Annotated in this window: 58 protein-coding genes (2 of these 58 only partly in view); 26 read left to right on the top strand and 32 right to left on the bottom strand. The window is 74.4% G+C overall.

Features of this window, described 5'->3' with window-relative positions; genetic code table 11:
- Positions 1-816: the 5' portion of a phosphatidylinositol mannoside acyltransferase gene (locus tag KSK32_RS22805; protein ID WP_216933040.1), read on the bottom strand. The gene continues 117 nt to the left of window position 1, outside the view; the window shows 816 of its 933 coding nt (coding positions 1-816); its start codon is at positions 814-816; its stop codon lies beyond the left edge, outside the window.
- Positions 813-1433: a phosphatidylinositol phosphate synthase gene (gene pgsA, locus KSK32_RS22800; protein ID WP_216933039.1), complete on the bottom strand. Its 621-nt coding sequence runs from the start codon at positions 1431-1433 to the stop codon at positions 813-815. The genes KSK32_RS22805 and pgsA overlap by 4 nt, the downstream gene beginning before the upstream one ends.
- Positions 1434-1685: 252 nt before the next feature.
- On the opposite strand from pgsA, the gene KSK32_RS22795 reads away from it, so the two are divergent.
- The gene (locus KSK32_RS22795; protein WP_216933038.1) at positions 1686-3842 is read left to right on the top strand and encodes an elongation factor G-like protein EF-G2; all 2157 of its coding nucleotides are present in this window, start codon (positions 1686-1688) and stop codon (positions 3840-3842) included.
- Between the two features lie 258 nt (positions 3843-4100).
- Here the strand turns inward: KSK32_RS22795 and KSK32_RS22790 are convergent, their stop codons facing one another.
- The 4 genes from KSK32_RS22790 to thrS all read right to left on the bottom strand — a co-directional run bounded on the left by KSK32_RS22790 (position 4101) and on the right by thrS (position 8707).
- Positions 4101-5102 carry an aldo/keto reductase gene (locus KSK32_RS22790; protein ID WP_216936298.1) on the bottom strand — a complete coding sequence of 334 codons (1002 nt, stop codon included), beginning with the start codon at positions 5100-5102 and terminating at the stop codon, positions 4101-4103.
- Positions 5103-5366: 264 nt separating this feature from the next.
- Positions 5367-6020: a hypothetical protein gene (locus KSK32_RS22785; protein ID WP_216933037.1), complete on the bottom strand. Its 654-nt coding sequence runs from the start codon at positions 6018-6020 to the stop codon at positions 5367-5369.
- 32 nt (positions 6021-6052) lie between these two features.
- Positions 6053-6613 (bottom strand): HIT domain-containing protein, encoded by a 561-nt coding sequence (locus KSK32_RS22780; protein WP_374226723.1) that lies wholly within the window; start codon positions 6611-6613, stop codon positions 6053-6055.
- Positions 6614-6688: 75 nt separating this feature from the next.
- Positions 6689-8707: a threonine--tRNA ligase gene (gene thrS, locus KSK32_RS22775; RefSeq protein ID WP_216933036.1), complete on the bottom strand. Its 2019-nt coding sequence runs from the start codon at positions 8705-8707 to the stop codon at positions 6689-6691.
- Between the two features lie 203 nt (positions 8708-8910).
- Between thrS and KSK32_RS22770 the strand changes: the two genes are divergently transcribed.
- The gene (locus KSK32_RS22770) at positions 8911-9756 is read left to right on the top strand and encodes a YcnI family protein (protein ID WP_254187153.1); all 846 of its coding nucleotides are present in this window, start codon (positions 8911-8913) and stop codon (positions 9754-9756) included.
- 107 nt (positions 9757-9863) lie between these two features.
- On the opposite strand, the gene KSK32_RS22765 is transcribed toward KSK32_RS22770, so the two are convergent.
- On the bottom strand, positions 9864-10790 hold the full coding sequence (locus KSK32_RS22765; RefSeq protein WP_216933035.1) for an ADP-ribosylglycohydrolase family protein: 927 nt from the start codon (positions 10788-10790) through the stop codon (positions 9864-9866).
- A 73-nt stretch (positions 10791-10863) separates the two neighbouring features.
- On the opposite strand from KSK32_RS22765, the gene KSK32_RS22760 reads away from it, so the two are divergent.
- Positions 10864-11553: a response regulator transcription factor gene (locus KSK32_RS22760; RefSeq protein WP_013285422.1), complete on the top strand. Its 690-nt coding sequence runs from the start codon at positions 10864-10866 to the stop codon at positions 11551-11553.
- A gap of 29 nt (positions 11554-11582) precedes the next feature.
- Complete coding sequence (locus KSK32_RS22755) at positions 11583-12974, top strand: HAMP domain-containing sensor histidine kinase (RefSeq protein ID WP_216936296.1); 1392 nt, start codon at positions 11583-11585, stop codon at positions 12972-12974.
- A gap of 312 nt (positions 12975-13286) precedes the next feature.
- Here the strand turns inward: KSK32_RS22755 and KSK32_RS22750 are convergent, their stop codons facing one another.
- Together KSK32_RS22750 and KSK32_RS22745 are read right to left on the bottom strand one after the other, a co-directional pair.
- Positions 13287-14312 carry an adenosine deaminase gene (locus KSK32_RS22750; RefSeq protein WP_216933034.1) on the bottom strand — a complete coding sequence of 342 codons (1026 nt, stop codon included), beginning with the start codon at positions 14310-14312 and terminating at the stop codon, positions 13287-13289.
- Positions 14309-15100 carry a trans-aconitate 2-methyltransferase gene (locus KSK32_RS22745; RefSeq protein ID WP_216933033.1) on the bottom strand — a complete coding sequence of 264 codons (792 nt, stop codon included), beginning with the start codon at positions 15098-15100 and terminating at the stop codon, positions 14309-14311. The genes KSK32_RS22750 and KSK32_RS22745 overlap by 4 nt, the downstream gene beginning before the upstream one ends.
- A gap of 84 nt (positions 15101-15184) precedes the next feature.
- Between KSK32_RS22745 and KSK32_RS22740 the strand changes: the two genes are divergently transcribed.
- Positions 15185-16168 (top strand): aldo/keto reductase, encoded by a 984-nt coding sequence (locus KSK32_RS22740; protein WP_216933032.1) that lies wholly within the window; start codon positions 15185-15187, stop codon positions 16166-16168.
- A 79-nt stretch (positions 16169-16247) separates the two neighbouring features.
- Positions 16248-16439 carry a hypothetical protein gene (locus tag KSK32_RS22735; protein WP_216933031.1) on the top strand — a complete coding sequence of 64 codons (192 nt, stop codon included), beginning with the start codon at positions 16248-16250 and terminating at the stop codon, positions 16437-16439.
- An 81-nt stretch (positions 16440-16520) separates the two neighbouring features.
- Here KSK32_RS22735 and KSK32_RS22730 read toward each other — a convergent pair whose 3' ends face one another.
- From KSK32_RS22730 to KSK32_RS22700, 7 genes are all read right to left on the bottom strand, one after another.
- Positions 16521-16724, bottom strand: a complete 204-nt coding sequence (locus KSK32_RS22730; RefSeq protein ID WP_007075740.1) for a cold-shock protein — start codon at positions 16722-16724, stop codon at positions 16521-16523.
- Between the two features lie 288 nt (positions 16725-17012).
- On the bottom strand, positions 17013-17285 hold the full coding sequence (locus tag KSK32_RS22725) for a DUF4235 domain-containing protein (protein WP_216933030.1): 273 nt from the start codon (positions 17283-17285) through the stop codon (positions 17013-17015).
- On the bottom strand, positions 17282-17623 hold the full coding sequence (locus KSK32_RS22720; RefSeq protein WP_018784992.1) for a DUF3618 domain-containing protein: 342 nt from the start codon (positions 17621-17623) through the stop codon (positions 17282-17284). The genes KSK32_RS22725 and KSK32_RS22720 overlap by 4 nt, the downstream gene beginning before the upstream one ends.
- Positions 17620-18054 carry a phage holin family protein gene (locus KSK32_RS22715; RefSeq protein ID WP_013474843.1) on the bottom strand — a complete coding sequence of 145 codons (435 nt, stop codon included), beginning with the start codon at positions 18052-18054 and terminating at the stop codon, positions 17620-17622. The genes KSK32_RS22720 and KSK32_RS22715 overlap by 4 nt, the downstream gene beginning before the upstream one ends.
- Positions 18055-18293: 239 nt before the next feature.
- On the bottom strand, positions 18294-19490 hold the full coding sequence (locus KSK32_RS22710) for a mechanosensitive ion channel family protein (RefSeq protein ID WP_216933029.1): 1197 nt from the start codon (positions 19488-19490) through the stop codon (positions 18294-18296).
- A 77-nt stretch (positions 19491-19567) separates the two neighbouring features.
- Positions 19568-20389, bottom strand: coding sequence for a DUF1206 domain-containing protein (locus KSK32_RS22705; protein ID WP_216933028.1), 822 nt, complete (start codon positions 20387-20389; stop codon positions 19568-19570).
- Between the two features lie 65 nt (positions 20390-20454).
- A complete protein-coding gene (locus KSK32_RS22700; RefSeq protein WP_216933027.1) occupies positions 20455-20814 on the bottom strand; it encodes a hypothetical protein in 360 nt (119 codons plus the stop codon).
- A gap of 99 nt (positions 20815-20913) precedes the next feature.
- Here KSK32_RS22700 and KSK32_RS22695 point away from each other — a divergent pair, with 99 nt between their 5' ends.
- Together KSK32_RS22695 and KSK32_RS22690 are read left to right on the top strand one after the other, a co-directional pair.
- Positions 20914-22140: a cysteine desulfurase-like protein gene (locus tag KSK32_RS22695; protein ID WP_216933026.1), complete on the top strand. Its 1227-nt coding sequence runs from the start codon at positions 20914-20916 to the stop codon at positions 22138-22140.
- Positions 22137-22424 carry a GNAT family N-acetyltransferase gene (locus KSK32_RS22690; protein WP_216933025.1) on the top strand — a complete coding sequence of 96 codons (288 nt, stop codon included), beginning with the start codon at positions 22137-22139 and terminating at the stop codon, positions 22422-22424. Before KSK32_RS22695 ends, KSK32_RS22690 begins: the two co-directional genes overlap by 4 nt.
- A gap of 46 nt (positions 22425-22470) precedes the next feature.
- On the opposite strand, the gene KSK32_RS22685 is transcribed toward KSK32_RS22690, so the two are convergent.
- Entirely contained in the window at positions 22471-23970 is a 1500-nt protein-coding gene (locus KSK32_RS22685; RefSeq protein WP_216933024.1) for a glycoside hydrolase family 3 protein, read from the bottom strand.
- A 139-nt stretch (positions 23971-24109) separates the two neighbouring features.
- Here KSK32_RS22685 and KSK32_RS34230 point away from each other — a divergent pair, with 139 nt between their 5' ends.
- The 5 genes from KSK32_RS34230 (at position 24110) to KSK32_RS22665 (ending at position 28716) form a co-directional block, all read left to right on the top strand.
- The gene (locus KSK32_RS34230; RefSeq protein WP_256451504.1) at positions 24110-24232 is read left to right on the top strand and encodes a hypothetical protein; all 123 of its coding nucleotides are present in this window, start codon (positions 24110-24112) and stop codon (positions 24230-24232) included.
- Positions 24233-24349: 117 nt separating this feature from the next.
- The gene (locus tag KSK32_RS22680) at positions 24350-25300 is read left to right on the top strand and encodes a TIGR03557 family F420-dependent LLM class oxidoreductase (protein WP_216933023.1); all 951 of its coding nucleotides are present in this window, start codon (positions 24350-24352) and stop codon (positions 25298-25300) included.
- A 50-nt stretch (positions 25301-25350) separates the two neighbouring features.
- Positions 25351-26982 carry an ATP-dependent DNA helicase RecQ gene (locus KSK32_RS22675; protein ID WP_216933022.1) on the top strand — a complete coding sequence of 544 codons (1632 nt, stop codon included), beginning with the start codon at positions 25351-25353 and terminating at the stop codon, positions 26980-26982.
- A gap of 63 nt (positions 26983-27045) precedes the next feature.
- Positions 27046-27549 carry a hypothetical protein gene (locus KSK32_RS22670; protein WP_216933021.1) on the top strand — a complete coding sequence of 168 codons (504 nt, stop codon included), beginning with the start codon at positions 27046-27048 and terminating at the stop codon, positions 27547-27549.
- A 123-nt stretch (positions 27550-27672) separates the two neighbouring features.
- The gene (locus tag KSK32_RS22665; protein WP_216933020.1) at positions 27673-28716 is read left to right on the top strand and encodes a helix-turn-helix domain-containing protein; all 1044 of its coding nucleotides are present in this window, start codon (positions 27673-27675) and stop codon (positions 28714-28716) included.
- Positions 28717-28889: 173 nt separating this feature from the next.
- On the opposite strand, the gene KSK32_RS22660 is transcribed toward KSK32_RS22665, so the two are convergent.
- From KSK32_RS22660 to KSK32_RS22625, 8 genes are read right to left on the bottom strand one after another with little or no spacing between them, the layout of a single operon-like run.
- The gene (locus KSK32_RS22660) at positions 28890-29879 is read right to left on the bottom strand and encodes a DNA topoisomerase IB (protein WP_216933019.1); all 990 of its coding nucleotides are present in this window, start codon (positions 29877-29879) and stop codon (positions 28890-28892) included.
- On the bottom strand, positions 29863-30822 hold the full coding sequence (locus tag KSK32_RS22655) for a glycosyltransferase family 9 protein (RefSeq protein ID WP_216933018.1): 960 nt from the start codon (positions 30820-30822) through the stop codon (positions 29863-29865). The genes KSK32_RS22660 and KSK32_RS22655 overlap by 17 nt, the downstream gene beginning before the upstream one ends.
- Positions 30819-31520: an SDR family oxidoreductase gene (locus KSK32_RS22650; RefSeq protein ID WP_216933017.1), complete on the bottom strand. Its 702-nt coding sequence runs from the start codon at positions 31518-31520 to the stop codon at positions 30819-30821. Before KSK32_RS22650 ends, KSK32_RS22655 begins: the two co-directional genes overlap by 4 nt.
- A 55-nt stretch (positions 31521-31575) precedes the next feature.
- The gene (locus tag KSK32_RS22645; protein ID WP_216933016.1) at positions 31576-33066 is read right to left on the bottom strand and encodes a PfkB family carbohydrate kinase; all 1491 of its coding nucleotides are present in this window, start codon (positions 33064-33066) and stop codon (positions 31576-31578) included.
- Complete coding sequence (locus KSK32_RS22640; RefSeq protein WP_216933015.1) at positions 33063-33770, bottom strand: SIS domain-containing protein; 708 nt, start codon at positions 33768-33770, stop codon at positions 33063-33065. Before KSK32_RS22640 ends, KSK32_RS22645 begins: the two co-directional genes overlap by 4 nt.
- Positions 33770-34987, bottom strand: a complete 1218-nt coding sequence (locus tag KSK32_RS22635) for a glycosyltransferase (protein WP_216933014.1) — start codon at positions 34985-34987, stop codon at positions 33770-33772. Before KSK32_RS22635 ends, KSK32_RS22640 begins: the two co-directional genes overlap by 1 nt.
- Entirely contained in the window at positions 34972-35946 is a 975-nt protein-coding gene (locus KSK32_RS22630; protein ID WP_216933013.1) for a glycosyltransferase, read from the bottom strand. The genes KSK32_RS22635 and KSK32_RS22630 overlap by 16 nt, the downstream gene beginning before the upstream one ends.
- Positions 35943-37607 (bottom strand): HAD-IIIA family hydrolase, encoded by a 1665-nt coding sequence (locus tag KSK32_RS22625; protein ID WP_216933012.1) that lies wholly within the window; start codon positions 37605-37607, stop codon positions 35943-35945. The genes KSK32_RS22630 and KSK32_RS22625 overlap by 4 nt, the downstream gene beginning before the upstream one ends.
- A gap of 179 nt (positions 37608-37786) precedes the next feature.
- Between KSK32_RS22625 and KSK32_RS22620 the strand changes: the two genes are divergently transcribed.
- Positions 37787-38233: an SRPBCC family protein gene (locus KSK32_RS22620; RefSeq protein WP_216933011.1), complete on the top strand. Its 447-nt coding sequence runs from the start codon at positions 37787-37789 to the stop codon at positions 38231-38233.
- A 90-nt stretch (positions 38234-38323) separates the two neighbouring features.
- Positions 38324-39091 (top strand): polyprenol monophosphomannose synthase, encoded by a 768-nt coding sequence (locus KSK32_RS22615; RefSeq protein ID WP_216933010.1) that lies wholly within the window; start codon positions 38324-38326, stop codon positions 39089-39091.
- Between the two features lie 532 nt (positions 39092-39623).
- Here KSK32_RS22615 and KSK32_RS22610 read toward each other — a convergent pair.
- A complete protein-coding gene (locus tag KSK32_RS22610; protein ID WP_216933009.1) occupies positions 39624-41216 on the bottom strand; it encodes an NAD(P)/FAD-dependent oxidoreductase in 1593 nt (530 codons plus the stop codon).
- Between the two features lie 72 nt (positions 41217-41288).
- Here KSK32_RS22610 and KSK32_RS22605 point away from each other — a divergent pair, with 72 nt between their 5' ends.
- Positions 41289-42722 (top strand): aldehyde dehydrogenase, encoded by a 1434-nt coding sequence (locus KSK32_RS22605; RefSeq protein WP_216933008.1) that lies wholly within the window; start codon positions 41289-41291, stop codon positions 42720-42722.
- Between the two features lie 60 nt (positions 42723-42782).
- On the opposite strand, the gene KSK32_RS22600 is transcribed toward KSK32_RS22605, so the two are convergent.
- Positions 42783-43187 (bottom strand): ChaB family protein, encoded by a 405-nt coding sequence (locus tag KSK32_RS22600; RefSeq protein ID WP_216933007.1) that lies wholly within the window; start codon positions 43185-43187, stop codon positions 42783-42785.
- A gap of 137 nt (positions 43188-43324) precedes the next feature.
- Between KSK32_RS22600 and KSK32_RS22595 the strand changes: the two genes are divergently transcribed.
- From KSK32_RS22595 to KSK32_RS22575, 5 genes are all read left to right on the top strand, one after another.
- Positions 43325-44362 (top strand): YihY/virulence factor BrkB family protein, encoded by a 1038-nt coding sequence (locus KSK32_RS22595; RefSeq protein WP_216933006.1) that lies wholly within the window; start codon positions 43325-43327, stop codon positions 44360-44362.
- 57 nt (positions 44363-44419) lie between these two features.
- A complete protein-coding gene (locus KSK32_RS22590) occupies positions 44420-44836 on the top strand; it encodes a DUF2795 domain-containing protein (RefSeq protein WP_216933005.1) in 417 nt (138 codons plus the stop codon).
- Between the two features lie 56 nt (positions 44837-44892).
- A complete protein-coding gene (locus tag KSK32_RS22585) occupies positions 44893-45354 on the top strand; it encodes an SRPBCC family protein (protein ID WP_216933004.1) in 462 nt (153 codons plus the stop codon).
- Between the two features lie 99 nt (positions 45355-45453).
- Positions 45454-45717 carry a hypothetical protein gene (locus KSK32_RS22580; protein WP_091048613.1) on the top strand — a complete coding sequence of 88 codons (264 nt, stop codon included), beginning with the start codon at positions 45454-45456 and terminating at the stop codon, positions 45715-45717.
- Between the two features lie 163 nt (positions 45718-45880).
- On the top strand, positions 45881-46081 hold the full coding sequence (locus KSK32_RS22575) for a hypothetical protein (protein ID WP_216933003.1): 201 nt from the start codon (positions 45881-45883) through the stop codon (positions 46079-46081).
- 1 nt (position 46082) lies between these two features.
- Here the strand turns inward: KSK32_RS22575 and KSK32_RS22570 are convergent, their stop codons facing one another.
- Complete coding sequence (locus tag KSK32_RS22570) at positions 46083-46529, bottom strand: hypothetical protein (RefSeq protein ID WP_216933002.1); 447 nt, start codon at positions 46527-46529, stop codon at positions 46083-46085.
- Positions 46530-46692: 163 nt separating this feature from the next.
- On the opposite strand from KSK32_RS22570, the gene KSK32_RS22565 reads away from it, so the two are divergent.
- Positions 46693-47058 carry a DUF6401 family natural product biosynthesis protein gene (locus KSK32_RS22565; RefSeq protein WP_216933001.1) on the top strand — a complete coding sequence of 122 codons (366 nt, stop codon included), beginning with the start codon at positions 46693-46695 and terminating at the stop codon, positions 47056-47058.
- A gap of 61 nt (positions 47059-47119) precedes the next feature.
- Here the strand turns inward: KSK32_RS22565 and KSK32_RS22560 are convergent, their stop codons facing one another.
- The gene (locus tag KSK32_RS22560) at positions 47120-47983 is read right to left on the bottom strand and encodes a hypothetical protein (protein WP_216933000.1); all 864 of its coding nucleotides are present in this window, start codon (positions 47981-47983) and stop codon (positions 47120-47122) included.
- Positions 47984-48182: 199 nt separating this feature from the next.
- Here KSK32_RS22560 and KSK32_RS22555 point away from each other — a divergent pair, with 199 nt between their 5' ends.
- From KSK32_RS22555 to KSK32_RS22545, 3 genes are all read left to right on the top strand, one after another.
- On the top strand, positions 48183-50336 hold the full coding sequence (locus tag KSK32_RS22555) for a SpoIIE family protein phosphatase (RefSeq protein ID WP_216932999.1): 2154 nt from the start codon (positions 48183-48185) through the stop codon (positions 50334-50336).
- Positions 50337-50345: 9 nt separating this feature from the next.
- Positions 50346-51023: an HAD family hydrolase gene (locus tag KSK32_RS22550; protein WP_216932998.1), complete on the top strand. Its 678-nt coding sequence runs from the start codon at positions 50346-50348 to the stop codon at positions 51021-51023.
- Positions 51024-51124: 101 nt separating this feature from the next.
- The gene (locus tag KSK32_RS22545; RefSeq protein ID WP_216932997.1) at positions 51125-52414 is read left to right on the top strand and encodes a sodium:proton antiporter; all 1290 of its coding nucleotides are present in this window, start codon (positions 51125-51127) and stop codon (positions 52412-52414) included.
- 19 nt (positions 52415-52433) lie between these two features.
- Here KSK32_RS22545 and KSK32_RS22540 read toward each other — a convergent pair whose 3' ends face one another.
- On the bottom strand, positions 52434-53420 hold the full coding sequence (locus tag KSK32_RS22540) for an NAD(P)/FAD-dependent oxidoreductase (protein WP_216936294.1): 987 nt from the start codon (positions 53418-53420) through the stop codon (positions 52434-52436).
- 53 nt (positions 53421-53473) lie between these two features.
- Between KSK32_RS22540 and KSK32_RS22535 the strand changes: the two genes are divergently transcribed.
- A complete protein-coding gene (locus KSK32_RS22535; RefSeq protein ID WP_026267773.1) occupies positions 53474-53698 on the top strand; it encodes a DUF3072 domain-containing protein in 225 nt (74 codons plus the stop codon).
- A gap of 2 nt (positions 53699-53700) precedes the next feature.
- Here the strand turns inward: KSK32_RS22535 and KSK32_RS22530 are convergent, their stop codons facing one another.
- Together KSK32_RS22530 and KSK32_RS22525 are read right to left on the bottom strand one after the other, a co-directional pair.
- The gene (locus KSK32_RS22530) at positions 53701-54201 is read right to left on the bottom strand and encodes a metallophosphoesterase (RefSeq protein ID WP_216932996.1); all 501 of its coding nucleotides are present in this window, start codon (positions 54199-54201) and stop codon (positions 53701-53703) included.
- Positions 54202-54285: 84 nt separating this feature from the next.
- Positions 54286-54762: the 3' end of a glycoside hydrolase family 15 protein gene (locus tag KSK32_RS22525; protein ID WP_216932995.1), read on the bottom strand. Its footprint extends 1347 nt past the window's final position; the window shows 477 of its 1824 coding nt (coding positions 1348-1824); its start codon lies beyond the right edge, outside the window; the stop codon is at positions 54286-54288.

Genomic DNA, 54762 nt, shown 5'->3' with positions numbered 1-54762 from the left:
CGCCAGACCGTCGGCAATCCGCTGCGTCACCGCGCGGACCCGCTCGTCGAGGGGCGCGCTGTCCGGATCCGGCAGCGGCAGCGGGCCCTCGATCGATGCGCACGCCGCGTCCGGTTCGTACCACATCGAGGCCACGTAGAGCGGAGCGCCGGTCCGGATCGCCAGCAGCGCCGGACCGGCCGGCATCCGGGTCCGGCCGCCGAAGAAGTCCACCTCCACGCCCCGGGCGGACAGGTCCCGGTCGGCGAGCAGGGGCACCACGTAACCGGTGCGCAGCCGGTCCACCAGCACGTCGAACGCGGGACGCGGCCCGCCGTGGTTGGGCAGGATCTCCATCCCCAGCCCTTCCCGGAACCCGACGAACCGCTCGTAGACGCCGTCCGGAAGCCGCTCGGCCACCGTGGTCATCGGCCAGCCGGTAGCCGCCACCCAGGCGCCCGCGGCGTCCCAGTTGCCGGCGTGCGGCAGCGCCACGACCGCGCCCCGCCCGGCGGCCACGTCGGCGGCGAGCAGTTCCTGTCCGTCGAGGCGGAACCCGGCGAGGATCTCCGTACGGCTCAGGCCGGGCAGCCGGAACGCCTCCATCCAGTACCGGGCGTACGAACGCAGCCCGGCGCGCACCAGCACGTCCAGTTCCGCGTCGGGCATCTCCGGGCCGACCACCCGGCGCAGGTTGGCGCGCAGCCGGCGCGTACCCCCGCCGTCCTTGCGGTGGGCGCGGTCGGCGCCCACCCGGAAGGCCGCCGCCGCGACGGACCGGGGCAGCGCCCGGACCAGGCGCCAGCCCGCGACGAAGCCCGCCTCGGTGAGGTTCACTCGACGCCGACCCGCTGGGCCTGCCGGTAGACGTGGGCCATCCGCTGGCCCACCGTGAAGATCGAGACCGCGGCGAGCAGCCAGAGCGCGATCTCCAGAGCGTGACGGACACCGACGCCGGTGAGCAGACCGCCGACGCCGACGATGAGCAGCCGCTCGGTGCGCTCGGCGATGCCCACGTTGCAGGTCATCCCGAGGCCCTCGGCGCGGGCCTTGACGTAGGAGACCAGACCGCCCGCGGCCAGGCAGATCAGCGCCGCCGCCACGCCCGAGTAGTCGTGCTCGGTGGCCAGCCAGAACGCGACCGCGCCGAACACCGCGCTGTCGGCGACCCGGTCCATGCTCGAGTCGAGGAACGCCCCGAACCGGGTGGACCCGCCGCTCATCCGCGCCATCGTGCCGTCGAGCAGGTCGGTGAGGGCGAAGACCGTGACGATCAGCGCGCCGGCGACCAGGTGGCCGCGCGCGCCGAAGCCGAGCGCGCCGACGAGCACGCCGACGGTGCCGGTCACGGTGACCGCGTTGGGGGACACGCCCGCACGCAGCAGCGTGCGGGCGATCGGCTCCACGACGCGGGTCATGCCCGCGCGGGCCGTCACTTGGAAGATCTTCGCCATGGCGGTCCCACGATAACGGCCCGCAATCGCCGGGGACACAGCCGGGCGTACGACCCGCCCGGCGGCCCTTGTGCGGGCACCTCCGCGGGTGTGAGATCGAGCCAGGAGGTGAGCCAGTTCACCGGATCACCGGTCCGCGTTCCCGTCCAGCAGCAGATCACCGGAAGATATCGCCGCGGCGCCCGTCCCGGGTCCGCTCCCCCGTCGCCCGCGGCGGTCGCCACCACCACCGGTTGAGGGAGGTGCGCCGCGATGGCGCAGAAGAACGAGAAGGGTGTCACCGGCGGCGCGCCGGTGGTGACCGAGCCCGGCAGGGTCCGCAACGTGGTGCTCGTCGGGCACTCCGGCGCCGGCAAGACGACGCTCGTCGAGGCGCTGCTGGCCGCCGGTGGCACGATCAGCCGGGCCGGCGCCGTCACCGACGGCACCACCGTGTGCGACCACGACCCCGCCGCCGTACGCCAGCAGCGCTCGGTCAGCCTGGCCTGCGCGCCGTTGATGCACCGCGACGTCAAGGTCAACCTGCTGGACACGCCGGGCTACGGCGACTTCGTCGGCGAGCTGCGCGCCGGGCTGCGCGCCGCCGACGCGGCCCTGTTCGTGGTCTCCGCCGTGGACGGCATGGACGCCGCCACCGCCGCCCTCTGGGAGGAGTGCGCCGCCGTCGACATGCCCCGGGCGGTGGCCGTCTCCCGGCTGGACCACCCACGCGCCGACTTCGACGAGGCGGTGGCGCTGTGCCAGCGCGTCTTCGGCGACAACGTGCTCCCGCTCTACCTGCCCATGCTCGGCGACGACGGCGAGTCGGTGGCGGGACTGATGGGGCTGATCACCCGCCGGGTGTACGACTACTCCGGCGGGCTGCCGGCGGCGGTGCGCGAACCGGACCCGGAGCACCTGCCGGCCATCCAGGAGTCCCGCGACGAGCTGATCGAGGGGATCATCGCGGAGAGCGAGGACGAGACCCTGATGGACCGCTACCTCGGCGGTGAGGAGATCGACCCCGAGGTGCTGATCACCGACCTGGAGACGGCCGTCGCCCGCGGCCACTTCTACCCCGTGGTGCCGGTCTGCGCGGAGACCGGCGTCGGCCTGGACGCGCTGCTCGACGGCCTGGTCGCGGCGTTCCCGTCGCCGCTGGAGCACGACCTGCCCGCCGTGACCGGCGTGGACGGCTCGCCCCGCCCGCCGCTGACCTGCGACCCGGACGGCCCACTCGTCGCCGAGGTGGTCAAGACGACTGTCGACCGGCACGTCGGGCGGGTCTCGCTGGTCCGCGTCTTCTCCGGCACGCTGCGCCCCGACCAGGTGATCCACGTGTCCGGACACGGCATGGCCGAGCGCGGCCACCCGGACCACGACGCCGACGAGCGGGTCGGTCACGTCTACAGCCCGCTGGGCGCGACGCTGCGCGAGGTGGCCGCCTGCGTCGCCGGTGACCTGTGCGCGATCACCAAGTCGGGCAGCGCGGAGACCGGCGACACCATCTCGGCCAAGGACGACCCGCTGCTCGTCGCGCCCTGGGAGATGCCCGAGCCGCTGCTGCCGGTGGCGATCGTGGCGCGCAGCCGGGCCGACGAGGACGCGCTGGCCCGCAACCTGTCCCGGCTGGTCGCCGGTGACCCGACGCTGCGGCTCGAACGCAACCCGGAGACCCACCAGCTGGTGCTCTGGTGCATGGGCGAGGCGCACGCCGACGTGGTGCTCGACCGGCTGCGCGGTGGCGGGGTCGAGCTGGACACCGAGCCGGTCCGGGTGCCGCTGCGCGAGACGTTCACCGCCGCCGCGCGCGGGCACGGCCGGCACGTCAAGCAGTCCGGCGGCCACGGCCAGTACGCGGTCTGCGACATCGAGGTGGAGCCGCTGCCCCGGGGCGCCGGTTTCGAGTTCGTCGACCGGGTGGTCGGCGGCGCGGTCCCGCACAACTACATCCCGTCGGTGGAGAAGGGGGTACGGGCGCAGATGGAACGCGGCCTGGTCGCCGGCTACCCCGTGGTGGACCTGCGGGTGACGCTGGTCGACGGCAAGGCGCACAGCGTCGACTCCTCCGACGCCGCGTTCCAGACCGCGGGCGCGCTGGCGCTGCGCGACGCCGCCGAGAAGGGCCAGCCGGCGTTGCTGGAGCCGGTCGACGAGATCACCGTCCGGGTGCCCGACTCGTCGGTCGGCGCGGTGATGGGCGACCTGTCCGGACGGCGCGGCCGGGTGCTCGGCACCGAGCCGGACCCCGACGCCGAGGGCCGTACGCTCGTCCGCGCCGAGGTGCCCGCGACGGAACTGCTTCGGTACGCGGTAGAACTGCGCTCGATGACGGCCGGCACCGGCACGTTCCGGCGCGAGTTCGCCCGCCACGAGCCCATGCCCGCCCACCTGGCCGACCAGGCCCGCAAGGAGTCCACCACCCGCTGACCCTCACCCCGCCCGGACCTAGCCTCCCCCGCCCTCCGCTCCTCCGCTCCTCCGCTCCTCCGCTCCTCCGCTCCTCCGCGATCTTGCACTTGCGGCCCCCACAAGGTGTGCATTCCGGGCATCTCAAGGGCCACAACCGCAAGATCGGCGCCGAGAGGGCCAAGATCTCTTGGCGTCTCAGTAGGCGGAAGGTACGTCTCGCTGAGCGGGAGCAATGCCCGGGACGGAGGGCCGCGCCAGGGGCGGGCGTCCTTCGGGTCAGGGGCGGACGGCGGGGACGGGGGGCATCGGCCAGTGGGGGCGGTCGGCGTCGCGGAGGGCGGCCGAGCGAACTGCGGCCAACTGCCGCTCCACCTCGGCGAAGTGGTCCGGCGCGAGCGGGCCCCAGGCCAGCGCGGCCGTGTTCTCCTCGACCTGGGCCACCGTCCGGGCACCGGGGATCGGCACCGCCCGGTCGCTGCGCGCCCAGATCCACCCGATCGCCCCCTGCGCGAGGGTGCGGCCGTCGGCGGTCAGCGCGTCGCGGACGGCGGCGACCCGGCGCAGCCACTCCGGGGCGGGCCGGCCGCTGCGGAACCATTCCAGCCAGGTCGGCCCGAGTCCGCGTACGTCGTCGCGGGGCAGCGTGGACTCCGGTGTGTACTTACCGGTGAGCAGACCCATCCCGAGCGGCCCTCGGGCGAGACCGGCCAGGTCGTGCTTGTCGCAGGTGTCCAGCATGGCCGGGGCGTCCCGGAGCACCGACAGCGCATGCTGCACGGCGGCGGCGCCGCGGGCGACCTGGGCGAAGGCGGCGGCCCGGTCGGCCCGGTCGGTGCTCCACCCGTACGCCCGGATCAGGCCGGCGTCGACCAGGTCGTCGAGCGTGCCGATCAGTGCCTCGGCCCGGGGCAGCGGCAGGTCGCCGAGGTGCAGCTGGTAGAGGTCGATGCGGTCGGTGCCCAGCCGGCGCAGCGAGCCGGTGACCGCCTGGCGCAGGTAGTGCGGGGAGGCGTTCTCGCCGGTGGCCTGCCGGGTGCGCTCGTCGAAGGTGTAGCCGAACTTCGTGGCGATCACCGCCTCGTCGCGCCGGCCGGCGAGCGCCCGCCCGAGCACCCGCTCGCCGTGCCCGGCGCCGTACGTGTCGGCGGTGTCGAACAGCGTGACGCCGAGGTCCAGCGCGCGGCGGACGGCGCGTACCGACTCGTCGTCGTCGACCCGGCCCCAGCCCAGCGGCCGGGCGCCCTCGGCCCACGGGCCGCCGATCGCCCAGCACCCCATGCCGAGGGCGCTCACCTCGATGCCACTGCGCCCCAACCGTCGCTTCTCGAGTGCCACCGCCGCATCCTGTCACCTCACCGGCGACCGCGGGCCGGTTCGTCGCTGAGGAGCCCGATCGCGATCACGCCGCGTGACGCGAGGCGGCGCACAGTCGCGGTGAAGGCGATATGCCTGAGAGTCATGAATATACCTCTGAGGTATATCAGTCCGAGGTCGCCCCTTCGATCCGGCCTCCGAGGAGGAACGCCGCTACCGGGCGAGCCGTCAACGGGCGTACGCCAGCAGCACCGGCTCGTCCTGGCCCGGCCAGGAGCCGGTGAGCCCGCCGGAGCCCGGCACCTCGGCCGGTGCGGGCCGCCGGACCACCGCAAGCTCGACGGCCCCCACCCGGACCACCGTCACGCCGCCGTCACCCGAGCCGGTCCAAACCGAACCAGCCGACACCGGACCAGCCGAAGCCGGACCGGTCGGCACCGGGCGGCCGGTCCGGCTACCCGTCAGCGTCATGCTCGCCGGACGTACCTCGCGCTTCCCGTCGACCTCGAAGTACTCCTCGGCCTGCCCGGCGTCGGCGAGCACGGCGGCGGCCAGCAGCGGCGGGTACACCGGGTCGCCGCAGGCGTCGTACACCCAGCGGCGGCCGAGCACCGAGTGCTCGACGAGGCCCACGAAGAAGTCGTCCGCCCCGGTCAGCGGCGCGCCGCGGTAGGTCATCGGCACCTGGAGCACCGGCCCGTCACCGGCGCGCACGAGCAGCGTCTCGACGCCGACCTCGCCGGCCGGGTCGTCGAACCGGTACGCCGCGACGCGGGTGACCTCCGCGCCCGCGTCACCGGCGAACCAGGACCGCCCGGGCAGCCAGGGTACGAGCAGCTCCAGTTTCGAGGGGCGCAGTTCCGCGCGGTGCAGGAGAGCCATGCGCGAGATCGTACTGTCGGGGCGGGCCGCCGTCAGGCCGCCGCCCACGCCTTGGCGAGCAGTTCCCGGGTGTCGGCGAGCAGTTGCGGCAGCACCTTCGTCCGGCCGATCACCGGCATGAAGTTGGCGTCGCCGCCCCAGCGCGGCACCACGTGCTGGTGCAGGTGCGCGGCGATGCCCGCGCCGGCCACGCCGCCCTGGTTCATGCCCAGGTTGAAGCCGTGCGCGCTGGAGACGTGCCGGACCACCCGCATGGCGGCCTTGGTGAACGCGGCCAGCTCGACCGTCTCCGGCTCGTCCAGCTCGGTGTAGTCGGCCACGTGCCGGTAGGGGCAGACCAGCAGGTGGCCGGGGTTGTACGGGTAGAGGTTGAGCACCGCGAAGACGTGCTCACCGCGGGCCACCACCAGGCTCTCCTCGGCCGGCAGCCCGGGAGCCCGGCAGAACGGGCAGCCGGCCGGCTTCTCGTAGCCGCCCTCGGGACGGTCCTCGCCGGAGATGTAGGTCATCCGGTGCGGCGTCCAGAGCCGGTCCAGCCCGTCCGCCAGACCGTCGTCGCCGCCGTACCCGGTGTCCCGCTCCGCCCCTGTCACACAGGCGATCCTACGATCCGGGCCGGAACACCGCCGAACCGCGCCGCCGCCCGGCGGCGCGGTTCGGCGGACCGTCTACTCGGCGGCGGTGGCGGTGGGACCGGCGTTGGTGCGCGACTCCACCACCTCGCGGACGTGCGCCACCGCCTCGTCGACAGGTACCCCGTTGCGCTGCGAGCCGTCCCGGTAGCGGAACGAGACGGTGCCGGCGGCCACGTCGTCGTCCCCGGCGATCACCATGAACGGGATCTTCTGCTGCTGCGCGTTGCGGATCTTCTTCTGCATCCGGTCGTCGCCCAGGTCGACCTCGGCGCGGATGCCGTGCCGGCGCAGCGTCGCGGCGAAGTCGACCAGGTAGTCGCCGTGCTCGTCACGGATCGGGATGCCGACCACCTGCACCGGCGCCAGCCAGGCCGGGAACGCGCCCGCGTAGTGCTCGGTGAGCACGCCGATGAACCGCTCGATCGACCCGAACTTCGCGCAGTGGATCATCACCGGCTGCTGCCGGGTGCCGTCGGCGGCCTGGTACTCCAGCCCGAAGCCCTTGGGCTGGTTGAAGTCGTACTGAATGGTCGACATCTGCCAGGTCCGGCCGATGGCGTCCTTGGCCTGCACGGAGATCTTCGGGCCGTAGAACGCCGCGCCGCCCGGGTCCGGCACCAGCTCCAGGCCGGTCTCCAGCGCGCACTGTTCCAGCACGGCGGTGGCGGTCGCCCAGTCGGCGTCGGTGCCGACGAACTTGTCCGGGCGGGAGTCGTCGCGGGTCGACAGCTCCAGGTAGAAGTCGTCGATGCCGAAGTCACGCAGCAGGCTGAGCACGAAGCCGAGCAGGTGCTTGATCTCGGCCGGCGCCTGCTCCTTCGTGCAGTAGGAGTGCGAGTCGTCCTGGGTGAAACCGCGCACCCGGGTCAGCCCGTGGATCACGCCCGACTTCTCGTACCGGTAGACCGAGCCGAACTCGAACAGCCGCAGCGGCAGCTGCCGGTAGGACCGCCCGCGCGACCGGTAGATCAGGTTGTGCATCGGGCAGTTCATGGCCTTGAGGTAGTAGTCGCTGCCCTCCATCTCCATCGGCGGGAACATCGTGTCCTTGTAGTAGGGCAGGTGTCCCGAGGTGTGGAAGAGACCTTCCTTGGAGATGTGCGGCGTGCCGACGTAGTCGAAGCCCTCCTCGATGTGGCGCGCCCGGACGTAGTCCTCCATCACCCGCTTGAGCACGCCGCCCTTGGGGTGGAAGACGGGCAGGCCGGAGCCGATCTCGTCGGGGAAGCTGAACAGGTCGAGGTCCGCGCCGAGCTTGCGGTGGTCGCGGCGGGCGGCCTCCTCCAGCAGCTTCAGGTACGCCTTCAGCTCGTCCCGGGTCGGCCAGGCGGTGCCGTACACGCGCTGGAGCTGCGGGTTGCGCTCCGACCCGCGCCAGTACGCGGCGGCGGAGCGCATCAGCTTGAACGCGCCGATCAGCCGGGTGTTCGGCAGATGCGGGCCGCGGCACAGGTCGGACCAGCAGACCTTGTCCTCGTTAGCGGCGAGGTTGTCGTAGATGGTCAGCTCGCCGCCGCCCACCTCCATCACCTCGGAGGAGTCCAGCCCCTCCCCCTTGACCTCGATCAGCTCCAGCTTGAACGGCTCGGCGGCCAGCTCGGCCCGGGCCTCGTCCAGGTCGGCGAACCGGCGGCGGCGGAACCGCTGGCCGGACTTGACGATCTCCTGCATGCGCTTCTCGAGCTTGGCCAGGTCGTCCGGCTGGAACGGCTTGTCGACGCCGAAGTCGTAGTAGAAGCCGTTCTCGATCGGCGGGCCGATGCCGAGCTTCGCGTCCGGGAAGACGTCCTGCACCGCCTGGGCCAGCACGTGGGCGGTGGAGTGACGCAGCACGTTCAGCCCGTCCGGACTGTTCAGGGTGACCGGCTCGACCGCGACGTCCTCGGCCGGACGCCAGTCCAGGTCGCGGAGCTGGCCCTGCGGGTCGCGGACCACCACGATCGCCTTCGGCCCGCTCATCGGCAGGCCGGCCGCGGCCACCGCGTCGGCCGCCGTGGTCCCGGCGGCGACGACGACGGGGTCGGCCACGACGGGGGTACGGGGTGCGGACACGGTGACTCCTGTCGTCGACGGTACGGAAGGGCCGGTGAACGGCCCCTGCGATGCTATCGGTCGCCCGGACCCGGACCGCCGCCGACGCCGGTGCCCGTCTCCGACGAGTTCCGTGCGGTGTTGAACCTTTTCGCCCGGCCGCCCGAACTACCCGGTGGGGCCGGAGCCGGTGCCGGCCCCAGTCGAGAGGGATGGGGACGACCATGAGGATGACCCGTCAGGGCCGGTGGGCGGCGGCGCTGCTGGCGGCCGTACTCGCCGGGGCGGTGGGCTGGCCGGGCGCGGCGAACGCGGCCGGTGTGACAGTCACGACCTCGCCCGCCCAGGTACGCCAGGGCGACGCGATCCAACTGTCGGTGGTGGTGCCGGCGGACCGGCCGGGCAGCCGCACCACCAGGATCGAGCTGACGATGCCCGCGGACGCCCCGATCGGCGAGGTGTACCCGCTGTCGGTGCCGGACTGGGCGCCGACCATCACCACCCGCACGCTCGACCAGCCGATCCCCGGCATGCATGCGTCCGAACTGAACCAGGTGACCCACTCGGTGAGCTGGCTGCGGATGCCCGGCACCGGCACCGGGCCGGCCCGGCTGCCGCTGGGCATGGGACCGATGCCCGCCACCGACCGGCTGACGTTCACCGTCCTGCAGACGTACGACGACGGCACTGTGGTCCGGTGGGCGGACCCGGCGGGTGGCGCGCACCCCGCGCCGACGGTCGAGCTGCTGCCGCCGCTGCCCGGCACCGTGACGCACGACGGCGGCGCCGGTACGAACGGCGGCGCGCACGGCGGTCACGGCGCGGCGGGCGGCCCCGGCGCGGCCGGTGGGGCGCAGGGCGGTGCGGCGGGCGGCGCGGCACCGGCGGCCGACGACGGGCCGAGCGCGGACCTGCTGCTCGGCGGCGGCCTGCTCGCCGGGCTGGCCGGTGGCGCCGCGATCGGCTGGCTGCTCAGCCGCCGTCGACGCGACACCATGACCCTCCCGCACGACGACAGCCCTTCCCCCGACGAGCCCGTCCCCGCTGGTGGTGCGCGCCGGAACGCATGATCGACTCCACCTCGCCGAGGTGGCTGCATCCCTCCCCCGCCGACCCCGCCACTTCCCCGAACTGGCGCGCGCACCCACGACCACGGCCGGCGAGGGAGGTCGGGCGGTCAGGCGGGGGTGGGGAGCCAGCCGGGCAGTGGCTCGCGGGCGGTCAGCCAGCCCTCCGGCACGCCGCCCGCCGCGCCGACCCCGGTGTACGCGGCCACGATCCCGCCCACGATCGCGGCAGTGGTGTCCACGTCGCCACCCGCCTCCACGCAGGCACGGATGGCGGCGGGGTAGTCGTGCAGCAGCGTGGCGGCGACCCAGAGCGTGAACGGCACGGTGTCCTGCGCGGTGACCCGCGAGCCGTTGCCGAGCGCGTCGGCCGCCTCGGCGACGGAGTGACCGAGCAGCGCGGCGGCCCGGCGTACCCCCCGGTGCACCTCACCGGCCGGGTCGAGCGCCCCGGCGACGGCGGTGAGCAGCCGGGCCGGGTCGGGCCGGTCGCCGTCGAGGCGGGCGCGGGCGGCGAGCGAGGCGGCCACCGCGACCGCGACCGCGCCGGCCACGCCCTCCGGGTGGGCGTGGGTCACCTCGGCGGAGGCGCGGGCCTGCTCGGCGGCGCGCCGGGCGGAGTCGGCGTGCCAGGCGCCGAGCGGTGCGACACGCATCGCGGCGCCGTTGCCGCAGGAGCCCTGCCCGTCGAACGCGGACGCGGCGGCCACCGGCCAGGGCGTGCCCGCCCGGATGAGTTCCAGCAGCTCGACCGCGCCCGCGCCGTAGCGGCGGGCCGGGTCGTAGTGCGCGGCGAAGGCGAGCGCGAGGACGTCGGGCTCGATCCGGCCGTGCCTGGCGAGCACGTCGAGCACGGAACAGGCCATCTCCGTGTCGTCGCTCCACAGCCACGGGCCCGGCGGCAACGCATCCGACCACGGGGCGACCGTGCCGCCGGGAACGAAGAACCGGGAGCCGAGGGCGTCGCCCACCGACAGGCCGGCCAGCGCGTCGCGGGCGAGCGTGAGGCGGGTGTCGGGGAAGAGCGTGAACGTCATCGCCGTCCCAGCTTGCCCGGTTGGCCGGACCGCCGCAACGCGACCGGCTTGCCATGCCGAGTACGGTGCTGACGTGGCAACCGTCCTGCTGGTCGAAGACGACCACGTCGTGCGCGGCGCCATGCTGCGGTCGCTGACCGACCGGGGACACGCGGTGCACGCCGTCGGCACCGCGCTGGACGCGCTGCGCCGGGTCGCCGCGGAGACACCGGATCTGGTGGTGCTCGACCTCGGCCTGCCCGACCTGGACGGCTCGGACGCGCTGCGCATGCTGCGCGGCATCACCGACGTGCCGATCATCATCGCGACCGCCCGCGACGACGAGCAGTCGGTGGTACGGCTGCTGCGCGCCGGCGCGGACGACTACATGGTCAAGCCGTTCACCGGGGCGCACCTGGACGCCCGGATCACCACTGTGCTGCGCCGGGCCGGCCGGGCCAGCCGCACCGTGGCACCGGCCGTGCACACGGTCGGCGGCCTGCGGGTCGACGTGGGCGAGCGCAGCGCGGTGCTGGACGGGGAGGCGCTGGCCCTGACCCGTAAGGAATTCGACCTGCTGGCGTATCTCGCCGCGCGTCCCGGCCGGGTAGTGTCCCGGCGGGAACTCTTGGAGGAGGTATGGCGGCAGCCATCGGTCGGCGAGGACCAGACCATCGACGTTCATCTGTACTGGCTCCGCCGCAAAATGGGCGAGTCCGCGGCGAAGCCGCGCTACCTGCGCACCGTGCGGGGGGTCGGCTTCCGGCTGGTGGCGCCGGACTGAGGCTCACGCTCGCCGGGCTCACCGCCGGCCTGTGCGGCCTGATCGCGCTCGCCTTCCTCGTCCCGCTCGGGTTCACCCTCGCCGACCGGACCCGGGAGGCGGAGCTGGCCGACGCCGCCCGCCGGGCCGCGCTGGTGACCGGCGCCCTGGCGGTCAGCACCGACACCGCGACCATCGAACGGGCGGTGGCCGCCGCGGCCGGCGACGATCCGGCCCTGCGCCCGGTCGTGCACGGCGTCGGCGCCGACGAGTCGGCCGGGCGCGCCGACCCGCAGGTGCTGGCCGACGCCGCCGCGCAGCGGCGGTCGGTGGTGACCGAGGTGGACGGCGGGGTGCTACGGCTGGACCCGGTGGTGCTCGGTGACCGGGTCGCCGTGGTGGAGGTGTTCGTCCCCGACGAGGTGCTCGACTCCGGCGGCGGCGGACGGTGGCTGCTGCTGCTCGCGATCGGCCTGGCGCTGGTCGGCGCGGCGGTCGCAGTGGTCGACCGGGTGGCGGCCCGGGCCGTGGACGCCACCGGCGACCTGGTCAAGGCGGCGCTCGCGGTGGGCGACGGCGAGCTGGGGGTACGGGTCGAGCCGACCGGCCCGCGTGAGCTGGCCGAGGCCGGGCACGCGTTCAACCGGATGACCGAACGGCTGGTGGCGCTGCGGGCCGACGAGCACGAACTGGTCGCCGACCTGTCGCACCGGCTGCGTACGCCGCTGACCGCGCTGCGGCTGGACGCCGAGGCGCTGGAGTCCGACGACACGAGCATCGGCACGTTCAGCGAGGCGGAGCTGGACCGGCGGCGCGGCATCCGGCGGATCCGGCAGGCGATCGTCACGCTGGAGGGCGAGGTCGACCAGCTCATCAAGACGACCCGCAAGGCGGTGGCCCAGGAGACGGCGCCGTCGTCGTGCGACGTGAGCGAGGTGGTCCGGGACCGGATGGTCTTCTGGTCGGCGCTGGCGGGTGACCAGAACCGGCCGCACCGGGTGGTCGGGGCGCAGTTGCGGATCCCGGCGCCGGTGCCCCGCGCCGAGCTGGCCGCCGCGCTGGACGCGGTGATCGGCAACGTGTTCCGGTACACGCCGCAGGGCACCGCGTTCGAGGTGGCGGTGAGCCGCCGGGACGGCTGGGTGGCGATCCGCATCGACGACGCCGGGCCGGGCATCGCCGACCCGGACCGGGCGTTGCGCCGGGGCGAGAGCGACAAGGGGTCCACCGGGCTCGGGCTGGACATCGCCAAGCGGGTCGCATTGCAGGCGAGCGGTTCGGTGAGCATCGACCGGGCCCGCCTCGGCGGGGCGAGCGTGGTGATGCTGCTGGCCGACCCGGACGCCGCGCCCCGGCCGGTGAACCGGTTCGGGCTGGTCGGGCGGATGGCCCGGGAGGTACGCGAGCCGCGTCCCGGGCGGCGCTGGCCGCGCCCGCGCTGACCCGTGGCTGTGCACGGGCGCAAGTTCTCCTTAAGGGTGGTTTAACGGCGGCCGCGAAACCGGCGTGAACTGCCAGGATCGCTGACAGAACCCATCAGTTCCGTCGGCCGGGACGCCCCGTAAGACCTTTCGGCCGACGGATCATGCGCGCGGCGGGAGTCCGGTCCCCCCACACCTCGCTCCCGTCGCGCGCGCTCTCCCCGTCGATCCCGGGCGTGAGGTGACCGTCATGCCACCGGCCGGCGCCCGCCGGGCCCGGTCATGCCGCCGCACTCACCGCGCTGACGGCGATGCTGCTGACCGCGCGGCGCCTCAGCGTGCCGCGCTCGCCAGGTACGCGTCGATCTCGGCGGTGATCCGGGCCTGCTCGGCCGGCGCCAGGAACGCCGCCGCGACCGCGTCGCGTGCCAGCGCGGCGACCCCGTCCGGCCCGAGTCGCAGCAGCCGGGCGGCCACCGCGTACTCGTCGTTGAGCGTGGTGCCGAACATCGGCGGGTCGTCGGAGTTGATGCTGACCGGCACGCCGGCCTCGACCAGCCGGGGCAGCGGGTGCGCGTCCAGGCTCGGTACGGCACGCGTGCGCACGTTGGAGGTCGGGGCGATCTCCAGCGGGATCCGCCGCTCGGCGAGGTAGGTCAGCAGCGCCGGGTCCTGCGCGGCGGAGATGCCGTGGCCGATCCGCTCGGCGCCCAGTTCGCGCAGCGCGTCCCAGATCGTCTCCGGGCCGGTGGTCTCGCCGGCGTGCGGCACCGAGCGCAGCCCGGCCGCCCGGGCCTGGTCGAAGTACGGCTTGAACTGCGGCCGGGGCACCCCGATTTCGGGCCCGCCGAGGCCGAAGCTGATCAGCCCGTCGGGTCGTTCGTCGAGCGCGATCCGCAGCGTCTGTTCGGCGGCGGGCAGGCCGGCCTCGCCGGGGATGTCGAAGCACCAGCGCAGCGCGATGCCGAAGTCGGCCTCGGCGCGCTTGCGGGCGTCCTCGATCGCCTCGCAGAACGCGGGCGCCGGGATGCCGCGGTTGACGTGCGAGTACGGCGTCACGGTCAGCTCGGCGTACCGGACCTGCTGGCGGGCCAGTTCCCGGGCCACCTCGTGGGTGAGCAGCCAGACGTCGTCGGCGTCGCGGATCAGATCCACCACGCTGAGGTAGACCTCGACGAAGTGGGCGAAGTCGCGGAACGCGAAGTAGTCGGCGAGCGCCTCCGGGTCGGCCGGGACGGGACTGCACCCCTCGTGCCGGGCGGCCAGCTCGGCGACGATCCGGGGCGAGGCCGAGCCGACGTGGTGCACGTGCAGCTCCACCTTGGGCAGTCCGGCGATGAAGGTGGGCAGGTCGGTCACGAGTTCTCCTCTACGCGGGCGCCGGTACGGGCCACCATGAAGATCCGGCGGAACGGGAAGTACACCTGACCCTGCCGCACCGGGTACGCCTGCGCGAGCCGTACCCCCAGCTCGGCGCGGAAGGCGGCCCAGCCGGCGGCGTCCAGCGCGGCGCGGACCGGGCGCAGCGCGGTGCCCTCCATCCAGGCCAGCACCGGGTGGTCGGCGCCGGTGGCGGGCAGCAGATGCACGTACGTAGTCTCCCAGGCGTCCACCGCGCAGCCCGCGCCGGTCAGCAGCGTGGCGTAGCCGACCGGCTCGTCGACGGGCGCCTCGCGCAGCTTGCCGGTGAGCGCGTCGCGCCACCGGTCCTGGGCGGCGACGGAGCGCAGCAGCCGGTGCGACGGCGCGTCGAAGTTGCCTGGCACCTGGAACGCCATCCAGGCGCCCGCCGGGAGGGCGCCCGCCCAGCGGCGGAGCAGGTCGCGGTGTTCCGGCACCCACTGGAGCACGGCGTTGCCGACCAGCACGTCCACGTCGGGCTCGGGCCGCCAGTCGCGGGCGTCGGCGACGGCGTACGTGACCGGGCCGCCCTCGGCGGTCGCCCGGGCGATCATCTCCGGGGAGGAGTCGAGGCCGGTGACCCGGCTGCCGGGCCAGCGGCCGGCGAGCGTGGCGGTGAGGGTGCCGGGGCCGCAGCCGAGGTCGACCACGGCGCGGGGGTGCTCGGCGCCGACACGGGCCAGCAGGTCGTGGAACGGCCGGGAGCGCTCGTCGCCGTAGCGCAGGTAGGTGCGCGGATCCCACATGACAACCTCCAAACCGTACGTACGTCTTGTTAGACGGTACGGCCCGGCGCGCGCCACGGCAACCCGCTCACTAGGCTCGACCGGGTGGAACAGCGCAGCTTCGACCGGCTCGGCCGGCACGTCGGCATCATCGGACTCGGCGCCTGGCAGCTCGGCGCGGACTGGGGCGAGGTAAGCGAGGACGACGCGCTCGCCGTGCTCGCCGCCGCCGTCGACGCGGGCGTCACCTTCCTGGACACCGCCGACGTGTACGGCGACGGCCGCAGCGAGGCGCTGATCGGCCGGTTCCTGCGCTCCCGCTCCGGGCACGGGCTCACCGTCGCCACCAAGATGGGCCGCCGGGTGGAGCAGACGCCGGAGGCGTACACCCTCGGCAACTTCCGGGCCTGGACCGACCGGTCCCGGGCCAACCTCGGCGTCGACACGCTCGACCTGGTGCAGTTGCACTGTCCGCCCACCGCCGTCTTCGCCGACGACCGGGTCTTCGACGCGCTCGACACACTCGTCGACGAGGGCCGCGTGGCCGGATACGGCGTCAGCGTGGAGACCTGCGACCAGGCGCTGACCGCCATCGCCCGGCCCGGTGTGGCCAGCGTGCAGATCATCCTCAACGCGGTCCGGCACAAGCCGCTGGAGCAGGTGCTACCCGCCGCCGCTGCCGCCGGGGTCGGGATCATCGCCCGGGTGCCGCTGGCGAGCGGCCTGCTCTCCGGGCGGTACGACGAGAACACCACGTTCCCGGCGAACGACCACCGCACGTTCAACCGGCACGGCGAGTCGTTCGACGTGGGCGAGACGTTCTCCGGCGTCGACTACGACAGCGGCCTGGCCGCGGTGCGCCGGCTCGCGCCGCTGGTCGGCGACGACCGCACGATGGCGCAGTTCGCGCTGCGGTGGATCCTCGACCAGCCCGGCGTGACTGTGGTGATCCCCGGCGCCCGCTCCCCCGAGCAGGCACGGCGCAACGCCGAGGCGGCCGGGCAGCCGGCACTGACCGAGGTGGAGCTGACCGCGGTGCGGGCCACCTACGACGAGCTGATCCGCCCGCAGGTACACGAACGGTGGTGAGCCGGCCGGTCGGCGCGGCGGCGGCGGGTGGCCGCGGCGGCGGGCATGCTGGAGCGGGACTGTCGTCGGAGGGGGAACGATGAGGGGTTGGTTCCGGCTCACCCTGGGGCTGCTCGCCGTGGTGCTCGGTGCGCTGTGGACGGTGCTGGGCCTCGGCTACGTCGAGGGCAGCGTGCTGAGCGACCAGCGGATCTGGGCGCTGGCCGGCCCGGTGCTCGTCCTGTTCGGACTGGCCGGGCTCTGGTGGGGCATGCGGGCGCGGCGTCGCTGAGGGGCCGGACACGGTGAAGCCCCGCCTCCCGTACGGGATGCGGGGCTTCCGGCACCGGCCGGCGTGGCCGGTGCGGTCAGCTCAGATGGGGCGGACCTGCTCGGCCTGCGGACCCTTCTGACCCTGGGCGATCTCGAACTCCACCCGCTGGTTCTCCTCCAGCGTGCGGTAGCCGCTGGTCTGGATGGCCGAGAAGTGGACGAACACGTCAGCACCCCCGCCGTCGACGGTGATGAAGCCGAAGCCCTTGTCAGCGTTGAACCACTTCACGGTTCCCTGCGCCATGTGTATCTCCTTCTAAAACTGGCGGCCGAGCACGCCGTGCGGCCGATTGGCCGTTTTCGAGCAGCGGCGCCTGAGGCGGCCCCCAATGCAGGAGACTTCTCTCAACCCACGCGTCTCTCAACAGCGTGAGACAGCAAACCACGTACGCAAAAACTTCGCACAGCCTAGCGGACGAAATTCTCCGACATGTGACCTGAAGGTCGCGCGGGCGGCCCTGCGCGGCCCCGCCGGAGCCATGCGAAAGGCCCCTTTCCCGCGCTCGGGAAAGGGGCCTTTCCGGCCTTCTCGTCAGTCCGGCCAGTGACCGGTCAGCCGGCGTACGCCGACCGCTCCACCCCGGTCGACGGCGGCCCGCACCGCCGAGAAGATGGCACCCTGCAGGGCCGCGGCGGCGAGCACCTCGCCCCAGCCACGGTCCTCGTCGGTGGCGCTCGGCGCCTCGCCGTCGCCCGCCGTCACCTTCCAGACCTGGCGGAAGATCGCCCCGGCGACGGCACCGGCGGCCAAGCCGAGCAGCACCCCCACCGGCCGGTACGCCACCTTGCCGATCTTCCCGCTCACCTGTGCCTCCCTCGGACGATCACCAGCACCACCGCGGTCACCAGCGCGCCGGCCGCGATGGCCGCCCACGGCAACGGGTTGCGCCCGACCGCCTCGCTCTTCTCGTACGCCTGTGCCCGGACCAGCCGGGCCCGCTCGGCCGCCCGCCCGCGCATCCGGGCCGCGGTCAGCGACGCCTGCTCACGCATCCGCGCCTTCGCCTGCTCGGCGGAGTGCCGCACCAGCGCCTTCGGATCGGCCCTGGCCGCGAGCAGCTCCATCGTCTCACCGAGTTCCACCCGGGTCCGGCGGATCTCCTCCCGGAGCGCCGCCACGTCCCCGGTCCCGTTACCGGTCATGCCCGCCTCCCGTCCTTCACCGCGGCGGTGACCGTGTCGACGTCCGCCCGAACGCTGCGGACCGCCGCCTCCGGCACCGGCGGGACGGCACGGCTGACCTGCTTCTTGCCCACCAGCGCCAGGATCCCGGCGAGCAGGAACAGCGCCACCGCCACGATGAGGGCGGCCAGCCACGCCGGCATGACAAGCGCCAGCAGCAGGATCACGGTGGCGACCAGGGCGCCGGCGCCGTAGAGCGCCATCACCCCACCACCGCCGAACAGACCGATCCCGATCCCGGCGTGCTTGCCCTTCTGGGTCAGCTCCGCACGGGCCAGGGCCAGCTCGTCCCGCACCAGGCGGGTGACCTGCTCGGTGGCGCGCTGTACCAGTTCGGCGGTGGACGGCTCGCTCCCGGTCCGCGACGTGCTGCGACTCGCGACGTCAGCCATGCTGTCCTCCTTTCGTCATCACCGCGCTGTATGCCCGGAGTCGCCGCCCGTCAATCCTGCGCGGCGCGGCCGGTCCGCCCGGCCGCGCGCCGCCGCGACCCGGTGCCGGGCACCGGATCCGGGGCGTGCGCACCACGTCCCCCGCAACCGCCCGGCCAAACCCGTCCGGCGCGAAAGCCGCCCGTACGCGCCGAACCCCGGCGCCGTTGGCGGCCGGGGGTCCGATCGGGGGCGCGGGATCAGCGGCGCGCCTCGGCGTGCTCCTCCCGGCCCACGAACACCTCGCTGCGGGCCTCGCCGTCGTCGCTGCCGCCGAAGACCCGCGCGTCGTCGGGCGCCTCGGTGTCGGCCGCGCGGCGTACCGGGCGGCGCGGCTGCACCGCCTGCCAGGGCAGCGGGCCGGTGGCGTCGCCGACCTCGGCGCGCAGCCGGGGCAGGGCGGTCGGGCGCTGGTCGCGTACCCAGGTCACCAGGTGCTCCCGGACCAGGCAGCGCAGATCCCACAGGCTGCCCGCGTCGGCGGCGCTGACCAGCGCGCGGACCTTGACCAGGCCGCCGGTCGCGTCGGTCACCTGGAGGACGCAGACCCGCCCGTCCCACAGCTCGGTGCCCTCGCACAGGCGGCGCAGTTCCTCCCGCATCGCCTGCACCGGAATGGCCCAGTCCAGGTCGAACTCGGCGGTGCCGAGCACGGCCGCCTCGGTACGGGTCCAGTTCTGGAACGGCCGGCTGGTGAAGTACGAGGTGGGCAGGATCAGCCGGCGGTCGTCCCAGACCTGCACCACCACGTAGCTGAGCGTCAGCTCCTCGATCCGGCCCCACTCCCCCTCGACCACCACCACGTCGTCCAGGCGTACCGCGTCGCTGAACGCGAGCTGGAGACCGGCGAAGACGTTGCCGAGCAGGCTCTGCGCGGCCAGCGCGGCGACCGCGGCGATCACACCGGCTGAGGTGAGCACACCGGCGCCGATGCCGCGTACGGCCGGGAACGTCATCAGCATCACGCCGACCGTGAGGATCACGATCACCGCGATGGTGAGCCGTCGCAGCAGCACCACCTGGGTACGCACGCGGCGGGCGTGCCTGTTGTTCGGCACGTCGACCCGGAACCGGGCCAGCGCGGTGTCCTCCGCCACCACCAGCAGCGCGGCCACCAGCCACGCGGTGGCGGCGATCGTCGCCAGCACCAGCGTGTGGAGGACGAACTGCCGCCACGGGCTGCCGACCGCGTAGCCGGTGGTGAACCGGACCGCGAACTGCACCGCGGCCACGGTGAGCGCGACCTGGAACGCGCGGTGCGCGTGCTCGGTCAGCTCGGTCATCAGCAGCGACCGGCGGCCGAGGCGGCGGGTGACCCGGTGCACCACCTGGGCCAGCACCAACGCCATCGCCGCCGCGGCGAGCGCGGCGGCGATGGTCATGACGTAACTCTGCACGAACTCTCTCTCCCTCCGCCCGGGCGGCAATCGGGCAAAGGCCCAATCGTGCCCGGCGGCCCGGGTATCGACCAGGATCAGACCTTGCGGAACCGGGACTGGAAGAAGCAGTACACACCGAACGCGGCGATGCCGAGCGCCATGACCGCCAGCAGCCACGGCCCGTACGGCTGGTCGCGCAGCGTCCGCAGGGCGGCGTCGAGGCCACGCGCCTTCTCCGGGTCGTAGTTCACCGCGGCGACCACGATCAGCAGGCCGGTGATGGCGAACACGGAGCCCCGGGCGGCGTACCCGGCCATGCCGAGACGACGGGTGAGCTGCCGGGTCTTCGGGCTCATCTCGCCGGTCTTGAGGTTGCGCTCGAACTTCTTCTTCAGGCCGTAGATCACCATGCCGATGCCGACCGCGGCCAGCACCAGACCGGCCAGGCCGACCAGCCAGCGGCCGCCGTCGGAGGCCATCAGCTTCTCGGAGAGCTGCTCCTGCCGGTTCGAGGCGTTGGCGCTGGCGTCCTGGACCACCTTGATCGCGGTCCAGCCCAGCCAGACGAAGACGACGACGCGGACCACCGAGGCGATGCGCTCGAAGAGCCGTTCCTTGCCGGTCTTGGACACGTGGCCGATGGCCGCCTGGAAGGCCTGCCAGATCGCCATGGCGAACAGGCCGACCGCCACCGCGATCAGGACGAACTTCCCGAGCGGCTGTTCACCGAGGGTGCGCAGCGCGCCGTTCTGGTTTCCCTCCTCGCCCGAGTTGCCGAAGGCGATCTGCAACGCAAGCCAGGCGAAGAGAAGGTGCACGATTCCGTATCCGATGAAACCGACGCGGGTCAACAGTTCGAGCCACCGGCTGTTCTTGGCCTGCGCGGCGGTGGCTCCGGCGTTCCGGGTGAGAGACATGAGCCCTCAATCTCCCGGCGGGAGATTCTCCAAACGTCTCCGCCGGGAGGGACGGCCGAAACGGATCAGCCGTTGAGGTCGCTGGCCACCCGCAGCACGACCTGCTGGTCGGAGACGCTGTCCAGGCTGACCTGGAAGCCGGCGACCTCGGTGGCCTGCTGGCCCACGGTGAGCGAGAGCTGTTCCCCGGCGACCTCGACGGTGACCTGGTCGCCGTCGGCGCCGATCAGCTTCGCCTCGACGCCGAGGATCCGGGCACTGGCCTCCACGCCGCGGTCGAAGGTGACCGTGCAGGCGTCGAGGCCGCAGTCGGTCTCGGCACCCTCGGAGCTGCATCCGGCGAGCAGAGCGGCGCCGAGGGCGAGGCCGGCGAGCAGACCGGCGGCGCGGCGGGCGGGGGCGGAGGTGGCGCGTCGGGTCGTCACCCGCCCAAGGATAGGCGGCGTGCGCCACCGCGCCCCGCGCAGGCGGGCGCGGGGCGGCCACGCCGGGCGGGGGGTCCGGGTGCGCGCTAGGGTGCCGGAATGGCTTTCGACGTCGCCCGGGTCCGGGCCGCCTACCCTGCCCTGGGCGAGGGATTCGCCCACTTCGACGGCGCCGGGGGCACCCAGACCGCCGCCGCTGTCGTCGAGGCGGTGGCCGGGGCGATGCGCGCCGCGACGGGCAACCGCAGCGCCGCCTTCCTCCCCGGCCGCCGGGCGCTGGATCTGGTCGCCGGGGCACGGGCCGCGGTCGCCGACCTGCTCGGCGCGCAGCCGTCCGGCGTGGTGCTCGGGCCGAGCGCCACCGCGCTGACGTACACGCTGGCCCGGACGCTCGGCGCCGGCTGGCGTCCGGGCGACGAGGTGGTGGTCTCCCGGCTGGACCACGACGCGAACGTCCGCCCGTGGGTGCAGGCCGCGCAGGCGGCCGGCGCCACCGTGCGCTGGGCCGGGTTCGACCCGGCGACCGGTGAGCTGCCCGCCGGCCAGTACGCCGACCTGGTCACCGAGCGCACCCGGCTGGTGGCGGTGACCGCCGGCAGCAACGCGAGCGGCACCGTGCCGGACGTGACGGCGATCGCCAAGACCGCGCACGCCGCCGGCGCGCTGGTCTGCGTGGACGGCGTGCACTCGGTGCCGCACGGCCCGACCGACCTGGCCTCGCTCGGCGCGGACTTCCTGGTGACGAGCGCGTACAAGTGGTCCGGTCCGCACCTGGCGGCGATGGTCGCCGACCCGGCGCGCTGGGCGGCGCTGCGCCCGGCGAAGCTGGTCCCCTCCGCCGACGGTGTGCCGGACCGGTTCGAGTACGGCACGCCGAGCTTCCCGCTGCTGGCCGGCGTGACCGCCGCGGTGGACCACCTGGCCGGTCTGGACCCGGCGGCGACCGGCGACCGGCGCGAGCGGGTACGCGCCGGGCTGGCCGCCGCGCAGGCGCACGAGGAGGCGGTATTCGACCGACTGCTCGCCGGGCTCGCCGACAGGTCGTTCGTGACCGTGTACGGCGCTCCGGCCCGGCGCTGCCCGACGGTGTCGTTCCGGGTGGCCGGCCTGACCCCGGCGCGGACGGCGGAGGCGCTGGGCGAGGCGGGCCTGTGCCTGTCGCACGGCGACTACTACGCCTACGAGTACTTCGAGGGCATGGGCCTGCGGGGCAGCGGCGGCGCCGTGCGGGCCAGTGTCTACCACTACAACACTGTCGACGAGGTGGACCGGCTGCTGGCCGAACTGGACCGGCTGGCCGGGCCCGGAGGGAGAATGATCCGGTGAGCTTTCTGGTCGAGGAGAACACCGCCGAGCGCCGCTTCGAGATCCTGGTGGACGACGCGCTGGCCGGGTTCGCCGCGTACACGCCCCGGGGCGAGACGCTCGTCTTCACGCACACCGAGGTCGACGACCGGTTCCAGGGTCAGGGCGTCGGCGCGGCGCTGGTCCAGGGCGCGCTGGACCAGGTTCGCGCCCGGGGCGGCCGGGTGGTGCCGCAGTGCCCGTTCGTGGCCTCGTTCATCGAGCGCCACCCGGAGTACGCCGACCTGGTGGCCGGCAAGCCGTGAGGCCCGGCCCGGCCGGGGGAACCTCCCCGCCCGGCCGGGCCGGGAGTCAGCGTGCCCCGGTCAGCACCTCGGCGGCGGCCCGCGCCGCCGCGGCGGTGGCGCCGTGGGTGGCCAGGTGCACCGCGCCGGTGACCAGTTCGGGCACGCCCAGCTCGACCACCACCGCGTCGGGGCGGGCGGCGAGCGCCTGGCGCACCGCGTCCCGCATCCAGTCGTGGCGGTGCAGGTCGCGTACCACGAGCACCAGCGGCCGGCCGGCGGGTGCCGCACCCGGGTCGGCCGGTACGGCGTCGGCGGCGTAGCGGGCGGTGGTGGTGCCGGGCGCCAGATGGGCCAGGGGCGCGGCGATGCCCCACGGCGTCTCCTCGCCGATGGCGATGTTGCGCGGCGGCGCGAACTCCACCACGTGAGCCGGACCGCTCAGTGGCAGCAGCCCGGCGTCGCCGGTGACCCGGACCGCGCGGCGGGCGGCGGCGAGCCCGACCGGTGAGCCGGTTGCGGGCGGCGTGCCGGTGGCCCGGCGGGCGCGGGCGGCGACGCTCCACGCGGCGAGCTGACCGACGCGCTTCGCCGCCTCGGCGAGCCGTTCCTCGGGCAGTTCCCCGCTGATCACCGCCGCGACGATCGCGTCGCGCAGCTCGCGGGCGTCGGCCTCGGTGGCCCGTTCCCCGCCGACGCAGATCGCGTCGGCACCGGCCACGAGCGCGCGCACCGCGGCGCCGGTGAAGCCGTACCGGTCGGCCACCGCGCGCATCTCCACCGCATCGGTGACCACCACGCCGCCGAAGCCCATCTCCTCGCGCAGCAGGCCGCCGAGCACGCGCGGGCTGAGCGTGGCGGGCAGTTCCGGGTCCAGCGCCGGCACCAGCAGGTGACCGGTCATCACCGCCTGCGCCCCGGCGGCCACGGCGGCGCGGAACGGGGCCAGCTCGACCGCGTCGAGGCGGGCCCGGTCGCCGCCGATGCGGGGCAGGTCGTGGTGCGAGTCGACCCGGGTGTCGCCGTGCCCGGGGAAGTGCTTGGCGCAGGCGGCGACGCCGCCGGACTGCAGGCCGCGCACCCAGGCGGCGGTGTGCCGGGCGACCAGGTCCGGGTCGGCGCCGAAGGAGCGCACCCCGATGACCGGGTTGGCCGGGTTGGAGTTGACGTCGGCGTCCGGGGCGTAGTCCAGCGTCACGCCGACGGCCGCGAGTTCGGCGCCGAGGTCGCGGGCGACCTCCTCGGTCAGCGCCGGGTCGTCCACCGCGCCGAGGGCGTAGTTGCCGGGACGGGAGCTGCCGCGGGCGGACTCGATCCGGGTGACGTCGCCGGCTTCCTCGTCGATCGCCACGATGACGTCGGGCCGCTCGGCGCGCAGGTTCGCGGTGAGCGTGGCGACCTGCTCGTGGTCGACGACGTTGCGGGCGAACAGGACGACCGAGCCGAGGCCCTCGCCGAGCCAGCGGCACACCCAGGGCGGCGGTGTGGTGCCGACGAACCCCGGTTGCAGGACGGCGGCGGCGAGTGCCGCCAGGTCTCCGGTCGATCCCACGGTCCGCTCGCTCATCTGCTGTCGTACCCCCGTCTCCCCCACGGACCCGCCAGGGCCGGCGGGTGCTGACATGGTCACACCGCGCCGCTAAATAGTCAACAATCCTTACTGTTAGCCGGTGGCGCCCCGCGGCAGGCCGTGGGAGAGTTCCCACATGTCCGCTCTGCCGCTCGCCGACGCCACCGGCGCCGCCGACATCCCCGGCGTGCGCCTGCTCGGCCTGGTGGTCGGCGGCCTGTTCCTGCTGATCGCGATCCGGGCCATGTTCCGCCGCTGATCCCGCGCCCCCGGGTTGGAGCCCGCCGCCGGGGGTAGGGCTTGCCGTGTCCGGACGCGACGGAGCCGTCCGGTCACCGGCGCACCCCGCCGGTCACGGCGGAGAGGGCACACACTCATGAAGATCGGCTACTTCCTGTCCAGCGAGGAGTACACCCCGGCGGAGCTGCTGGCCCAGGCGCACGGCGCCGAGCAGGCCGGCTTCGAGGCACTGTGGATCTCCGACCACTACCACCCGTGGGTCGACGCGCAGGGCCAGAGCCCGTTCGTCTGGTCCACGATCGGCGCGCTCAGCCAGGTCTGCCGGCTGCCGGTGACCACGGCCGTCACCTGCCCGACCATGCGCATCCACCCGGCTGTCATCGCGCAGGCCGCCGCCACCAGCGCGGTGCTGCACGAGGGACGGTTCGTGCTCGGCGTGGGCACCGGCGAGGCGCTCAACGAGCACATCCTCGGCGACGCCTGGCCGCAGACCGACGTGCGGCTGGAGATGCTGGAGGAGGCGGTCGAGGTGATCCGCGAACTGTGGCGCGGCGAGTTCGTCAACCACCACGGCAGGCACTACACAGTCGAGCACGCCCGGATCTACACCCGGCCGGACACGCCCCCGCCGATCTACGTCTCCGGGTTCGGCCCGAAGTCGATCGAGCTGGCCGGCCGGATCGGCGACGGCTACGTCAGCACCATGCCCGACGCCGACATGGTGCGCCGGTTCCGCGAGTCCGGCGGCGGCGACAAGCCGTGCCAGGGCGGCTTCAAGGCCGCCTACGCCGACACCGCCGACGAGGGCGCGCGGATCGCGTACGAGCGCTGGCCCAACGCGGGCGTGCCGGGCGAGCTGTCCCAGGTACTCCCCTCCCCCCGGCACTTCGAGCAGGCCGCCGAGCTGGTCCGGCCGGAGCACGTCCGGGACGCGTTCGTCTGCGGCCGGGACGCCGACGCCCACCTGGCGATGATCGACGAGTACGCCAAGGCCGGCTTCGACGAGGTGTACGTGGCGAACACCGGCCCGCACTGGCAGGGCCTGTTCGACCTGTACGAGCGCGAGATCCTGCCGCGGCTGCGGTGAGCGGCGGCGGCGGTTTCGCGCGGGACCACCGGGGGTAGCTGAGGCGCTTGATGAAACTGACCACGCACTCCTCCAGCCTGCGCCGGGCGGCGCGGAACCTGTTCGGCTGGACCGCGCTGCGGCCCAACCAGCTCGCCGCCATGCGCGCCGTGATGAAGCGCCGCGACGCCCTCGTGGTGCTGCCCACCGGCGCCGGCAAGTCGGCGATCTACCAGATCCCGGCCAGCCTGATCCCCGGCCCGACGGTGGTGATCTCCCCGCTGCTGGCGTTGCAGCAGGACCAGATCGCCGCGCTCAACGAACGGCAGCGCCCGGAGCTGCGTGCCGTGCGGGTCAGCTCGGACGAGAGCGCCGCCCAGCAGGCCGAGGCGATCGAGGACATCCGCGCCGGGCGCGCGGAGTTCCTGTTCATCACGCCGGAGGCGCTGAACAACCCGGACCGCCTCGCCGAGGTCCGTGAGCTGAAGCCGGCGCTGGTGGCGATCGACGAGGCACACTGCATCTCGGCGTGGGGCCACGACTTCCGGCCTGACTACCTGGCGCTCGGTCACCTGATCGACGGCCTGGGCCGGCCGCCGGTGGTGGCACTCACCGCGACCGCCTCCCCGCCGGTACGCGACGACATCATCGCCCGGCTGCGGCTGCGCGAGCCGGAGGTGGTGGTCTCCGGGCTGGACCGGCCCAACCTCTTCCTGGAGGTGGCCCACTGCCCGACCGACGACTACCGGTGGCGGCGGCTGCTCGCGCTGCTGCGCGACGACGAACGGCCCGGCATCATCTACGTGCCGACCCGGCGGGCGGCCGAGGAGCTGGCCGAGCGGCTCACCGGCGCCGGTTTCCCGGCCGAGTTCTACCACGGCGGCATGCCCACCGCGGCCCGGCACGAGCTGCACGAGGCGTTCCTGGCCGACCGGGTACCGATCATGGTGGCCACGTCGGCGTTCGGCATGGGCATCGACAAGCCCAACATCGCCTGGGTGGTGCACATGGCGCTGCCCGACTCGCCGGACAGCTACTTCCAGGAGATCGGCCGGGCCGGGCGCGACGGCTCGCCGTCCCGGGTGCTGCTGCTGTGGCGCTCCGAGGACGTCGGCCTCCAGCGCTACTTCAGCGGCGGGCTCCCCGACGCCAAGGAACTGACCGAACTCGCCGCGGTGCTGCGCGGCAAGGCCCGCAACCGCAAGGAACTGCGCGAGCTGACCGGTCTCGGTCCGCGCAAGCTGGGACAGTACCTGTCCCTGCTGGAGCAGGTCGGCGCCGCCGAGCCACGGGCCAAGCAGCGCATCGGCGCGCCCCGGTACGCCCCGGCGGCCGCCGAGTCCGGCCGCGCCGCGCTGGCCGAGGCGGAACGGCAGCAGACGGTGACCCGGTCGCGTACCGACATGATGCGCGCGTTCGCCGAGACCACCGGCTGCCGGGGACAGGCCCTGCTGGCGTACTTCGGTGAGCAGATGAACGAGGTCTGCGGGCACTGCGACAACTGCCACGCGGGCACCAGTGTGGCGGCTGACGGCGCGGTCGGGCCGTTCCCGGTGCACAGCCAGGTGCGCCACCCGGAGTGGGGCGCCGGCCTGGTGCTCAGCTACGAGGAGGACCGGATGACGGTGCTCTTCGACGAGGTGGGCTACAAGACGCTGTCCGTGCGCGTGGTGTCCGAACAGGGCCTGCTGGAGCTGGACTAGCCTGACCCGGGCGCCCCGGGGGCGCCCGTCGACAACGACGACCACGGCGAAAGGGGCCTGATCGTGATCGAGCAGCCGGCGTACACCCGGTTCGGCGTCTCCGACGAGGAGTGGGGACTGCTTGTGGGGCTGCCGCAGTCGGTGCTCACCGCGGCGGCCGCCGCCGAGTCCGACGGCACCCGCCGCACCATGGCCGAGAACGCCGCCGGGCTGGAGACCATCGCCGCCGGCCGGGAGTCGGCCAGCCCGCTGGTCGCCGCGGTGGCCGGTGAGGTCGTCGACCGGGTGGGCGACCCGGAGACCGGCGCGGAGCTGCCGGTGCTCACGCCGCAGGATCCCAAGGCGATGATCGAGGACGTGCTGGCCCGGGCCGGGCAGGCGTCCGCGCTGCTCGCCGCGCGGGTGGACGAGGGGCAGGCCGGGGCGTACCGGCACTGGCTGGTGGACATCGCCGAGCAGGTGGTGGGCGCGGCCTCCACCGGCGGCATCCTGGGTCTGGGCGGCGACGCGGTGACCGACTCCGAGCGCCGGTTCCGGGACCGGCTGGCCCACGTGCTGAACGACTGAACGGACCGCAAACAGAAGCCTCGCAGATCCGTCAATGACGGACGTCACGGCCCCACGGGTGCCTCTTTCCGGCCCCGTGGGGCGTCCTGTTCGTGCAGGGTGTGACGAGCACGGGAGTCGTTGATGGACGGGAAGCTGCACCGGCAGGTCCTCGACACGCAGGCGCTGCCGCCGCGGGAGCGCTTCGGCATGTGGCTGGACCTGATGGCGAGCATCCCGACGCCGCTGCGGGTGCGCACCGCGCACGCCGACGACTTCGTCGCCCGGGCGGAGTTCGTCGACCTGGGCCGGATGCAGCTCATCCGCTACCGCTACCCGTCGGTGGACTGCGTGCGCACCTCGAAACTGATCCAGCGCTCCGACCCCGACTACTACCTGCTCGCGCTGACGCTCAGCGGCACCAGCCAGGCCGAGCAGGAGGGGCAGTGCGCCCGGTGCCGCCCCGGCGACCTGACCTTCTACGACTGTTCCCGCCCGCACGAGGTCAGTCACCACGCCGACCCCGCCGGGCCCGGGTTCGCGCACTCGATCGTGGCCCTGATGCCGTACGACGCGCTGCCGCTGCCGCCCCGCCGGCTAGCTCCCCTGTTCGCCGGCCGGATGCCCGGCAACGAGGGCGTCGGCGGGCTGGTCGCCGACTTCCTCATCCGGATCACCGCGAAACCCGAGCAGTACCACGCGGCCGACGCGGAGCGGCTCGGCGCCGTCGGTCTCGACCTGGTCGCCACGCTGCTCGGCCGCAACCTCGTCTCCGAGGACGCGGTGCCGACCGAGGTCCGGCGGCGTGCCCTGCTGGCCCAGGTGCGCGCATACGTGCGCCAGCGCCTCGGCGACGCCACGCTCGGCCCGGGCACGATCGCCGACGCGCACCACATCTCGGTGCGCTCGCTGCACCGGCTCTTCGAGGACGAGGAGACCACGGTGGCCGCGTACATCCGGGACGAGCGACTGGCCCGGTGCCGCCGTGACCTGGCCGACCCGGCGCTGAGCGACCGCTCGATCCAGGTCATCGCCGCCCGCTGGGGTTTCCGGGACAAGGCGCACTTCAGCCGCGTCTTCCGGGCCACGCAGGGTGAGACACCGCAGGCGTACCGGGCCCGTCACCTGGAATCGGCGCGGATCGTCAACAGCACGGCATCCACCGTCAACCTGTCCCGTACACACTGAAAGCCGGGCCGGAACCGCACGTGGCCCACGGATATCGGGGGGCCGGGCGTGGCGTCCGCGGCGGTCCCGGCCGCGGGCGGCCCGCCCGGTAGACAGGCCCCCGGAACCGCGCCGCCGACCGAGGTTTCCGGCTCCGTCGCGCTTCCCCCAGGACCGACGGGGCCGGTCGGCGGTCAGCCGGCCTCCTCCTCCAGCAGCGCCAGCACCGACTTCTCCACCGCCTCGCGCGGCATCTCCGGCTGCACCGGCGCCAGCACCCCGTCGTGGTAGAGGTCGACCACGCGCGGGTCCACGTACGAGGTCCGGGCCACCGTCGGGGTGTTGCCGAGCAGTTCGGCGACCGAACGCATCACCGCCGCCACGGCACGCCTGCGGGCGGTGGCGGAGCGCTGCGGGCCCACGGTGGCCAGTTCGGCGGCGGCCAGCACCGTCGCGTGCCAGGTGCGGAAGTCCTTCGCGGTCATCTCACCGCCGCTGGCGTCGCGCAGGTAGTCGTTCACCTCGTCGCTGCGCACGTCGCGCCAGGCGCGGCCGTCCCAGTAGCCGAACAGCCGTTCCTGGGCGCGCCGGCGACGGCGCAGGTTGAGCAGCACCCGGCACAGCTCGGCGTCCTCGATCCGGCGGACCTGGTCGATGCCACCCTTGGCCGGGAACTCGAACACCACGCACCCACCCCGGGAGCGGGTGTGCTCGGGGCGCAGCGTGGCCACCCCGAACGTGGGGTCGTCGCCGGTGGCGTACTGGTCGCTGCCGACCCGGAACGCGCCCATGTCGAGCAGCCGGGCGACGGTGGCCAGCACCCGCTCCCGGCGCAGGCCGCGCAGCGCCAGGTCGTGGGTGACCCGGTCGCGCAGCGCCGGCAGCCGGTGCGCCACCTCCAGCACGTGGTCGAACTTGGCCTCGTCGCGCTTGCGCCGCCAGCGCGGGTGGTAGAGGTACTGCTTGCGGCCCGCCGCGTCGATGCCGGTGGCCTGGATGTGGCCGTTCGGGTACGGGGAGATCCACACGTCCCGCCAGGCGGGCGGGATCACCAGCTCGCGCAGCCGGGCCAGCTCGCCGGCGTCGCGCACCGGCTCGCCGGCCGGGTCGAGGAACAGCCAGCCCTTGCCCCGCCGGCGGCGCGCGTACCCCGGCCGGCCGAGATCGCTACGCCGCAACCGCACCGGAGACCCGTTCCACGTCGGCCACCGCAGCCACCACCTCGTCGATCCCGATGGCACTCAATGTCGGATGGGTTCCTACCCCGGCTGACCCGGTCGAATCCGGGTTGACGGCGGTGGGCTCGATCGCACCCAGCGCCCGGTGCCGGGGCCGGTCCGGCGGTGGGCCCCAGTGCGCCGCGGGCACCGGCCCGAACAGCACCACCGACGCGGTGCCGTAGCCGGTGGCGAGGTGGGCCACGCCGGTGTCCCCGCTGACCACCAGCCGCGCGCCCGCGACGAACGCGGCCAGCTCGGCCAGTCCGGTCCGGCCGGCCAGCACCGCCTCCGGCGGCAGCCCCGCGTCGCGGGCCACCCGCTCGGCCAGCGTCCGCTCCTCCGGCGAGCCGGTGACCGCCACCCGGTGCCCGCGCGCGGTCAGCTCCCGGGCCAGCCCGGCGAACCGGTCCGCCGGCCAGCGCTTCGCCGGGATCTTGCCGCCCGGGTGCAGCAGCGTCACCCCGGCCGGTACGCCGGTCAGCGCCGGACGTCGCAGCGCCAGGTCCCCCGGGTCGGCCGGCAGCCCGTACGCGTGCAGCAGCCGGCACCAGCGGCGAACCTCGTGCTCGTCGTCGTCCCAGGCCGGGCCGTCCGGGTGCCCCGCACCCGGGTTGCGGTGGGCGAGCAGCCGCCCGGGGCGTACGGCGGCCAGCGCCCGGTGCGACTGCGGCCCGCGGCCGTGCAGGTTGACCGCCAGCTCGGGGGGCGGACCGGTCCAGGCGACCCGGTCCGGTCCGGTGGTGGGCAGTACCCGGTCGACCGCCCCGGTCAGCTCCGCCAGCGGCGCCAGCCAGCCCGGCGCGGCCAGCACCAGCTCCCGGCCCGGCAGGCCGGCGCGCAGGCCGCGCAGCGCCGGTACGGCGGTGGCCAGGTCGCCGACCCCGAGCGCCCGCAGCACCAGGATCACGGGTACGAGGACTCCTGCGCGGCGCAGACCACCATCTCGCGTACCGCGCAGCCGGCCGGCTGGGACAGCGCGAACATGACGGCGGCGGCGGTGTCGGCCGGCTCGTTGAGCACCGCGTCCGGGCCGGGCCGGTACTGCGCGTCCCGCTCGTCGAAGAACGCGGTCCGCATCCCGCCCGGGATCAGCAGCGTCACCCCGACCGCGCCGGCCAGTTCGGCGGCGAGCGCCCGGGTGAAGCCGACCACCCCGAACTTCGCCGCACAGTACGCGGTCGCGTCGCTGACCGCCTTCACCCCGAGCGTGGAGGCGACCGTGACGATGCTGCCCCGGGACGCCTCCAGCCAGGGCAGCGCGGCCCGGATCACCGCGGCGGTGGCGAGCAGGTCCACTGTGACGATCCGCTCCCAGGTCTCCGCCGGGATGTCGGCCAGCTTCCCGGGTACGTCCATCCCGGCCGCGGTGACCACGGCGTCCAGCCCACCGGAGCGTTCCGCGAGGTCGCGGGTGGCGGCCTCGGCGGCGCGGGTGTCGGCCAGGTCGCACTCGGCCCAGGGCACCCCGTCGGCGGGGCGCTGTCGGTCCAGCACCAGCGGGCGTCCACCGGCGCGGGCCACCGCGGCGACCACGGCCGCGCCGAGTCCGCTGGAGCCGCCGGTGACCAGGACTGTCGACCCGGCTCCGGGCACGCCGGCGCTCACGCCGCCACCGCCGGACCGGCGGGCGCGACCGCGCCGGGTCGGATGAATCGCTCGTTCATCGTGCTCCCTTCGCCGTGGACCGGACCTGCGCGACGGCCCCGGCCGGGGCGACCGGCGCGGCCGGCCGGCCGCCGCTGCCCCGCCCGGCCCGCGCCGCCGCGATCATGTCGGTCGTCGAGCGGCCGTCGAGGTACGGCACGACCACCGTGTGACCGCCCCAGCGGGCCAGGATCTCCGTCTCGGGCAGCGTCTCCGGGCCGCCGCCGCTGGCGTAGTCGCCGCCCTTGACCCAGATGTCCGGGCGCAGCCAGGACAGCGCCGCCTCCGGGGTCGGCTCGTCGAAGATCAGCACCGCGTCGACGCAGCCGAGCGCGGCGAGCAGGCGCCCCCGGTCGCCCTGCGGCACGACCGGACGCTCCGGACCTTTCAGCCCGGCCACGCTGGCGTCGGAATTGAGGCAGACCACCAGGCAATCGCCGAGCTGCCGGGCCGCCTGCAGCGTCGCCACGTGCCCGGCGTGCAGCAGGTCGAAGCAGCCGCCGGTGGCGACCACGGTGCCGCCGGCCGCGCGTACCCGGGCCACCACCTCGCCGGCCGCGCCGGCGCCGATCCGGTCCCCGCCGCCGGTCACCACCGCCGGAGCGACCGCCCGCACCGGCGCGGGCAGCGCGGCGGCCACGCCGCCGCCGGCCACGTACGCCGACGCCTCGGCGACCGCCTCCTGCACCGCCTCGGACACCAGTGCGCCCCGGGCCAGGGCCAGCGTCGCGGTCGACGCGAACCGGTCGCCGGCCCCACAGGTGTCCCCATCCGCGGGCGGCGCCGGCACCACCAGTGGCGTCGACCCGGCGTGGCTGAGCAGCGCGCCGTCCCCGCCGAGCGTCACCGCCACCGCGCGCGCCTGCCAGCGACGGCGCAACGCGTGCGCGCTGCGGGACGCGACGGCCAGACGGGAGCCGCCCGGGGGCGTCTTGGCCAGCTCGCGGGCCTCCGGCTCGTTCGGCGTGGCCAGGTGCACCCCGGGTACGGCGCCGGGCCCGCGTGGATGCGGATCCCAGACCACCGGCGCCCGGGTGGCGGTCAGCGCGGCACGCAGCGCCGGATGCGCCGCCACGCCCCGGCCGTAGTCGCTGACGAGCACCGCGGACGCGTCGGCGATCAGCCGCAGCACGGCGTCGCTCGGCTGACCCGGCGCGCCGGCGCTCCCGCCCCGGTCGTGGCGCAGCAGCACCCGGCCGCGCGCCCGCAGCCGGATCTTCTCCGGGGTGGCGCCGACCAGCGGAAGCGCGTACAACCGGACCCCGGCGGCGGCGAGCAGCGTGCCCAGCCGGGCCCCGCCCGCGTCGTCGGCGACGGCGGTGACCAGCGCGACCTCGGCCCCCTGCGCGGCGGCGAAGACGGCGGCCAGCCCGGCGCCACCGGGCCGGTCGACGGACACGGTCTCGTCCAGCACCGGTACCGGGGAGTCCGGGCAGAGCCGGTTCACCAGACCTTCGACGTCCCGGTCCAGCAGCGTGTCACCGAGCACCACCACCGGTCCCCTCATGCCGGGCCTCCCCGGCCCGCCGGGGCCGTCGGATCCGGCCCGGTGAGGTCCGGCTCGGTGAGGACGACCTCGACACCGGCGCGTACCGGCCCGGCCGCCGGCTCGGCGGCGAGCGCGGCGGGCAACGCCAGTTCGACGTACTCGCAGAGCACGTGCGAGGCCACCAGGTGCAGTTCCTGCACCACCTGCCCGTCCGGCGAGTCGATCGCCAGATGCTCGTGGCAGAGGTCGGCGAGGGGGTTGGGTGCGGGTCCGGTGAAGGCCCAGCAGCGCATGCCGGTCTGGTGGGCGGCGCGGGCGGCGGTGAGGAGGTTGGTGCTGGTGCCGCTGGTGGACATGAGGAGGAGGTGGTCGTGGGGCCGGCCGTGGGCGCGGACCTGCCGGGCGAAGGCTTCGTCGTACCCGTAGTCGTTGGCGATGGCGGTGAGGGCGCTGGTTTCGGCGTGCAGGGCGATGGCGGACAGGGGTTGCCGGTCGTGGCGGAGTTTGCCGACGAGTTCGGCGGTGAGGTGCTGGGCTTCGGCGGCGCTGCCGCCGTTACCGGCCACCAGCAACCGGCCACCGGCGGCGAGCCGCTGCGCCAGTTCCTCACCCCAGCGGGCCAGCATCTGTTCCGCCGCCCGCAGCGGCAGCAGTGCGGCCGCCAGCAGGCTCAGGTGGTCCTCCAGCACCGTTGCGCCGCCGGCCGGCGTCCCGGCCGTCATCAGGCGACCACCCGCGTCGGGCGGCGCACGGCGGCCACCTCGCCGTACAGCTCGGTGAGGCGGTCCGCGGTGGTGGCCCAGGAGTAGCGGGTGCGGGCCCGTTCCAGCGCGGCCGTGGCGTAGGCGAAGCGGCGGATCCGGTCGCCGAGCAGACCCCGGATCGCCGCACCGAGGGCCGCCGGCTCCCGGGGCGGCACCAGGTCGCCGGTGCGTCCGGCGACCACCGTGTCGATCAGCCCGCCGACCGCCGTCGCGACCACGGGTACGCCGCAGGCCATCGCCTCCAGCGGGGTGAGCCCGAACGGCTCGTACCAGGGGGCGGCCACCAGCACGTCCGCCGACCGGTACCAGCGGCCCATCTCCTCCCGGGGGACCGCGCCGACCAGCCGTACCCGGTCGGCGACGCCGAGCGAGTCGGCCAGCGCGCGCAGGCGCAGCGCGTACGGGTCGGTCTCCAGCAGCCCGGCCGGTGGCCCGCCGACCACCACGCACTCGGCATCCGGCACCTCGGCGACGGCCCGGATGACGTCCTGGAAGCCCTTGCGCTCGACCAGCCGGCCGACGGTGAGAATGCGGGCCCGGCCGCCGTCGCGGTCGGCGACCGGGCCGAGCGGGGAGAACGTCGTCAGGTTCACCCCCGACGGCACGACAGTCATCCGGGACCGGGGCACACCCATCCGGACCAGTTCGGCGACCTCGTCCTGGCACTGGGCGACCACCCGGTCCACCGAGCGGCCCAGTCTCCGCTCGTGCTCGACCCGGCCCGGTGGGCTGGTGTCCTGCACGCCCTGGTGGCGACGCTTGACCGTGCCGAGCGCGTGGTACGTCTGCACCATCGGCACGCCGGCGCGGCGGGCCGCGGCGAGACCCGCCAGACCGCTCATCCAGAAGTGCGCGTGCACCACCTCGGGCTGCCAGTCGCCGGTGCGCCACCGGTCGGCCAGCCACTGCCCGAACGCCGGCATGTACGGCAGCAGGTCGTCCTTGGCCACCGGTTCGGCCGGCCCGGCCGGTACGTGCACCACCTCGTAGCCGTCCGGGGTGCGGACGCCCACCGGCAGGTCCACCGCGTCGAGCCGGGTGTGGACGCGCACGTCGTGACCGGCGGCCGCGAGCGCGGCGGAGAGCTCCGCGACATGCGTGTTCTGGCCACCGGCGTCCTCCCCGCCGAGGACGGCGAGCGGGCTGGCATGCTCCGAGATCATCGCGATGCGCATACTTCCTCCTCCAGCAGCCGGTCCCAGTCGGCGAGGAATCGCTCCAGGCCGTAGCGGTCCCGGGCGGCGGCCCGGGCCACGGCACCCGCCCGGCGGGCGGACTCCGGGTCGTCCAGCAGGCCACGGGCGGCGTCGACGAGCGTGTCGACGCGGGTGGACAGCGCGCCCGCGGCCGGTGGCACCGCCTCCACCGCCTCGGTGGTGGCCAGTGCCACCACGGGCATGCCCATGGTCATGGCCTCGATCAGGCTGAGGCCGAGTGAGGTCCAGCGGCACAGGTGCAGGTACGCGCGCCGTTTGGCGAGTTCGGCGTGCATGGCGTGCTGGGGTACGTCGTCGTGGCTGGTCAGCCGGTCCTCGGGCAGGCAGAGGTGAGCGGCGAGACCGTCCACCTTCATCCCGTAGACGTCCAGCGGCGCCAGCGCGGCGAACCGGGCGAGCAGGTCGGTGCCGGTGACCCGCCAGCGGCGTACCGGCTCGTTGACGACCACGGCGAGGCGGTCGAGTTCGCCGGTCCACTCGACCGCCGGTGGCACGACGCCGTGGTCGACCACTGTGGTCCGGGTGCCGCCGTTGTCCCAGAACAGTTCGTTGAACGCGGTCACGTGCGTCAGCAGCAGGTCGTCGCGGTCGGCCATCGGGTGCCGGGTGTTCGGCACGTCGCCCTTCGGGGTGTTGTGCTCGACGTAGATCGCCGGCACGTCCCGGCCCGGCCGGCGGCCGAGCCACTCCGCAGCCAGGTCGAGTTCTTCCGGGCGTTGCAGGATCACCAGGTCGACGTCGCTGTGGCGCAGGTCCTCGGGAGTGACCTCGACGGCGCTGTCCGGCCACGGGTAGGTGCGCGCCCGGCCCAGCCCGTACGGGCCCCGGTCCGGGGTGACCGGCACCAGGTAGCGGTGCTTGCCGTGCACGAAGGACGTCGTCCACGACCCGTGGACGTGCCACAGCAGGATGTTCATCCGGCCACCCCGCCCGCCACCGGCACCGGCACGCCGAGCAGCCGCAACGCCTCCAGCACCCGTCCCGGCTCGACCGCCGACAGGCAGGGGTGCCCGGGGACCGGGCAGGCGGTGGCGCGGGTGTCCCGGCAGGGTGCGCCCGCGTCACCGAGCCGCACGGTCGGCACCCGGTAGGGCCCCCACTGTCCGAACGGCACCGTCGGGGCGAACAGGCTCACCACCGGAACACCGAGCGCGGCGGCCAGGTGCGCCGGGCCGGTGTTGCCGACCACCAGCGCGCCGGCTCCGGAGATCACCGCCGCCAGGTCGTCCAGCCCGGTCCGCCCGCCCAGGTCGACGCCGCCCGCCGCGGCGACGCGCGCGGTCAGGTTCCGCTCGTCCGGCCCGCCGGTGACCACGACCCGGTAACCGGCGGCACCGAGCACGCGGACCACGCGGGTGGCAAGTTCCTCCGGGCAGGCGCGGGTCTCCACCGAGGATCCCGGGTGCAGGACCACGTAGCCGGGTGCTCCGGCGTCGGCCGCGGGCGGCGGAAGCCGGTCGGTGCGGATGCGCAGCGCCGGTTCGTCGTGGTCCGGGAGCGCGAAGCCGGCGGCGGCGGCGAGGGACAGGGCGCGTTCGGGTTCGGGTACGCCGGCCGGGACGCGGTGGCGCACGTCGAGCAGGCTGCCGGGGTAGTCGTCGCTGATCGCGCTGATCCGGGGCACACCGGCCAGGCGCAGCAGCAGGGCGAGCGGCAGGGCGGACTGGTGGAAGGAGGTGAACACGACCGCCTCGTCGGCGCGCACCGCGGCGAGCCGGTCGGTCAGCGCGCGCACGGCGCCGGGGTCGACGGGCGGGGCGGGTGCGTCGATCCACGGCAGCGGCGCCTCGATGATCTCGTCCACGCCGGGGAGCAGTTCGGCGGCGGCCCGGCCGCGTGGCCCGCACAGCAGCACCACCCGCCGCGCCCCGGCCGCGACCGCCCGGATGCCCGGCCCGGTCACCAGCACGTCGCCCGCCGCGTCGCTGCGCACCACGAGCACTGTGTCCGGGCGCGACCGGCGCACGGGCTGCGGCGCGGCCGTCAGGCGCATCCGGGCCAGCACGATGCCTGCCGCGTCCGGCAGGTCGGCGGCGACCGTCGGCGCGGCGGCCACCTCGGCGGCCCGGGTGGCGGGCGTCGGTACCATGATCGCGGCGGCGCCGGCCGCGGCCGCGGCGGCCGTGTCCGCGCCGATGTCCCCGATCAGCACGCACCGGGACGGCGTGGTCCCGAGCGCGGTTGCGGCCTCGTGCACGAGGCCGGGCGCGGGCTTGCGGCAGACGCACCCGTCGGCCTCCGCGTGCGGGCAGATCGCCCAGTGGTCGAAGGGCCCGAGCAGCTCCTCCACCCGGGCGTTGACCAGGCGCAGGTCGTGCGCCGTGAAGCAGCCCCGGGCCAGGCCGGACTGATTCGTCACCACGGCCAGCCGCAACCCGGCCGCCCGCAACCGGTCCAGCGCCTCCCGGGCGCCGGGCACCGGGCGTACCTTCTCCGGGTCGCCGTTGTACGGCACGTCCTCCACCAGCGTGCCGTCGCGGTCCAGCAGCACGGCGTCGTACAGGCCGGACGGGAACCGGTCAGCATCCGGGTCAACCCGGGCTGACCTGCACTGATCGCGCTCCTGGTCCCGTCGCACGGGCGGCGGGTTCCCGAGGCCCCGAGGAGTAAACGTCGACGTCGGCGCCAGGCCCCGCCGGTGCCGCACAGCCGGGTGCACGCCTGCCACGACCGGCCCGGTCCGGCGATACCCGCCGCCCCGGAGAAGCTAACCCGGATCGCCGTTAGCGACGGCCCGCGCCGGGGTACCGCTCGGTGATGGCGGTTGTGGAAAGGGTGATCGACGCTCCCCCGGAGCAGGTCTTCGAGGTGCTCGCGGACGGGTGGACGTACAGCGACTGGGTGGTGGGGACGGTGCACGTGCGGGACGTGGACGACACGTGGCCGCGCGTCGGCAGCAACCTGCACCACCGGGCCGGTCCGTGGCCGTTGTCGCTCCAGGACAAGTCGACGGTGCTGGAGTGCCAGGCGCCGCACCGGCTGGTGCTGCGCGCCGGGCTGTGGCCGGCCGGGGAGGCGATCGTGGCGTTCGTCCTGGAGCCGCTGGACGGCGGCCGGACCCGGGTGACGATCGGCGAGGACTTCGCCGCCGGGCCGCTGCGGTGGGTCCGGACCAAGCTCAACGACCTGGTGCTGCACCTGCGCAACCGGGAGACGCTGGCCCGGCTGTCCGACATCGCGATGCGGCAGAAGCCGGAGCGGTGATCGATCGGTGGCGGGGCGTCCGTGCGGCTGCCCCGCGAGGGACTGGCTACCCTCTCAGGTGAACCTGTCGGCTGACCGAGGATGTCCGTGATGATCGAACCCGTGCAGTTACCCTCCCCGTGGGGGGATGCGCGCCTGACCGTCGTCGTTCCGACCTACAACGAGGCGGGCAACCTCCCGATGCTGGTCGAGCGCCTCCTCGCGCTGCCGCTGCCGGGGCTCAAGGTGCTGGTCGCCGACGACAACTCCCCGGACGGTACCGGCGAGGTCGCCGACAAGCTGGCCATCGAGCACCCGGACCGGGTGACGGTGCTGCACCGCCCGGGCAAGGAGGGCCTCGGCCGGGCGTACGTGGACGGCATCGGCCGTGCCCTCGACGACGGCGCGGACTTCGTCGCGCAGATGGACGCCGACCTGTCGCACCCGCCGGAGGCGCTGCCCGGCATGCTCGGCGCTCTGCTGTCCACCCAGGCGTCGGTGGTCATCGGCTCGCGCTACGTGCCCGGCGGTGAGCTGGACGAGAACTGGCCGCTGTACCGGCGCGCGCTCAGCGGCTGGGCGAACCTGTACGTGCACACGCTGCTGCGGGTACGCATCCGCGACCTCACCGCCGGTTTCAAGATCTGGCAATCCGACGCGCTGCGCGCGATCGGGCTGGACCGGGTGCAGTCAAACGGCTACAGCTTCCAGGTGGAGATGCACTACCTCGCCACCAAGCTCGGCCACACGATCCTGGAGGTGCCGATCCGCTTCGAGGAGCGCCGCGACGGCGACTCGAAGATGACCACCGCCACGAAGATCGAGAGCGCGCTGATGCCGTTCAAGCTGCGCAGCCGGCACCGCAACCTCGACTCCTGACCACTCCCGCACCTCCGCCGTACCCTCACGTCGTGTCACCGTCACCGCGCGTGAGGGCGCGCTCGTCCCGCTACTTTCCCCGTCGGCCCCTTCGCTCTGCAGCCATCGGCGCAGCACCGCCCCGAGCAGGGACGCTTTCCGGGGCACCGTTTCGCCGGGCGCCAGATACGTACACGGTGCGTGACCGATGCGGATGTGGCTGCAGAGCAAAGGCGGCGGTGCGGTTCATACCGCCGGTGCGGCGCCGAACACTCAGCGTGATGCGCAGGAAGAGCTCAGAGTTGTGCGGCGATCGACGATCAGCGATTGGCGCGGTCGAGCGGTCAGCCGATGCCGCTGAGCGCCTCGTCCCGGGCCCGCCCAAGATCTTGGTAGGAAACGGCCCCTATAGGGGCACTTTCGTACCAAGATCTCCGGCAGCTCCCGGGATGTGGACGGCCAATCTCGTCTTCCGAGAACCTGCGCCGGTCCGCGGTCTCCGCGAGCGGCGGTCAGCGGCAGCGGGCGCGTGAGTGGCGGAGATGCGGTCGGGTCAGCGGTAGACGGTGCGGTGGGCGGCGGCGATCGTCCGGGCGTAGACCGCGCCGGTGACGGCCCGGTCGCGGGCCAGCGCCGCTCGCGCCGCGTTCGCCCCCGGCGCGCCGTGGACGCCACCGCCGGGGTGGGCGGAGGCGCTGGCCAGGTAGAGCCGGTCCACCGGGGTGTCGGCCCGGCCCAGGCCGGGGATCGGCCGCAGGAACAACTGCTGGTACGCGGCGGCGGTGCCGCCGCCCAGCGCTCCTCCGACCAGGCTCGGCTCGGCGGCCTCCAGGTCGGCCGGCCCGGCCACGTGCCGCCCGACGATCGACGCCCGGAAACCCGGCGCCGCCGCCTCCAGCACCTCCTCCATCCGCTCCACGTGCTCCGCCACCTCCTCGGCCCGCCAGTTCCGCCGGAACGGCAGGTGGGTGTAGGACCAGAGCGACTCGGTGCCGGGCGGTGAGTGGCTCGGGTCCGCCACCGACATCTGCCCCACCAGCAGGAACGGATCCCGTGGCAGCTCGCCGCGGGCCAGCTCGGCCGCGTACGTGGTGAGGCCGTCGAGGTCGGCGCCCAGGTGCACGGTGCCCGCGCCGGCCAGGTCGCGGTTCCTCCACGGCACCGGCGCGGACAGCGCCCAGTCGACCTTGAGCGTGGAGCCGTCCCACTTGAAGTGCGCCAGGTCCTCGACCATCCGGGGCGGCAACGCCGCCGCGCCGACCAGGTCGAGGAAGAGCGCCGGCGCGGGCACGTCGGCGAGCACCGCACGCCGGGCCCGCCAGTCGGTGCCGCCCGCGGTGCGTACGCCCATCGCCCGGCCCCGGGCGGTGAGCACCCGCTCGACCCGGGCACCGTACGTGATCCGCCCGCCCCGCTCGACCAGCCGGGCGACGAGCGCATCGGTGATCCGCTGGGCGCCGCCCACCGGCACCGGCCAGCCCACCTGCTGGCCGAGCATGGCGAGCAGCCAGCCGTACACCCCGGAGCCGGCCTCCTCCGGTGACAGGTCGGTGTGCAGGGCGCATCCGGCCAGCAGGACCGTGCCGCCCTCGCCCTCGAACAGCTCCGCGCCGAGCTTGCGGACCGGCAGCACGAGGCGGCGGGCGAGCCGGAGCGCGCCGCCGACCCGCAGCTGCCGCAGCAGGCCCAGCCCGCCGCGTACCGGTGGGAACGGCGTGGTGATGGTCCGCAGCATCGGCTCGGCGACCTGGCACCAGTCGGCGTACGCGTGCCGCCAGCGCTCCCCGTCGCCGGGGGCGAACGCCTCCATCGACGCGGCGGTGGTGTCCAGGTCGCGGTTGACCACCGCGGCCCGCCCGTCCGGCAGCAGGTGCGCCAGCACGTCCGGCGCGTGCGTCCAGGACAGGCCGTGCCGTTCCAGGTCCAGCCCGTCGAGCACCGGGGAGGCGTAGCCGAGCGGGTAGAAGGAGCTGTAGAGGTCGCTGAGGTAACCGGGCGCGGTCACGTACGCGGAGCGGACGGCCCCGCCGGGCGCCTCGGTGGCCTCCAGGACGTCGACGTCCCAGCCGGCGTCCACCAGCAGGTTCGCGGCCACCAGCCCGTTGTGTCCGGCCCCGATGACGACGGCGTCGGCAGTCGAGGTCATCAGATCCGCCTACCCGGCCGGTCACCTGGCGAAACGCGTTTGCCCCGCCCGTGCCTGGGCAAGCACGGCCGCATGTACACGGTTGCGCAGCTCATCGGTGGAGTGTGGGGCGCCGGCGGCGAGGGCGGCGAACTGGTCGTCCACGATCCCGCGGACTCCTCGCCGGTGACCCGTACGCCGGTGGCCACCGCCGACGAGGTGGCCAAGGCGGTGGCGGCGGCCCGGGGCGCGGCGGCGGAGTGGGCGGCGACCGCACCCGCGGACCGGGCCGCGGCGCTGCACCGGGCGGCGGACGCGGTCGAGGCGGCGGCCGGGGAACTGGCCGAGGCGACCACAGCGGAGATGGGCAAGCCGCTCGACGACGCGCGGGGCGGGGTGGCGGCGGGCGTCGGCACGCTGCGACAGTACGCCGAACTGGCCCCGGTGCGGGGCGGCCGGACGCTGCACGGCGCGCACGACGCGCTGGACTTCATGGCCCCCGGACCGCGCGGCGTGGTCGGCGCGATCACGCCGTGGAACGACCCGGTGGCGGTGTCCTGCGGCCTGCTCGGCGCGGCACTGGTCACCGGCAACGTGGTGGTCTACAAGCCGAGCGAGCGGACCCCCGCCACCGGCTGGCTGCTCGCCCGGGCGCTGGACTCGGCGCTGCCCGCCGGGGTGCTGTCGCTGCTCACCGGCGGCGGCGAGGTGGGCGCCGCGCTCGCCGCGCAGGAGCTGGACGTGATCGCCCACGTCGGCTCCACCGCCACCGGGCGGGTGATCGCCGCCGCGGGCGCGCGTACCGGGGCGAAGGTGCTGCTGGAGAACGGCGGCAGCGACCCGCTCGTGGTGGACGCGGACGTCGACCCGGTCTGGGCGGCCGAACAGGCGGCGCTGGGCTGTTTCGCCAACGCCGGTCAGATCTGCGTGGCGGTGGAGCGGATCTACGTGCACCGCGACGTCGCCGAGGGCTTCCTGGACGCGCTCGTGGCGCGCGCCGAGACGCTCACCGTGGGCCCCGGCCGCGACCCGGGCACGCAGCTCGCGCCGCTTGTGGACCGGCGGCACCGGGACCACGTGCACGGGCAGGTCACCGCCGCGCTCGCCGACGGGGCCCGGGTACGCACCGGCGGCGCGCTGCCGGACGGGCCCGGCGCGTTCTACCCGGCCACCGTCGTCGAGGGCTGCCGCCACGACATGACGCTGGTCCGCGAGGAGACGTTCGGGCCGGTCGCCCCCGTGGTGGTGGTCGACTCCTTCACCGAGGGGCTGCGTTGCGCGGCCGACTCCCCGTACGGCCTGGCCGCCACCGTGCTGACCGGCTCGATGAGCCACGCCCAGCGCGCCTGGCGGGAACTGCCGGTCGGCACCGTGAAGATCAACTCCGTGTTCGGCGGGGCGCCCGGCGGCGCAGCCCAGCCGCGCCGGGGCAGTGGCCAGGGATTCGGGTACGGCCCGGAACTGCTGGACGAGTTCAGCACCGTCAAGGCGGTGCACCTGGAGGCGCCGGGCGGCGGCCACTGGTGAGACGGCACGAAGCGAGCCCGGGACCGAGGCGGTCCCGGGCTCGACGCGTATCCCCAGCGGTCAGCGACCTCCGCGAGCCTTGCGGGTCGCGTTGTCGTTGGCCTTCTCGATCGCCTTGACCAGTTCCGGCTTGGTCATCCGGGACCGGCCGCGCACGTCCAGTTTCTTCGCCACCTCCATGAGGTGGTCCTTGCTGGCGTTGGCGTCCACCCCGCCGGCCGTGTCGGCACGACGGGCCGGGCCGCCGCCCGCGGCCTGCTTGTCGCTGGGCCCCTTGCGGCCCTTCGGCTCCCAGTGGTCGCCCACCTTCTCGAACTCGTGCTTGACCGCGGCGAAGGCGGTGCGGTGCGCCCGCTCCCCCTCGCCGTACGTCTCGACCGCCGAGTCGTGCGTCTTCTCCCAGGTCCGCTGCGCCTTCGCCGGGGAGCGCCGCAGCGTGCTGGGCAGTACCTCGCGCCCGGGCATCTCGTCCTCCTGGAGTGTCGATCGGGTATCTGCAGTGGTTCCCTGCCGCCCGGCAGGCAAACCGGCACCCGGTTTGTCGATTTCTCCCCGGGGGTACCGCCCGCCCACACCCGGTGGCGGGCCTGGAGGAGGCGGACATGACCGTGACGACACCCCGGACGGCCGGCGGCCGGACGCGGTCGCGCCTGCCCCGCCGGATCCGCCAGCTCAACTGGCACACCTGGCGCGGTGTGCTGGTGCGCAGCGGCAAGGGTTTCGTCACCGACAACTGCGCCGACTGGGCGGCGGCGCTCACCTACTACGGGGTGCTGGCCCTGTTCCCGTCCACGATCGTGGTGGTCGCGCTGGTCGGCCTGGTCTCCGACGGCCCGCGCACCGTCGACACCGTGATCGACCTGGCCAGGGAGATCGGCGCCGGCTCGGTCGTCGGCAACGACGCGTTCGTGGGCGTGGTGCGCAACGTGGTCGAGCAGCAGGGCTCGGCGAAGGTGCTGCTCAGCTTCGGTCTGCTCGGCGCGCTCTGGTCCGCGTCCGGGTTCATCGGCGCGTTCACCCGAGCCTCCAACGCGATCTACGCGGTACGGGAGGGCCGGCCGTTCTACCGGCTGCGCCCGTTGCAGATCGGCATGGCCGCGGTGACCATCGTGCTGCTGGCGGTGGTGGCCACCGGGCTGATCGTCAGCGGCCCGGTCACCGACGCGGTGGGCGACCTGCTGAACGCCGGGACGGTGGCCCGCACGACGTGGTCGGTGGCGAAGTGGCCGCTGCTCGCCGTGGTCGCCATGACGTTGCTGTCTCTGCTGTTCTGGATCGCGCCGAACGTCCGCCAGCCGCGGTTCCGCTGGCTCACCCCGGGCGGGGCGCTGGCGCTCGTGGCCTGGGTGCTGGTCTCCTTCGGCTTCGGCGTGTACGTGGCCAACTTCGGCTCGTACGACGTCACGTACGGCAGCCTCGGCGCGGTCATCGCGTTCCTGGTGTGGCTCTATCTGTCCAACTGCGCGCTGATGCTCGGCGTGCAGGTCAACGCCGAGCTGCAACGCGGGCGGGCGATGCAGGCCGGGGTCGAGGAGCCGGACGATCCGGTGCTGCCGCCGCGCGCCCCGGCCGACGACGAGAAGACCGGCGACGAGAAGACCGGCGCGGAGAAGGCGGGCGACCGGTTGCCGCCCGGATGACCGGCTCCTCCGGCCCGCGTCGGTTTACCGGCGGCCCCCCGGGGCATCTCCCAAGGCATGGAACGTGGCAGCAGCAAGCACTCGCCCAGGGTCGACGACCAGATGAGCAGCGAGGTCAGCGGTCTCGTCCAGGGATCTGGCACCGGAGGCTCGCGGGCCGAGGAGTTCCGGATCCCCGAACCGGCCGGCGAGGACCAGCCGGAGGCCACCACGGCCCCGGCCGGGGAGCTGCGCAGCGGCGCGCCGCAGGGCATGAGCTCCGAGGACGTCGAGGCGCGCAGCCGCCTGGGACGGTTCATCACGATGACCGCCCTGCCCGGTGACCGGGAGGCGCTGCTGGCCAACGCGCGGGAGAACGAGGCGCCGACGGACATCGTCGCCGCCCTGGAGACCCTGCCCGAGGGCACCCGTTACCAGACGATCTCCGAGGTGTGGGCCGCCCTCGGGCACAGGAACGAAACGACGCGCTGGTGAGCGGGCCGGCCCACGGCCCGTACGAGACAGACCGGCGGAACAGGAGGAACCCCGACATGAGCGGCGTTACCGAGCACGTGGACGTTGACGTACCGATCCGGACCGCGTACGACCAGTGGACCCAGTTCGAGGAGTTCCCGCACTTCATGGAGGGTGTGCAGGAGGTCCGGCAGCTCTCGGACACGATGACCCACTGGACCGTCGAGATCGCGGGCGTGAAGCGCGAGTTCGACGCCGAGATCACCGAGCAGTTGCCGGACGAGCGGGTGGCCTGGCGCTCCACCGGGGGCACCCAGCAGGCGGGCGTCGTGACCTTCCACCGCCTCGACGAGGGGCACACCCGGGTCACGCTCCAGATGGAGTTCGAGCCGCACGGCGTGGTCGAGCAGGCCGGCGACAAGCTGGGCGTGGTCGACCGGCGCGCCAAGGGCGACCTGGAGCGGTTCAAGCAGTTCATCGAGCGGCGCGGTCAGGAGACCGGCGCCTGGCGCGGATCGGTGGACCGGCCGACCCCCTGACCCGTCCCCCCGTACCCGAGCCTCGATGGCCGCCGGTTCGCCGGCGGCCATCGCCGTGCCCGGCCGTTTGCGATCATCCGGTCCGGGTACCGCAGGGGAATGACCGACAACGACCGCCACGTGTGGCGCGACGAGGACCGTACTCCCCTGCACGAGCTGGACCAGGCCGTGGCCCGGTCGGCCACGGACGGCCAGGGCGACGACGTCACCGCCAACGACGCCGGCCAGGAGGCCGCCTTCGGCCACGGCCCGGAGGCGGTGGACCGGGGCGCCGGCCCGGAGGCCGAGCGGCGTGAGATGACCGATGCGGACCGGGCCTACCGGCCGTCGACGATCGGGCGGACCGGCCCGGACAGCATGTGATGCCGGTGGCTGCGGGCATCGGTGCCACTGCCCGCAGCCACCGGATTCATGCTCGGCCGAAACGACAAAAAGTGCGGTACGGACGGCCGGGAAAACGGACAGCCCATCCAGAATCGGCCGAACGGCTGACGGCACTCCCCCCGATGCGCGCAAGACTTTCGGGATGCAACAGGGCTCCGGTTTCCTCTCCAACCGTCAGCGCAAGCTCGCCTGGCTGGGCTTCCTGCTCGCCGCGATCCAGGCTCCGGTCTCCGCCCGGTTCACCGAGGACAGCTCCTGGCTGTTCAGCCTGGTGGTGGCGCTGATGGTCGCGACCGTGATCATCGCCGACGACGGCGCGCGCCGCCGCCCGGCCGTCGACTGAGTCAGCTCGTGCCGGGGCGCGCCTCGTGCCCCGGCATCCCCCGGCTGCGGCGGCGCTCCTTCATCTCCGCCTCGTAGAGGTGCCGCCGGCCCTCGACCAGCTCGTCGCGGGCCTGCCGGTCCAGCTCCCGGAAGAGGGCGTAGTACCCGTCGTCGAAGTCCTCGACGATCTGGAACGTCCACCGTCCTGCGATGACGTTGCGGCCGAGCAGGTCCCGGTCGATCCGCTCGGCGAGCGCCGGATGACCGGCGGCGCGGAGCATCTCCACCGCGTCGTCGAGCATCAGGTCGGCGTGGCCGATGAGCTGGTGCAGCTCGTACAGGTGGCCGCGGGCCCGCTCGACGCACTCCAGGGCCTCGCTGAGCCTGCCCAGCGCCTCGACCGTGGCGTCACTCACTCCCTCCGGGCGCCGGTGTGCCCGGTCCGGTCCGTCGGCCCGCTGTCCCATCGTGTCCCTCCGTGACCCCGGTCGCGTGGTCTGCGTACCGGACTTCTGCCCCCGCACGGGCGACTCAATCCCGCCGGACGACGCGACGGCTCCCCCGGACGACCCGGGCATCCCCCGCTCGGCCGAGGCCGGCCCCCGGCGGGCGGCGTTAGCCTCGGACACCATGCGCGTGCCGAACAACCGGGTCGCGACCCGCCGCTCCGCGGCCGTGGCCGTGCGGACGACCCTCACCTCGCTGACCGCCGCCGTCGGCACCGCCGGCCTCGCCGCGGCCCGCGCGAACCCCGGGCTGCTCGCCGAGGTCGACCAGCACGCCGCCGGGGTACGCGACAGCCTCGGCGGTGACCGCCGCCCGCTCACAGTGGCGGCGCTCGCTGGGTACGCCGAAGGTATGCGCGAGGCGGCGGCCGAGCACGGCTGGACGCCGCCGGACGAGCCGGTCGACTGGTCCGAGGCGGACTGGACGCTCACCCGCCTGCTCGCGGTCTGCCTGCTGGCCCGCAGGCTGGACCCGCGCCACCTGGCCTGACCCGGAACACGGCTACGGGGCGCCCGCGATCGCCCCGCGGACACCCCGTCACCCGTTGCCGTCAGCCGCCCGGCCGGCGGAACTGCTGCGTCTCGTCGCCCGCCTCGCCGGAGCGGTACGTGCCCGCGCCCGACATGGACGACTGCTGCTGCGCCGCCGGCGTCGGTTGCCCGCCCCGGTCGGCCATCCGGCGTTCGTAGTCGCCCCGGCCGGCCTGCTGGGCCTGCCGCTGCTCCCGGAACGCCCGGGACTCCTCGGCGGCCCGGTGCAGCCAGCCGTCCCAGCGGTCCTGCATCGGCTTGATCAGACCACCACCGACACCGACGATCAGGATGCCGGCCACGGTGCCGAGGAACGCGATCAGCACCGGCGTGGTCACCGTGGTGGCGATGCCCACCTGGTTCAGTGCGGCGATGATGCCGAGCGCCAGGATGAAGATCGCCGTCACGTCGGCCAGCACCCGGCCGTACGAGAGCCCGCCCAGCGCGCCGGAGACCAGGTCCCGGACGGCGTTGGCGATGGCGGCGGCGATCACCACGATCACGATCGCCACGAAGGCCCGTGGCAGCCAGGACACCACCCCGCGGATCAGGTCGCTGATCGCGTTGGGCCCCCACACCCCGAAGGCGAACTGCAGGGTGAACAGCAGGACCGCGTAGTAGGCCAGTCTGGCCAGGATGTCGCTGGCGTCGTACTTGGTGCGTTCCAGGGCCCGTTTGATCCCGCCGCGTTCGACGGCCCGGTCGAACCCGACTCGTTCCAGTGCCGCGTCCACGATTTTGAGGACGGCTCGGGCGATGAGCCAACCCACGACGAGGATCGCGATGAACGCGATCGCCCGCGGTACGAAGAGCAGCACCGACCTCCAGAAGTCGGTCCAGGCCGCACTGATGTCGACCTGCCCGACCGCGAGGGTTTTCGGCATGATGTCCCTCCTGTCGCGTGAACTGCGCCGCCCGCATACCCGGTGGCCTGGGCAGCACGCCGGGCCGGACCGGGGCAATTTCCCGACATGCCCGCCGAACTGGCCCTGACCTGCCCGAACATCCGCTCCGCAGGGCGGCCGCACCCGCCACGGACGCATGATCGGAACCAGCCGGCCACGCTCCGGTTAGGCTGCGGTCATGCCAGGCACCGTCGGTCGGGTTCCCACACCGTCCGCCCCCGCACCGGGAGCACCCACCGATCCCGTCGTCGGCGGGCAGGCGGCCGGGGCGGCCCACCCCTGGGCCGGCACGCCGCTGGGCGCCCCGCACACGTGGGATCCCGCGGTCCGCGCCGTGACCGACGTGGTGCTCGCCTCCCCCGTGCCGATGGCCCTGCTCCTCGGCGACGACCTGGTGGTCTTCTACAACGACGGGTACGCCGAGCTGATCGGCGACCGGCACCCGGACGCGTTGGGGCGGCCGGCGGCCGAGGCGTTCGCCGAGGTGTGGCGCGACCCGGGTGCCGGCGAGGCGCTGGAGCGGGTCTACCGGCACGGCGAGCCGTTCCTGCAGCGGGAGGCGGTACTGCCGGCCGACCGGCAGGGCCCGGCCGAGCCGGCCGTGTTCACCCGGGGCCACTGCCCGGTCCGCGACTCCACCGGCCGCATCGCCGGCGTGCTCACCGTCTCGGCGCAGACCACCCAGCTCACCCAGCAGTTGCAGAGCCTGAGCGACTTCGCGGCGGCGCTGGCCGGCACGCTCACGCTCGACGACGTGGCGCGGGTGACGCTGCGCTACTGCCTGCACTCCTTCGACGCCGACCGGGTGTCCTTCGCGGTGGACGAGGGCAGCGCGTGGCGGCTGGTCCGCCGCATCCGCGGCGAACTGCTCGACGAGGCCGACGAGCGGTTGCCGCCGCTGTGGCGGCGGATGTCCGCTGATACGGCGCTGCCGGCGGTGGTGTCCGCCCGCAGCGGCGTGGCCTCGTTCACTGCCGACGGGCAGCCGCTGCGCGGCGTCGCGGCGGACCGGCACGACGAGAAGATCCGCGCGCTGGCCGCCCTGCCGCTGCGGACCACAGTGGTCCGGGGCTCGCTGACGGTGGGCTACCGGACGCCGCGCCCCTGGTCCCCTGCCGAACGGGCGCTGCTGACCGCGTCCGCGGAGCTGGTCGGCCAGGCCGCCGAGCGGGCCCGCCGCTTCGAGACCCAGCACGGCACCGCCCAGATGCTGCAACGCAGCATGCTGCCGGAGCGGCTGCCGGACCTGCCCCAGCTACGGATCGCCGCCCGCTACGACCCGGGCGTGGACGGCAACGCCGCCGGCGGCGACTTCTACGACGCGTTCCTGCTGCCCACCGGCGCGCTGGGCGTGGTGCTGGGCGACGTGGCCGGGCACGACGTGCAGGCCGCCGCCCGGATGGGCCAGGTGCGCGCCGCGCTGCGCGCGCTCGCCCTGGTCGATCCCCGCCCGGACGCGGTGCTCGACGGCCTGGACCGGCTGGTCAGCAGTCTCGGCGTCGAGGGCGGTACCCAGGAGCTGTTCGTGACGGTGGTCTTCGGCGTGGTCGAGGCGGACCGGGCGCTGATCACGCTGGCCAGTGCCGGGCATCCCGCGCCGCTGATCCGGCGCGCCGGCCCCGGCGCGGCGGTGGCCGAGTTCGTCGACGTGCCGCCCGCCCCTCCGCTGGGCCTGGGCGGGCGGGCGCGTACCACCACCGTGCCGTTCCGTCCGGGTGACACCCTGCTGCTCTACAGCGACGGCGTGGTGGAGCGGCGCTGGCAGGACCTGGCCGCCGGGATGGCCGGGCTGGGCGCGGCGGTGAGCGCGGCGACCGGCGGCGATCCGCGCGCGCTGTGCGCGGTGGCGACCGCTTCGGTGCCGGGCGCCACCGAGGACGACGTGGCGGTGCTGGCGGTGGAGTACGCGGTGCGGCCCAGCCGGTCGGCGAGCATGGAGGTGCCGGCCGAGCCGACCGCGCCGAGCCGGGTCCGGCACTGGATGACCGAACAGCTCGGCGAGTGGCAGGTGCCCGAGGCGGTGATCGGCGCGGCCGTGCTGTGCACCAGCGAGCTGACCACCAACGCGCTGCTGCACGCCGGGACCGCCGCCCGGGTCGAGGTCGACCTGTCCGCGGAGCGGCTGCTGGTGTCGGTGGCCGACTCGGGCACCCGGGGTCAGGTCACCCGGGCGCAGACCGACACGCTCAGCAGCCGGGGCCGCGGGCTCGGCCTGATCGAGGAGCTGAGCGACGCCTGGGGCACCGACCCGACCGTTCGCGGCTCGACGGTCTGGTTCGAGATCCTCATTCCGGCGGGTCAGTCGCGCGTCGGCGACCCCCGGGCCGGGTAGGAGCCGGGCATGGCCGACGACAAGCGACGCGGTGTCCTCTTCGACGTGGACGGCACCCTGGTCGACACGACGTATCTGCACACGGTGAGCTGGTGGGAGGCGCTGCGCCAGGCCGACCACCGGGTGCCGATGGCGCGGATTCACAGGTCCATCGGCATGGGCTCGGACAAGCTGCTCGACCACCTGCTCGGCGCGGAGCGGGACCGGGACGCCGACGGCCGGCTGCGCGACGCGCACGACGCGCTCTACGCCGAGTACTGGGAGCGGCTGGCGCCGCTGCCCGGGGCCCGGGAGCTGCTGCGCGCCTGCGCCGAGCGCGGGCTGCGGGTGGTGCTGGCGACCTCGGCGGCCGAGCACGAGGTGACCGCGCTGCGGGCCGCGCTGGACGTCGACGACGTGATCGACTCGGTCACCTCGTCGGCCGACGCGCAGGAGAGCAAGCCGGCGCCGGACATCCTGGTCGCCGCACTGGACCAGTCGGGGCTGGCCGCCGAGCGGGTGGTGTTCGTCGGCGACTCGGTCTGGGACGTCGCCGCCGCCGGCAAGCTGGACATCCCCTGCATCGGCCTGACCTGCGGCGGCACCGGCCGCGCGGAACTGGCCGGCGCGGGCGCGGTGGCCGTCTACGACGACCCGGCGGAGCTGCTGGGGGCCCTGCCGGACAGCGCCATCGCCGCACTCGGTTGACCGGTTGCTCAACCGGCGGGCACGCGCAGGCTTAGCCGGACCCGCTTCGGGGCACTGCTGGACTCCACCGCCCGGCCGACGGGCGACGGAAGGGTGGTGTCGTGGAACCGGTCGATGTCGCGTTCGCTCTGCTGGGCGTCGGTGCGCTGCTGGCCGGGGTGCTGCCCCGGGTTCTGAAGCGACGGCCGCTGTCGATGCCGATCGCGTTCCTCGGGCTCGGCATGCTCGTGTTCGTGCTGCCCACCGGACTGCCCACGCCGGACCCGCTGCGCTGGCCGGAACTGGCCACCCACCTCACCGAGGTCGGTGTGATCGTCGCGTTGATGGGCGCCGGTCTGAAGATCGACCGTCCGTTGAGCTGGGCCCGCTGGTCGTCGACCTGGCGGCTGCTGGCCATCGCCATGCCGTTGTGCATCGCCGCGGTGGCGCTGCTCGGCTGGTGGTGGGCCGGCCTGGTGCCGGCCGCGGCGCTGCTGCTCGGCGCCGCGCTCGCGCCCACCGACCCGGTGCTCGCCTCGGACGTGCAGGTGGGAGAACCGACCGATGTCGAGGACTCGGAGGACGAGGTGCGCTTCGCGCTCACCTCGGAGGCGGGCCTCAACGACGGGCTCGCCTTCCCGTTCGTGTACGCGGCCATCGCGATCGCCACCACCGGGCTCGCCCCGTCCGGCTGGCTCGCCGAGTGGTTCGCCGTGGACGTGCTCTACAAGCTCGGCGTCGGGGTGGGCGGCGGGCTGCTCGTCGGGTGGCTGCTCGGCAAGTTGTTCTTCCGCGCCCCGAGCGAGCTGCGGCTGGCCCGGCACTCCGAGGGCTTCCTCGCGCTGGCCGCGACGTTCCTCGCGTACGGGCTGGTCGAGGTGATCGGCGGGTACGGCTTCCTGGCCGTGTTCGTGGCCGCCCGCGCGATCCGGGCCGCCGAGCGTACGCACGAGTTCCACTCCGTGCTGCACGACTTCGCCGAGCAGGTGGAGCGGCTGCTCACGGTGCTGTTGCTGCTGCTGTTCGGTGGCGCCGTGATCGGCGGGCTGCTCGCGCCGCTGACCTGGCCGGCGGCGCTGGTCGGGCTGGCTCTGGTGCTGGTGATCCGGCCGCTGGCAGGGTGGCTGTCACTGCGCGGGGCGCCGGGCAAGCCGGCCGAGCACTGGGTGATCTCGCTGTTCGGCATCCGCGGCGTCGGGTCGTTCTACTACCTGGCGTACGCCACCAGCAAGACCGACTTCCCGCAGGCGGATCTGGTCTGGGCCACTGTCGGTCTCGTGGTGGTGGTGTCAGTGGTGGCGCACGGCATCGCCGCCACACCGGTCATGCAGTTGCTGGACCGGGAGGGCGAACGCACCGGCAAGGAGACGCAGGCCGGGTCGGCGGCACAACCGGTGGGCGCCACCGGCTGACCGGCCCGGGCGAGGGCTGTCACCCCAGTCGGGCGGCGAGCGCGCGGCCGAGGTCCCTCCCGGAGCGCCAGGCGGTCTGCACGCGGGGGCGGCCGAACGCGTCACCGGCCAGCCCGATCCCGTCGTCGTCCAGGTGGAACGTGGCGCCACCGGCGTGCGCCGCCGGGGTCGCGTACGTCCAGCGGTGCACGTGCGTCGACACCGCCGGCTCGGGCAGTCCGAGCAGGTCGCGGACCGCCTGCTCGATCGCCGGGCGGGCGGCGGTGGGCTGGAGCAGGTGCCCGGCGGCGAACTCGGCGGTGGTGTGCGCGACGAGCACCGGCGCGCCGTCGCCGCGGCGATCACCGTCGTCGCAGACCAGGCTGAGTACGGGGTGGTCGTTGACGAACGCGCCATGGAAGTCCGCCCAGCGACGGGCCGGGAAGTGCAGTACCCCGGTCAGCGCCGACGACCAGCGCTGCGCAGCCACCGCCCGGGTCGCCTCGGCCAGCGCCGGGTCCAGCAGCAGCGCGGCCTGCGGGCCGGGCATGGCGAGCACGACCGCCTCCGCCTCGGTGCCGTCCACCCGGGGGCCCGGCTCGACCGTCATCACCAGCCGGTCGTGCGTCACCGGCAGGCCCTCGGCCAGGTGCTCGACGAGCGAGCGCAACCCGCGCGGCGCGGCCCAGCGCATCGGGCCGGTGACCTGCTCGCGCCCGCGCGGTCCGTACGCGACGAGCGTGTCGGTCCACTCCCGCGCCAGCCCGGCGGCCCGCCACCGGTCCACCACGGCGGCGAATTCCCTGTCGTCCACGGTGAGGTACGCGGCGCCCAGGTCGGCCGGGCGGCCGTCGAAGCGCTTGCTGGCCATCCGCCCGCCGGTGACCCGGGCCCGTTCACGCAGCCGCACCGGGACACCGGCTCGCGCCAACTCGGTCGCGCACGCCACCCCGGCGATGCCCGCACCGACCACCACCACGCCCGCCCGCTCCGCCGTCACCAGGTGATCGTAGGCGGCGGGCGGCATGAACCCGCCGGGCCGGGGGTAGTGGTACACCTGTTCGAGGAGAGGTGATCAGCATGGCCGACCGCGCCAGCACCAACGGCAGGAACGTGAACCCGGACGCCGCTGTCAAGGATCCGGACGACTGGGTCACCGGCGACGAGCCGCCCACCGCCGCCCAGGAGTCGTATCTGCACACCCTGGCCCAGGAGGCGGGCGAGCCGGTGCCGGAGGACCTGACCAAGGCCGAGGCGTCCCGGCGGATCGACGAGCTCCAGGCGGAGACCGGCCGGGGCCGCTGAGGTCAGCGCGGGGGCAGGCGGTGCAGCTCGACCCGGTCGAGCCGCCCCGCCGCCACCCGGGCGGTCAGGTAGGTGGCGTACGGCTGCGCCCGCCGGTCGGTGGGTGAACCGGGGTTGAGCAGGCGCAGGCCACCCGGGGCGACGGTGTCCCAGGGGATGTGCGAGTGCCCGAAGACGAGCAGGTCGCAGTCGCCGTACGCGGCGGCGCAGCGCTCCTCGCGGCGGGTCTTCGGGCCGGTCTCGTGCACCACGGCGACACGCAGGCCGTCCAGCTCGGCCCGGGCCACCTCGGGCAGCCGGGCGCGCAGCGCCGGGCCGTCGTTGTTGCCGTACACAGCGATCAGCCGGCGCGACCGCGCCTCCAGCGCGTCCAGCAGCGCCACGTCCACCCAGTCCCCGGCGTGCACCACCACGTCCGCGGCCTCCACCGCCGCCCAGAGCGGCGCCGGAAGATCCCGCGCCCGCTTCGGCACATGCGTGTCCGCCATCACGACCAGTTCCACCCCCTCATCCTCCCCCACCCCCCGTTCCCTCGGGGTCGATCATGAGGTTGGCGGCACTCAGGGAGATCGACTTCGCCGCCAACCTCATGATCGACGGGATGAAGGGGCGGCGCCCGCAGAGGCGCGCGAGGCGGTGCGGGCGGCGGCGTCCGTGATGCGGCCGGCGGCGGTGATCAGGCCGATGTGTGAGTACGCCTGCGGGAAGTTGCCGACCTGCTCGCCGGTGTCCGGGTCGATCTGCTCGGTGTACAGGCCGAGGTCGTTGGCGCGGGCGGCCAGGCGTTCGAACAGCCGCCGGGCCCGGTCCAGTTCCCCCGCCTCGGCCAGGCAGGCGGCCAGCCAGAACGAGCAGATCACGAAGCCGGCCGGATCGCCGTCGAAGCGGCGTAGCAGCCCGTCGCGGGACAGCCGCCGCTCCAGCACGTCCATCGTGGCGCGCATCCGCGGATCGTTCGCCGGCAGGAAACCGACCAGCGGCATGACCAGCACCGAGGCGTCCAGGTCGTCGGAGCCGAACGCCCCGGTGTACGCGCCGACCCGCTCGTTCCAGCCGTGGGTGAG

The sequence above is a fragment of the Micromonospora sp. WMMB482 genome (assembly GCF_019038635.1).
Classification (GTDB): domain Bacteria; phylum Actinomycetota; class Actinomycetes; order Mycobacteriales; family Micromonosporaceae; genus Micromonospora; species Micromonospora marina.
Note: the sequence above shows the minus strand (reverse complement) of the source record. Positions and strands in the feature narration are given on the sequence as shown.

Excerpts from the sequence above, each read along its gene's own strand:
- pgsA (WP_216933039.1), bottom strand. The coding sequence starts at position 1,433 with ATGGCGAAGATCTTCCAAGTGACGGCCCGCGCGGGCATGACCCGCGTC.
- KSK32_RS22795 (WP_216933038.1), top strand. The coding sequence starts at position 1,686 with ATGGCGCAGAAGAACGAGAAGGGTGTCACCGGCGGCGCGCCGGTGGTG.
- KSK32_RS22790 (WP_216936298.1), bottom strand. The coding sequence starts at position 5,102 with ATGGGGTGCTGGGCGATCGGCGGCCCGTGGGCCGAGGGCGCCCGGCCG.
- KSK32_RS22785 (WP_216933037.1), bottom strand. The coding sequence starts at position 6,020 with ATGGCTCTCCTGCACCGCGCGGAACTGCGCCCCTCGAAACTGGAGCTG.
- KSK32_RS22770 (WP_254187153.1), top strand. The coding sequence starts at position 8,911 with ATGAGGATGACCCGTCAGGGCCGGTGGGCGGCGGCGCTGCTGGCGGCC.
- KSK32_RS22765 (WP_216933035.1), bottom strand. The coding sequence starts at position 10,790 with ATGACGTTCACGCTCTTCCCCGACACCCGCCTCACGCTCGCCCGCGAC.
- KSK32_RS22745 (WP_216933033.1), bottom strand. The coding sequence starts at position 15,100 with ATGTGGGATCCGCGCACCTACCTGCGCTACGGCGACGAGCGCTCCCGG.
- KSK32_RS22735 (WP_216933031.1), top strand. The coding sequence starts at position 16,248 with ATGAGGGGTTGGTTCCGGCTCACCCTGGGGCTGCTCGCCGTGGTGCTC.
- KSK32_RS22730 (WP_007075740.1), bottom strand. The coding sequence starts at position 16,724 with ATGGCGCAGGGAACCGTGAAGTGGTTCAACGCTGACAAGGGCTTCGGC.
- KSK32_RS22720 (WP_018784992.1), bottom strand. The coding sequence starts at position 17,623 with ATGACCGGTAACGGGACCGGGGACGTGGCGGCGCTCCGGGAGGAGATC.
- KSK32_RS22715 (WP_013474843.1), bottom strand. The coding sequence starts at position 18,054 with ATGGCTGACGTCGCGAGTCGCAGCACGTCGCGGACCGGGAGCGAGCCG.
- KSK32_RS22705 (WP_216933028.1), bottom strand. The coding sequence starts at position 20,389 with ATGTCTCTCACCCGGAACGCCGGAGCCACCGCCGCGCAGGCCAAGAAC.
- KSK32_RS22695 (WP_216933026.1), top strand. The coding sequence starts at position 20,914 with ATGGCTTTCGACGTCGCCCGGGTCCGGGCCGCCTACCCTGCCCTGGGC.
- KSK32_RS22685 (WP_216933024.1), bottom strand. The coding sequence starts at position 23,970 with ATGAGCGAGCGGACCGTGGGATCGACCGGAGACCTGGCGGCACTCGCC.
- KSK32_RS34230 (WP_256451504.1), top strand. The coding sequence starts at position 24,110 with ATGTCCGCTCTGCCGCTCGCCGACGCCACCGGCGCCGCCGACATCCCC.
- KSK32_RS22680 (WP_216933023.1), top strand. The coding sequence starts at position 24,350 with ATGAAGATCGGCTACTTCCTGTCCAGCGAGGAGTACACCCCGGCGGAG.
- KSK32_RS22675 (WP_216933022.1), top strand. The coding sequence starts at position 25,351 with ATGAAACTGACCACGCACTCCTCCAGCCTGCGCCGGGCGGCGCGGAAC.
- KSK32_RS22665 (WP_216933020.1), top strand. The coding sequence starts at position 27,673 with ATGGACGGGAAGCTGCACCGGCAGGTCCTCGACACGCAGGCGCTGCCG.
- KSK32_RS22645 (WP_216933016.1), bottom strand. The coding sequence starts at position 33,066 with ATGAGGGGACCGGTGGTGGTGCTCGGTGACACGCTGCTGGACCGGGAC.
- KSK32_RS22640 (WP_216933015.1), bottom strand. The coding sequence starts at position 33,770 with ATGACGGCCGGGACGCCGGCCGGCGGCGCAACGGTGCTGGAGGACCAC.
- KSK32_RS22635 (WP_216933014.1), bottom strand. The coding sequence starts at position 34,987 with ATGCGCATCGCGATGATCTCGGAGCATGCCAGCCCGCTCGCCGTCCTC.
- KSK32_RS22630 (WP_216933013.1), bottom strand. The coding sequence starts at position 35,946 with ATGAACATCCTGCTGTGGCACGTCCACGGGTCGTGGACGACGTCCTTC.
- KSK32_RS22620 (WP_216933011.1), top strand. The coding sequence starts at position 37,787 with ATGGCGGTTGTGGAAAGGGTGATCGACGCTCCCCCGGAGCAGGTCTTC.
- KSK32_RS22615 (WP_216933010.1), top strand. The coding sequence starts at position 38,324 with ATGATCGAACCCGTGCAGTTACCCTCCCCGTGGGGGGATGCGCGCCTG.
- KSK32_RS22610 (WP_216933009.1), bottom strand. The coding sequence starts at position 41,216 with ATGACCTCGACTGCCGACGCCGTCGTCATCGGGGCCGGACACAACGGG.
- KSK32_RS22605 (WP_216933008.1), top strand. The coding sequence starts at position 41,289 with ATGTACACGGTTGCGCAGCTCATCGGTGGAGTGTGGGGCGCCGGCGGC.
- KSK32_RS22600 (WP_216933007.1), bottom strand. The coding sequence starts at position 43,187 with ATGCCCGGGCGCGAGGTACTGCCCAGCACGCTGCGGCGCTCCCCGGCG.
- KSK32_RS22595 (WP_216933006.1), top strand. The coding sequence starts at position 43,325 with ATGACCGTGACGACACCCCGGACGGCCGGCGGCCGGACGCGGTCGCGC.
- KSK32_RS22590 (WP_216933005.1), top strand. The coding sequence starts at position 44,420 with ATGGAACGTGGCAGCAGCAAGCACTCGCCCAGGGTCGACGACCAGATG.
- KSK32_RS22585 (WP_216933004.1), top strand. The coding sequence starts at position 44,893 with ATGAGCGGCGTTACCGAGCACGTGGACGTTGACGTACCGATCCGGACC.
- KSK32_RS22580 (WP_091048613.1), top strand. The coding sequence starts at position 45,454 with ATGACCGACAACGACCGCCACGTGTGGCGCGACGAGGACCGTACTCCC.
- KSK32_RS22575 (WP_216933003.1), top strand. The coding sequence starts at position 45,881 with ATGCAACAGGGCTCCGGTTTCCTCTCCAACCGTCAGCGCAAGCTCGCC.
- KSK32_RS22570 (WP_216933002.1), bottom strand. The coding sequence starts at position 46,529 with ATGGGACAGCGGGCCGACGGACCGGACCGGGCACACCGGCGCCCGGAG.
- KSK32_RS22565 (WP_216933001.1), top strand. The coding sequence starts at position 46,693 with ATGCGCGTGCCGAACAACCGGGTCGCGACCCGCCGCTCCGCGGCCGTG.
- KSK32_RS22560 (WP_216933000.1), bottom strand. The coding sequence starts at position 47,983 with ATGCCGAAAACCCTCGCGGTCGGGCAGGTCGACATCAGTGCGGCCTGG.
- KSK32_RS22555 (WP_216932999.1), top strand. The coding sequence starts at position 48,183 with ATGCCAGGCACCGTCGGTCGGGTTCCCACACCGTCCGCCCCCGCACCG.
- KSK32_RS22550 (WP_216932998.1), top strand. The coding sequence starts at position 50,346 with ATGGCCGACGACAAGCGACGCGGTGTCCTCTTCGACGTGGACGGCACC.
- KSK32_RS22540 (WP_216936294.1), bottom strand. The coding sequence starts at position 53,420 with ATGCCGCCCGCCGCCTACGATCACCTGGTGACGGCGGAGCGGGCGGGC.
- KSK32_RS22535 (WP_026267773.1), top strand. The coding sequence starts at position 53,474 with ATGGCCGACCGCGCCAGCACCAACGGCAGGAACGTGAACCCGGACGCC.